Source organism: Pseudochelatococcus lubricantis, from assembly GCF_011762225.1.
GTDB classification, from domain to species: domain Bacteria; phylum Pseudomonadota; class Alphaproteobacteria; order Rhizobiales; family Beijerinckiaceae; genus Pseudochelatococcus; species Pseudochelatococcus lubricantis.
The window spans coordinates 1-56,454 of sequence record NZ_JAASQI010000009.1 but is presented as its reverse complement, the minus strand read 5'-3'; the positions used below and the strand labels follow the sequence as shown (position 1 = coordinate 56,454).

At 67.1% G+C, this 56,454-nt stretch carries 52 protein-coding genes and 1 tRNA gene; 28 read left to right on the top strand and 25 right to left on the bottom strand.

Features of this window, described 5'->3' with window-relative positions; translation table 11 throughout:
• Positions 1–64: 64 nt before the first annotated feature.
• The 3 genes from FHS82_RS16870 to FHS82_RS16860 form a co-directional block, all read right to left on the bottom strand.
• Positions 65–229 (bottom strand): hypothetical protein, encoded by a 165-nt coding sequence (locus tag FHS82_RS16870; protein WP_166954986.1) that lies wholly within the window; start codon positions 227–229, stop codon positions 65–67.
• A gap of 88 nt (positions 230–317) precedes the next feature.
• A complete protein-coding gene (locus FHS82_RS16865) occupies positions 318–1,592 on the bottom strand; it encodes a hypothetical protein (RefSeq protein ID WP_166954984.1) in 1,275 nt (424 codons plus the stop codon).
• 744 nt (positions 1,593–2,336) lie between these two features.
• Positions 2,337–3,707 (bottom strand): glutamate--cysteine ligase, encoded by a 1,371-nt coding sequence (locus tag FHS82_RS16860; RefSeq protein WP_166954982.1) that lies wholly within the window; start codon positions 3,705–3,707, stop codon positions 2,337–2,339.
• A 388-nt stretch (positions 3,708–4,095) separates the two neighbouring features.
• On the opposite strand from FHS82_RS16860, the gene FHS82_RS16855 reads away from it, so the two are divergent.
• The 5 genes from FHS82_RS16855 to lpxK all read left to right on the top strand — a co-directional run bounded on the left by FHS82_RS16855 (position 4,096) and on the right by lpxK (position 8,675).
• Entirely contained in the window at positions 4,096–4,914 is an 819-nt protein-coding gene (locus FHS82_RS16855) for a 3'(2'),5'-bisphosphate nucleotidase CysQ (RefSeq protein WP_166954980.1), read from the top strand.
• A gap of 160 nt (positions 4,915–5,074) precedes the next feature.
• The gene (locus tag FHS82_RS16850) at positions 5,075–5,308 is read left to right on the top strand and encodes a DUF4170 domain-containing protein (RefSeq protein ID WP_166954978.1); all 234 of its coding nucleotides are present in this window, start codon (positions 5,075–5,077) and stop codon (positions 5,306–5,308) included.
• A 25-nt stretch (positions 5,309–5,333) separates the two neighbouring features.
• The gene (locus FHS82_RS16845; RefSeq protein ID WP_166954976.1) at positions 5,334–6,065 is read left to right on the top strand and encodes a lysophospholipid acyltransferase family protein; all 732 of its coding nucleotides are present in this window, start codon (positions 5,334–5,336) and stop codon (positions 6,063–6,065) included.
• Positions 6,066–6,226: 161 nt separating this feature from the next.
• Positions 6,227–7,519, top strand: a complete 1,293-nt coding sequence (locus FHS82_RS16840) for a 3-deoxy-D-manno-octulosonic acid transferase (protein ID WP_166954974.1) — start codon at positions 6,227–6,229, stop codon at positions 7,517–7,519.
• A 91-nt stretch (positions 7,520–7,610) separates the two neighbouring features.
• Positions 7,611–8,675 carry a tetraacyldisaccharide 4'-kinase gene (lpxK, locus tag FHS82_RS16835; protein WP_166954972.1) on the top strand — a complete coding sequence of 355 codons (1,065 nt, stop codon included), beginning with the start codon at positions 7,611–7,613 and terminating at the stop codon, positions 8,673–8,675.
• Between the two features lie 13 nt (positions 8,676–8,688).
• Here lpxK and FHS82_RS16830 read toward each other — a convergent pair whose 3' ends face one another.
• Both FHS82_RS16830 and xseA read right to left on the bottom strand, forming a co-directional pair.
• A complete protein-coding gene (locus FHS82_RS16830) occupies positions 8,689–8,934 on the bottom strand; it encodes a DUF2093 domain-containing protein (protein WP_166954970.1) in 246 nt (81 codons plus the stop codon).
• 194 nt (positions 8,935–9,128) lie between these two features.
• A complete protein-coding gene (xseA, locus tag FHS82_RS16825; protein ID WP_166954968.1) occupies positions 9,129–10,739 on the bottom strand; it encodes an exodeoxyribonuclease VII large subunit in 1,611 nt (536 codons plus the stop codon).
• Between the two features lie 111 nt (positions 10,740–10,850).
• Here xseA and purD point away from each other — a divergent pair, with 111 nt between their 5' ends.
• The 7 genes from purD to groL all read left to right on the top strand — a co-directional run bounded on the left by purD (position 10,851) and on the right by groL (position 18,752).
• Complete coding sequence (gene purD, locus FHS82_RS16820) at positions 10,851–12,125, top strand: phosphoribosylamine--glycine ligase (RefSeq protein ID WP_166954966.1); 1,275 nt, start codon at positions 10,851–10,853, stop codon at positions 12,123–12,125.
• A 57-nt stretch (positions 12,126–12,182) separates the two neighbouring features.
• Positions 12,183–13,706, top strand: a complete 1,524-nt coding sequence (gene hisS, locus FHS82_RS16815; protein WP_166954964.1) for a histidine--tRNA ligase — start codon at positions 12,183–12,185, stop codon at positions 13,704–13,706.
• A gap of 42 nt (positions 13,707–13,748) precedes the next feature.
• Entirely contained in the window at positions 13,749–14,903 is a 1,155-nt protein-coding gene (locus FHS82_RS16810) for an ATP phosphoribosyltransferase regulatory subunit (RefSeq protein ID WP_166954962.1), read from the top strand.
• Complete coding sequence (gene hisG, locus FHS82_RS16805; RefSeq protein ID WP_166954960.1) at positions 14,900–15,883, top strand: ATP phosphoribosyltransferase; 984 nt, start codon at positions 14,900–14,902, stop codon at positions 15,881–15,883. The genes FHS82_RS16810 and hisG overlap by 4 nt, the downstream gene beginning before the upstream one ends.
• Before the next feature lie 124 nt (positions 15,884–16,007).
• Complete coding sequence (locus tag FHS82_RS16800) at positions 16,008–16,562, top strand: META domain-containing protein (protein WP_166954958.1); 555 nt, start codon at positions 16,008–16,010, stop codon at positions 16,560–16,562.
• A gap of 211 nt (positions 16,563–16,773) precedes the next feature.
• Positions 16,774–17,061 (top strand): co-chaperone GroES, encoded by a 288-nt coding sequence (gene groES / locus FHS82_RS16795; protein WP_166954956.1) that lies wholly within the window; start codon positions 16,774–16,776, stop codon positions 17,059–17,061.
• A 56-nt stretch (positions 17,062–17,117) separates the two neighbouring features.
• Positions 17,118–18,752 (top strand): chaperonin GroEL, encoded by a 1,635-nt coding sequence (groL, locus tag FHS82_RS16790; RefSeq protein ID WP_166954954.1) that lies wholly within the window; start codon positions 17,118–17,120, stop codon positions 18,750–18,752.
• A gap of 121 nt (positions 18,753–18,873) precedes the next feature.
• On the opposite strand, the gene FHS82_RS16785 is transcribed toward groL, so the two are convergent.
• The 3 genes from FHS82_RS16785 to FHS82_RS16775 all read right to left on the bottom strand — a co-directional run bounded on the left by FHS82_RS16785 (position 18,874) and on the right by FHS82_RS16775 (position 22,744).
• Positions 18,874–20,532, bottom strand: a complete 1,659-nt coding sequence (locus tag FHS82_RS16785) for an ABC transporter permease (RefSeq protein ID WP_166954952.1) — start codon at positions 20,530–20,532, stop codon at positions 18,874–18,876.
• Between the two features lie 73 nt (positions 20,533–20,605).
• Positions 20,606–21,562 carry an extracellular solute-binding protein gene (locus FHS82_RS16780; protein WP_166954950.1) on the bottom strand — a complete coding sequence of 319 codons (957 nt, stop codon included), beginning with the start codon at positions 21,560–21,562 and terminating at the stop codon, positions 20,606–20,608.
• A 39-nt stretch (positions 21,563–21,601) separates the two neighbouring features.
• Positions 21,602–22,744 (bottom strand): ABC transporter ATP-binding protein, encoded by a 1,143-nt coding sequence (locus FHS82_RS16775; protein ID WP_166954948.1) that lies wholly within the window; start codon positions 22,742–22,744, stop codon positions 21,602–21,604.
• A 302-nt stretch (positions 22,745–23,046) separates the two neighbouring features.
• On the opposite strand from FHS82_RS16775, the gene FHS82_RS16770 reads away from it, so the two are divergent.
• From FHS82_RS16770 to olsA, 9 genes are all read left to right on the top strand, one after another.
• Entirely contained in the window at positions 23,047–23,847 is an 801-nt protein-coding gene (locus FHS82_RS16770) for a class II glutamine amidotransferase (protein ID WP_166954946.1), read from the top strand.
• 13 nt (positions 23,848–23,860) lie between these two features.
• A complete protein-coding gene (gene murJ, locus FHS82_RS16765) occupies positions 23,861–25,540 on the top strand; it encodes a murein biosynthesis integral membrane protein MurJ (protein ID WP_166954944.1) in 1,680 nt (559 codons plus the stop codon).
• A gap of 104 nt (positions 25,541–25,644) precedes the next feature.
• Positions 25,645–26,688 (top strand): tryptophan--tRNA ligase, encoded by a 1,044-nt coding sequence (gene trpS / locus FHS82_RS16760; RefSeq protein WP_166954942.1) that lies wholly within the window; start codon positions 25,645–25,647, stop codon positions 26,686–26,688.
• Positions 26,689–26,884: 196 nt separating this feature from the next.
• On the top strand, positions 26,885–27,454 hold the full coding sequence (locus FHS82_RS16755) for a NifU family protein (RefSeq protein ID WP_166954940.1): 570 nt from the start codon (positions 26,885–26,887) through the stop codon (positions 27,452–27,454).
• A gap of 157 nt (positions 27,455–27,611) precedes the next feature.
• A complete protein-coding gene (locus FHS82_RS16750; protein ID WP_166954938.1) occupies positions 27,612–28,220 on the top strand; it encodes a malonic semialdehyde reductase in 609 nt (202 codons plus the stop codon).
• A gap of 120 nt (positions 28,221–28,340) precedes the next feature.
• Positions 28,341–29,093, top strand: coding sequence for a tRNA (adenosine(37)-N6)-threonylcarbamoyltransferase complex dimerization subunit type 1 TsaB (gene tsaB / locus FHS82_RS16745; RefSeq protein WP_166954936.1), 753 nt, complete (start codon positions 28,341–28,343; stop codon positions 29,091–29,093).
• A gap of 36 nt (positions 29,094–29,129) precedes the next feature.
• Positions 29,130–29,633 (top strand): GNAT family N-acetyltransferase, encoded by a 504-nt coding sequence (locus tag FHS82_RS16740; protein WP_166955235.1) that lies wholly within the window; start codon positions 29,130–29,132, stop codon positions 29,631–29,633.
• 219 nt (positions 29,634–29,852) lie between these two features.
• The gene (locus tag FHS82_RS16735) at positions 29,853–30,227 is read left to right on the top strand and encodes a Fur family transcriptional regulator (RefSeq protein WP_246225410.1); all 375 of its coding nucleotides are present in this window, start codon (positions 29,853–29,855) and stop codon (positions 30,225–30,227) included.
• A gap of 13 nt (positions 30,228–30,240) precedes the next feature.
• Positions 30,241–31,047 (top strand): lyso-ornithine lipid O-acyltransferase, encoded by an 807-nt coding sequence (gene olsA, locus FHS82_RS16730; protein ID WP_166954932.1) that lies wholly within the window; start codon positions 30,241–30,243, stop codon positions 31,045–31,047.
• A gap of 24 nt (positions 31,048–31,071) precedes the next feature.
• On the opposite strand, the gene FHS82_RS16725 is transcribed toward olsA, so the two are convergent.
• Positions 31,072–33,294, bottom strand: coding sequence for a primosomal protein N' (locus tag FHS82_RS16725; protein ID WP_166954930.1), 2,223 nt, complete (start codon positions 33,292–33,294; stop codon positions 31,072–31,074).
• A gap of 91 nt (positions 33,295–33,385) precedes the next feature.
• Here FHS82_RS16725 and FHS82_RS16720 point away from each other — a divergent pair, with 91 nt between their 5' ends.
• Positions 33,386–34,348 carry a tyrosine recombinase XerC gene (locus FHS82_RS16720; RefSeq protein ID WP_166954928.1) on the top strand — a complete coding sequence of 321 codons (963 nt, stop codon included), beginning with the start codon at positions 33,386–33,388 and terminating at the stop codon, positions 34,346–34,348.
• A gap of 126 nt (positions 34,349–34,474) precedes the next feature.
• On the opposite strand, the gene FHS82_RS16715 is transcribed toward FHS82_RS16720, so the two are convergent.
• From FHS82_RS16715 to FHS82_RS16680, 8 genes are all read right to left on the bottom strand, one after another.
• Entirely contained in the window at positions 34,475–35,173 is a 699-nt protein-coding gene (locus tag FHS82_RS16715; RefSeq protein ID WP_166954926.1) for an orotate phosphoribosyltransferase, read from the bottom strand.
• A 107-nt stretch (positions 35,174–35,280) separates the two neighbouring features.
• The gene (locus tag FHS82_RS16710) at positions 35,281–35,883 is read right to left on the bottom strand and encodes a nitroreductase family protein (protein WP_166954924.1); all 603 of its coding nucleotides are present in this window, start codon (positions 35,881–35,883) and stop codon (positions 35,281–35,283) included.
• A 152-nt stretch (positions 35,884–36,035) separates the two neighbouring features.
• On the bottom strand, positions 36,036–36,437 hold the full coding sequence (locus tag FHS82_RS16705) for a F0F1 ATP synthase subunit epsilon (RefSeq protein ID WP_166954922.1): 402 nt from the start codon (positions 36,435–36,437) through the stop codon (positions 36,036–36,038).
• A 63-nt stretch (positions 36,438–36,500) separates the two neighbouring features.
• Complete coding sequence (gene atpD, locus FHS82_RS16700; RefSeq protein WP_166954920.1) at positions 36,501–37,952, bottom strand: F0F1 ATP synthase subunit beta; 1,452 nt, start codon at positions 37,950–37,952, stop codon at positions 36,501–36,503.
• Between the two features lie 120 nt (positions 37,953–38,072).
• On the bottom strand, positions 38,073–38,951 hold the full coding sequence (locus FHS82_RS16695; protein WP_166954918.1) for a F0F1 ATP synthase subunit gamma: 879 nt from the start codon (positions 38,949–38,951) through the stop codon (positions 38,073–38,075).
• A 69-nt stretch (positions 38,952–39,020) separates the two neighbouring features.
• Positions 39,021–40,550, bottom strand: a complete 1,530-nt coding sequence (gene atpA / locus FHS82_RS16690) for a F0F1 ATP synthase subunit alpha (protein WP_166954916.1) — start codon at positions 40,548–40,550, stop codon at positions 39,021–39,023.
• Positions 40,550–41,161 carry a F0F1 ATP synthase subunit delta gene (locus FHS82_RS16685; protein WP_166954914.1) on the bottom strand — a complete coding sequence of 204 codons (612 nt, stop codon included), beginning with the start codon at positions 41,159–41,161 and terminating at the stop codon, positions 40,550–40,552. Before FHS82_RS16685 ends, atpA begins: the two co-directional genes overlap by 1 nt.
• Before the next feature lie 209 nt (positions 41,162–41,370).
• Entirely contained in the window at positions 41,371–42,072 is a 702-nt protein-coding gene (locus FHS82_RS16680) for a YggS family pyridoxal phosphate-dependent enzyme (RefSeq protein WP_166954912.1), read from the bottom strand.
• 196 nt (positions 42,073–42,268) lie between these two features.
• Here FHS82_RS16680 and leuS point away from each other — a divergent pair, with 196 nt between their 5' ends.
• The 3 genes from leuS to holA are packed head-to-tail and all read left to right on the top strand — an operon-like array spanning position 42,269 to position 46,522.
• Positions 42,269–44,920 carry a leucine--tRNA ligase gene (leuS, locus tag FHS82_RS16675; RefSeq protein ID WP_166954909.1) on the top strand — a complete coding sequence of 884 codons (2,652 nt, stop codon included), beginning with the start codon at positions 42,269–42,271 and terminating at the stop codon, positions 44,918–44,920.
• A complete protein-coding gene (gene lptE / locus FHS82_RS16670; protein WP_166954907.1) occupies positions 44,907–45,479 on the top strand; it encodes an LPS assembly lipoprotein LptE in 573 nt (190 codons plus the stop codon). The genes leuS and lptE overlap by 14 nt, the downstream gene beginning before the upstream one ends.
• 5 nt (positions 45,480–45,484) lie before the next feature.
• Positions 45,485–46,522, top strand: a complete 1,038-nt coding sequence (gene holA, locus FHS82_RS16665; protein WP_166954905.1) for a DNA polymerase III subunit delta — start codon at positions 45,485–45,487, stop codon at positions 46,520–46,522.
• A gap of 5 nt (positions 46,523–46,527) precedes the next feature.
• On the opposite strand, the gene FHS82_RS16660 is transcribed toward holA, so the two are convergent.
• The 3 genes from FHS82_RS16660 to FHS82_RS16650 form a co-directional block, all read right to left on the bottom strand.
• Entirely contained in the window at positions 46,528–47,724 is a 1,197-nt protein-coding gene (locus FHS82_RS16660) for a CobW family GTP-binding protein (protein ID WP_166954903.1), read from the bottom strand.
• 108 nt (positions 47,725–47,832) lie between these two features.
• The gene (locus FHS82_RS16655) at positions 47,833–49,113 is read right to left on the bottom strand and encodes a D-alanyl-D-alanine carboxypeptidase family protein (RefSeq protein ID WP_166954901.1); all 1,281 of its coding nucleotides are present in this window, start codon (positions 49,111–49,113) and stop codon (positions 47,833–47,835) included.
• Between the two features lie 136 nt (positions 49,114–49,249).
• Entirely contained in the window at positions 49,250–49,573 is a 324-nt protein-coding gene (locus FHS82_RS16650; protein ID WP_343042604.1) for a BolA family protein, read from the bottom strand.
• A 108-nt stretch (positions 49,574–49,681) separates the two neighbouring features.
• Between FHS82_RS16650 and FHS82_RS16645 the strand changes: the two genes are divergently transcribed.
• Entirely contained in the window at positions 49,682–50,347 is a 666-nt protein-coding gene (locus tag FHS82_RS16645; RefSeq protein WP_166954899.1) for a J domain-containing protein, read from the top strand.
• 123 nt (positions 50,348–50,470) lie between these two features.
• Positions 50,471–50,773, top strand: a complete 303-nt coding sequence (locus tag FHS82_RS16640) for a hypothetical protein (RefSeq protein WP_166954897.1) — start codon at positions 50,471–50,473, stop codon at positions 50,771–50,773.
• Positions 50,774–50,791: 18 nt separating this feature from the next.
• Here the strand turns inward: FHS82_RS16640 and cobT are convergent, their stop codons facing one another.
• Positions 50,792–51,847 carry a nicotinate-nucleotide--dimethylbenzimidazole phosphoribosyltransferase gene (gene cobT, locus FHS82_RS16635; RefSeq protein ID WP_377594856.1) on the bottom strand — a complete coding sequence of 352 codons (1,056 nt, stop codon included), beginning with the start codon at positions 51,845–51,847 and terminating at the stop codon, positions 50,792–50,794.
• A 350-nt stretch (positions 51,848–52,197) separates the two neighbouring features.
• Between cobT and FHS82_RS16630 the strand changes: the two genes are divergently transcribed.
• Positions 52,198–52,272 (top strand) — tRNA-Gln (locus tag FHS82_RS16630).
• Between the two features lie 198 nt (positions 52,273–52,470).
• Here the strand turns inward: FHS82_RS16630 and FHS82_RS16625 are convergent.
• From FHS82_RS16625 to FHS82_RS16610, 4 genes are all read right to left on the bottom strand, one after another.
• On the bottom strand, positions 52,471–53,019 hold the full coding sequence (locus tag FHS82_RS16625) for a DUF1697 domain-containing protein (protein WP_166954893.1): 549 nt from the start codon (positions 53,017–53,019) through the stop codon (positions 52,471–52,473).
• Positions 53,020–53,325: 306 nt separating this feature from the next.
• Entirely contained in the window at positions 53,326–54,225 is a 900-nt protein-coding gene (locus tag FHS82_RS16620) for an HD domain-containing protein (protein WP_166954891.1), read from the bottom strand.
• A 325-nt stretch (positions 54,226–54,550) separates the two neighbouring features.
• Positions 54,551–55,231, bottom strand: coding sequence for a hypothetical protein (locus tag FHS82_RS16615; protein WP_208394303.1), 681 nt, complete (start codon positions 55,229–55,231; stop codon positions 54,551–54,553).
• Between the two features lie 44 nt (positions 55,232–55,275).
• Positions 55,276–56,454 (bottom strand): hypothetical protein (locus FHS82_RS16610; RefSeq protein ID WP_208394302.1); only part of this gene is annotated, 1,179 nt, incomplete at its 5' end.

Here is a 56,454-nt window from a genome sequence, read left to right as displayed (position 1 = left end):
CAGGCAAATATGTCAACGATTCAGCTGAATGCGTCTGAAATATACCGTCTGTCCGTCATTTTTGTCACGGGGCGGGCACCCCGGCTGCCGACAGGATGCGCGGCAGGGTCTCGGCGATGAGCGCCAGATTGAGACCGATGCCGATGAGGGCGAAGAGCGCGATCATGCCGTAGCGCATGACGCTGGCGCTGCGCTCCTCGCGTGTGAGGGTTTTCAGGGATGTCAGCATGGCGAAGCTCCTTGCCGCCATCCTGCCGCCGGACCCTCAGCGGCAGGTTAACGGCACGAGCCCCGCGCAACACAGGGTGAACGCCGGGTTAAGCCTGGCCGTCGTCTAACGCCGACTCAGTTCGAAGAGACGGCTGCCCGAGGGGGATTTCCAGTTTCGGCTCCCGGGGTCCCGTGGCGCGTGCCTTGCTCTCACGATCCTGGGCCACCTCGTGTACATAACCTTTAAACTCGGTGCTTTGCCAACGCTCCCACAGGTTCGCTTCGAGAATGAGGCTACGGCGGTTGACGAGGATGGCCTCTCTCTTCTTCCGAATTTCCGTCAGGGCTTTCAGGAGACCGTCCCGTCGTTCCTGCTGTGGGCCGGATAGCTGCGGCAACGCATACATCAGTTTCGGGTCGCAGGGCACTTCCGGCAGGCCTTTATTGACTCTCACCTCCCGGGCCTCTTCACGCAGATTGCGAAGCGCCTCGCGCGCGTTGTCCTGCGTGCCCGGCGAGCACCGCGCCATATAGGCGTTGATATCGTTCTCGATATTATTGAGCCGCAGTGCCAACTCTCCTGGAGGCCTGCTGCTTTTCTTGCACACTTCAGATAAATTTCTGCAGCGTTCAATAGAACTTCTCAAATAATTGACAATACCATATATTTCATTGCTAATCTTATCTTTAGATTCATTTACACCAGCAAAAATCCTCACAAGAATGAGGTCATCCAGCAATTTTGAGCAAAATGTTTCAACATCCTTCTTCATCCGCTCGATCTGGGTCTCGCAATCCTTCCAGGTGACCCTTGCTTTGCCGGGCTCAAGCTTCCTGTCGCCCTTCATATCCTTGGGTTTGGTTTTGGCCTGTTCAGCATTTCGGGTGAGTGCAGCGGATTCGATAGTCTCGACGGCATCTCCGTTCAGCAGATCGGTGTCGCCTCCCCCGCCAACATTGGGCTTCTTGCGAAAATCGTCCAGCTCGTCCAGAAGCCGTCTCACCTCCCAGGAAGAGAAGGGCCTGTCACTATTCCTGAATGCATGCAGGGAGCGGAGCAGGTTTTCCAGACGCCCTTTGTCCGTCAGGGATACATCTTCTACGGTGAACTTGTTTTTGTGGTCATCCGCCAACAACTCCACAGATTCGGCGAAAACCTGCCTTTCTCGTCGATTGAATCGGCCATCGTTACAGCAGGGCAGGAGCCAGGATACCGTCCGGCCGTACCATGCGGAACATCCGCTCCGGACGCTCACCCCTCCATCGGGGCGGCCATACAGCAGACCGTAGCTACCGTTGAGATTCCGGATTTTCCCCCTGTAGTCATCCACAATATAAGCACCAGCGGAACGGCAAAAATTCTCATATGAAACAGAAGACATATCATATCACCATTCAATATATAAATAAGACTGTCTATTTTATATTTTTAAAATTGAATTTAACTTTCGTTTTATTTCCTTTCATGTTCTATTCCCGGCATGAAAAAGGGCCACGCGCCTGCCGAGATCAAGCGCCTCCCTGCACCGCCGGGAGGCGCCATAGGCGAGGAGCGCTTCAGTAGCGGGCTCACGGGAGACGCCGGTGCTATTTTTCCCAGAGAATGAAGCCGGCATACTTTCGAGACGTGAAGGCTGCACCCGAGCCTGGCAAAGATATGCCTCGCCATCCAATTATAATGTTTCCGCGGAACCCCACCCGGACCAAGACTCGACCGTGCCGCGGGCCGGAGTATCGCATCGGAAAAGTCAAGCAGACACGGAACCGTTCCCGGTAAGCAGAGCAGCGTTACCGTGCCGATTTCCTTGAGCGCGGCGTCATACCATCGGGCCTCACCCTATGACCAAACGGCTGGCCGGAACAGGGGAAACGGCACGTAAAAAGCCACATCGCATTAATACTCATGCCATAAACATTCAAACCAACATAAATAATATAATGTCGCCGAATTTATTCGTCAACTAAAATTATAGTTTTTAAGTTTTCTTACTTAAATTATTACTTGAAATTATTTCTCAAAAATCCAATTCCACGAATGAAAGTACAGTTTTTCCTATATGTACCCCGGCGGTGAATGATCGCAGCCCTCCCGAGAACATATTCTCCTGAAGGCTACCCCATCGTTATCAGAACACGCATTTCCCGAACGCCGGCTCCACGGAACGTCCCCACTGCCCTTCCCACAGGACGAGCAAATCCTCGGCCTGCGTAAGCCCGCGCGCAAGGATGGCGTCGAGCGGGTCGAGGTAGCGCGTCTCATCCTCTCCCGCATCGTCGCGGAAGGCGCGCGCCTTCAAGCCCGCGCGCGCAAGCGCCATTACCTCGCGGCCGATATCGCGCAACGAGCGTCCCCGTATCGTCGCGGCGAGCCCCTGCACCGGCGCGGCGTCGCGCAAGGCCTGGCGTTCCTCAGCGCTCCAGCCGCGCACGATGTCCCACGCCGCGTCGAGCGCGTTGCGGTCGTAGAGCAGCCCCGCCCACAGGGCGGGCTCGGCGAGCAGCATCGGCACCGGCCCGGCGTCGGAGCCGCGCATTTCCAGGAATTGCTTCAGCCGCACTTCCGGGAACACCGTCGACAGGTGATTCGCCCAGTCCGACAGCGTGGCGCGCTCTCCCTCCAGGCCGGGCATGCGGCCTTCCAGCAGGTCGCGGAACGAGCGGCCCGCGACATCATGATAGGTATCGCCGCGCTTGACGAAATAGGTCGGCACGTCGAGCATCCAGTCGACATAGCGCTCGAAGCCCATGCCGTCCTCGAAGGCGAAGGCGAGCATGCCGGTGCGGTCGGCGTCCGTATCGCGCCAGATGTTGGAGCGGGCGGAGAGAAAGCCGTTCGGCCGCCCTTCCGTGAACGGCGAGTTGGCGAAAAGCGCCGTGGCCAGCGGCTGCAGGGCGAGGCTGACGCGCAGCTTCCGCACCATGTCCGCCTCGCTGCCGAAATCGAGGTTGACCTGCACGGTCGCGGTGCGGAACATCATGTCGAGGCCAAGTTGCCCGACCTTCGGCATGTAGGCGGACATGATGCGGTAGCGCCCCTTGGGCATGACCGGCGTCTCGCCCCGCGTCCACAGCGGACTCATGCCGAGAGTGAGGAAAGCGATGCCGAGCGGCTCGGCGACCGCCTTCACGTCGGCGAGATGGCTCTCCAGTTCTGCCCGCGTTTCATGAACGGTCCGCAGCGGCGCGCCCGAGAGTTCGAACTGCCCGCCCGGCTCCAGCGAGATCGCGCCGCCGCCCACCGGATCGAACAGGCCGATCGGCATGTCGCCTTCGGTGATCGGCTCCCATCCCGTGCGCCGCGCGAGCCCGTCGAGCAGCGCGCGGATGCCGTTGTCGCCCGCGTAGGGAACCGGGCCGTGGCCGTTGCGGTAGAAGGGAATCTTCTCGTGTTCGGTGCCGAGCCGCCATTCGTCCGCCGGGCGGCATCCTCTGGCGATGAACTCGACAAGCTCGTGGCGCGACTCAATCGGCGTAGGGTCGGATGAATCGCGGGCCATGCAGCAGTGTCCTGAAAGGGAGCGGCACCTTGGTGCGCGGTGGAAGTCGGTCGGTTCTGCATAATCCGAACTGTTACATCTCGCAACAATCGGACGAGTTGCCGCGCCCGATCCGTCATGGCGCCCGGCCGGAATGTGACGATTCTCACGCCGCGATCCGGGGAGGCACCACGCCGGCGTCGGCGGTGTCGGCACGGAAGAAAACCGCCAGGGCGCGGCACCGCCCCCGAAAAGCTTGCTTGCCGGCTCTGCCCCTGCTGCCGTACAAACCGGCAATGGAACAGATCAGGGGCCTGAGCGGGCGCGATCTTTTCCGGAAAGTGGTATCCACGTCCGGGAAGCGCGCTCCAGCGGGAAAAGGACTGGCGGACGGGCCGCCGGAAATGCCATGTCGCAGACGCATCCTGCCCTGACGGACAAAGATTTCGGCCGCGTCGGGGATGCCATCGTGGAAGCGGGCCGAATCGCGCTCTCCTTCTTCACGGAAGGGGCGCGAACACGCGCGGCCGTCACCCTCAAGAACGACCGCTCCCCCGTCACGGAGGCGGATATCGCCGTCGACCGCTTCCTGCACGAGGCGCTGCTGCGCATCAGGCCCGACGCGGGCTGGCTGTCGGAGGAATCGGCCGACGATTCCGCCCGCCTCGATCGCCCCACCGTCTGGATTGTCGATCCCATCGACGGCACGCGCGCCTTCGCGGAGGGCGCGCGTGATTGGGCGGTCAGCGTCGCGCTCGTGCATGCGGGCCAGCCGCTGGCGGGCATCCTGTGGGCGCCGGCGCTCTCCTTGCGCTATGAGGCGCGCGCGGGCGCCGGCGCGCTGCGCAACGGCCTGCCCATCGGCGTATCGCGGCAGGCGGAGATCGCGGGCGCGCGCGTGGCAGGCCCGCGCGGAATGCTCGACATGCTGTGCGAGCGGGGCCACGCCGTCGTCGCCATGCCGCGCGAGCCTTCGCTCGCCCTGCGCATCGCCCGTGTGGCGGACGCCGCGCTCGACGCCGGCCTCGCCTCCTCCAACGCGCACGACTGGGACATCGCCGCCGCCGACATCATCCTGCGCGAGGCGGGCGGCCAGCTCGGCACGCTCGACGGTGCGCGCCTGCGCTACAACACCCGCGCGCCGGTGCACGGGCGCCTCATCGGCGCCAACAGCACGCTCGCGCCCCTCCTCGCCGCGGCGCTGGCGCGGGAGAAGGGCGCCCCATGACGCGCGAAGCCGTTCGCGTCCAGCAGGCGACGACCGGTTTTTCGCCTCTGTCCGGTTGTGCGCAAGCCAATCTTCGGGCAGGGATAGCCATGAAATCGGCGCAAACCGGTATCATTGCGCTTGCGCTTTCCACTTCTCCAGTCAGGGCCAGAAGACCATCATGACCGACGCTCCCAAACAGTTGCTCCACCTCGTGTTCGGCGGCGAGCTGACCGATCTCGACGGTAGCGAGTTCCGCGATCTCGCCAAGCTCGACATCGTCGGCATCTACCCGAACTACGCGCAAGCCCACGCGGCCTGGAAGGCGAAGTCCCAGTCGAACGTCGACAACGCGCACATGCGTTACTTCGTCGTGCATCTGCACCGCTTGCTCGACCCGGACGCGACGGCGTGACGGCGAGACGGGCGACGGCGACATCATGGCGCTGTTGAAGCGGATCGTCCGCTCCCGCCCGGTGCAGGCGACGCTCGGCGCCCTGCTCGCCGGCTATCTGCGCCTCGTGCGCGCCACGAGCCGCACCGTCACCCACCCGCCGGACCTCTACGAGAAGGCGGGCGGGCTGATGCCGGTGATCGTCGCCATGTGGCACGGCCAGCATTTCATGGTGCCCTTCGCCCGCCGCCCGCAGGACCCGGCGGCGGCACTGGTGTCGCGCCACGGCGACGGCGAGTTCAACGCGCTCGCCCTGCAGCGCCTCGGCATCCGCGCCATCCGCGGCTCGGGCGCGCGCGAGCGGGCGCGCATGCACGAGAAGGGCGGCGTCGCGGCGCTGCGGGAACTCCTGAAGGCGCTGGGGGGTGGCGAGCTGGTGGTGCTGACAGCCGATATCCCGAAGGTTTCCCGCCGCTGCGGCCCGGGCATCGTGCTGCTCGCGCGCATGTCCGGGCGGCCGATCGTGCCGATCGCGGTGGTGTCCAGCCGGCGGCTCGACTTCAGAAGCTGGGACCATGCCTCCATCGGCCTGCCGTTCGGACGCATCGCCATGGTGGTCGGCGAACCGCTGTTCGTGCCCCGCGACGCGGACGAGGCCGCGCTGGAGACGATTCGCCGTGACGTTGAACAATCGCTGGACGCCGTTCACGCGCGCGCGTATGCCATGGTCGGCTCGGCCGACCCCGGCGTGAGCGCGGATGTTCACAGGCAGGCGTAACCCGCCCGGAAAGCGGCCCTGCGGCCGCATCCCTGAATTCAGGACCAGAGTACACATCAATTGACGAGCGCAGGTCAGGACATTCCGGTATGGAGCGGGCGTCGGCGCACCTCCCTTCCCTTTTGCGGGCGGGACGCCTTCCGCCGGGCGGAGCCGGCCCCATGACCGCACGGACTCCCTGGCCGCTGACCGTCTACCGGCTGACGACCGCCGCGCTCGCGCCGCTCCTTGGCGGAATGCTGGCCTACCGCGCCCGCAAGGGCAAGGAAGACCGCACCCGGCAGGGCGAGCGGCGCGGCATTCCGGGGCGCGAGCGCCCGCCCGGCCCGCTCGCCTGGCTGCATGGCGCGAGCGTCGGCGAGACGACGTCGCTCCTGCCCGTCGTGGAACGGCTGACACGGCAAGGCTTCACCGTGCTCGTCACCTCCGGCACCGTCACGTCCGCCCGCCTGCTGGCGGCGCGCCTGCCCGGCCACGCCCTGCACCAGTATGTCCCGCTCGACGTGCCGGCCTACATGGAGCGCTTCCTCGACTACTGGCGACCGGATCTGGTACTGATCGCCGAATCGGAAATCTGGCCGAACGCGCTGGTCGGGATCAGGGACAGGGGCATCCCGGCGCTGCTGCTGAACGCGCGCATGTCCGAGCGCTCGTTCCGCCGCTGGCAGCGGCTTCCCGCCACGGCGAGCGCCATGCTGCAGCACTTCGACCTCTGCCTCGCGCAGTCGGCGGCGGACGGCGAACGACTGGAACGCCTCGGCGCGCCGCGCGTCGTGGTCGCCGGCAACATCAAGTACGACGTCCCCGCGCCGCCGGCGAACCCGGCGACCGTGGCGACGCTGTCGGCCATCGTCGGCGAGCGCCCGGTGTGGATCGCCGCCAGCACGCATCCCGGCGAGGACGATCTCGTGCTGCAGGCCCACGCACTGCTGCAGCCGACCCATCCCGACCTGCTGACCATCATCGTGCCGCGCCACCCCGAGCGCGGCGCGGACATCGCGGCGCTTGCAGGCGCGCGCGGCCTGCCGGCAGGTCTGCGCTCCGCCGGCACCCTGCCGGAGCGGCATCTCGCGGTGCATGTCGCGGACACGATCGGCGAACTCGGCCTGTTCTTCCGGCTGGCGCCCGTCGCCTTCATCGGCGGCTCGCTCGTACCCCACGGCGGGCAGAATCCCATCGAGCCGGCGAAGCTCGGGACGGCCATCGTGCATGGGCCCCACGTGCGCAATTTCGCGGACGTCTACCGCACGCTCGACGACGCGCAGGCGGCATGGCGCGTCGACGACGCCCATGGGCTGGCCGAGGCGGTCTACACGCTCCTCTCCCAGCCGTCGCGCGCGCGGGCGATGGCACGGGCCGCCGCCAGCACCGTCAATGCGCTGGGCGGGGCCGTGGAAACCACCATGCGGGCGATCGATCCCTACATCCTGCACATGCATCTGATCGCGCGATAAAAGGGGCCGATGGCCGGAACCGGCGTGCCTGGCCGGCCGTTGTGAGCGGGCGAGATGCGCGAAACGGCCGCGCTTGGGAAAGGATACCGCGATGCGTGCCCCTGATTTCTGGTGGCCTTCCACACCCACCTTCGCCGCCCGCTGTCTCCAGCCTGTGGGCGCGGTTTACGGCACGATCACCTCCCGGCGTATGCGCCTCGCGGGCGCTGTGCCGGGCAAGCCCGTCATCTGCGTGGGCAATTTCACCGCCGGCGGCGCGGGCAAGACGCCTACGGCCATCGCTCTCGCGCGGCGCCTCGCGGCGCTCGGCCATGGCATCGCTTTCCTCACGCGCGGCTACGGCGGCCGGCAGCGCGGCCCGCTGCTGCTCGGCCATGACGACCCGCACGACGAACCGGCGACGGAGTATACCCATGTCGATGTCGGCGACGAGCCGCTGCTCCTCGCCCGTTACGCACCCGTCATGGTGGCGCGCGACAGACGGGCGGGGCTCGACGCGCTGCTGGCGGACGGGGGCGTGCGGCCGGATGTCGTGATCATGGACGACGGCCTGCAGAACCCCTCCATTTCCCGGACGCTGAGCTTCGCCGTGGTCGACGCGCAGACCGGCATCGGCAATGGCCTGTGCATTCCCGCCGGCCCTCTGCGCGCGCCGCTGGCGCAGCAGTTGCCCCACGTCGACGCGCTGATCGTCATCGGCAGCGGCACGGCAGGCGACCGCGTCATCGCCGCCGCCGCCGCGATGGGCAAGCCGGTGTTCGCCGCGCATCTGGAGGCGGACGCGGACGCCGCCCGCCTCGTGCGGGGCAGGCGCGTGCTGGCGTTCGCCGGGATCGGGCGGCCGGAAAAATTCTTCGATACGCTGGAGAAAATCGGCGCGGAGATCGTGCAGCGCAAGGCCTTTCCCGACCACGCTCCCTTCACGCCCGCGCAGATCGCGGCGCTGGAGGACGAGGCCCTGCGGAACGACCTGCTTCCGGTGACGACGGAGAAGGACGCCGTGCGCCTTCTCGCCCTCACCGCCGCACCGCACCTGCGCGCCTCGATGGCCGTGCTGCCGGTCGAGGTCGTCTTCGACGATGAAGACGGCCTGCGCGCGTATCTCGCACGCGCCCTGCCGGAGCCCTCGGCGCCGCTGCTCGACACCGGCACCTGAGAAGGACCGTCGATCAGGCCGGCGGCGTCTGCTTTCCGCCGATTTTCCCCAGCCCGACAAGACGCTGGCGCACGGCTTCCGGCGAGGCGTAGGCTTCCTGCAGATCCACGTTCCAGTAACGCAGGTCGTCGAGCGGAATGACCTTGCCCGTCACCGCGCAGCGCACGAAGGTACCGGGCCGCACGACGCGGAAATCGCCGTCCAGATACTGGACGGAGGCTTCGCCGCCGGCCGGGAAGCGATGATCGTGTCGATTCATGATGCTGTCTTTCATAGCAATTCTGGCTAGAGCGCGTTCCGATCAGATGGAATCATCTGATCGATCAGAATTCGCTCAAAATTAAGGAATCGAGAATCTGTCCTGTTTCGACATAAACACGACAGATTCTAGTCCGCCGTGGTAGTATACGCTCATTCGCCGGCTATGCGTCAATCGCATATCATTTGCGCATATCATTCGCCGCCACCGAAGAGCGTGGGCTGGACAGGCGGCGGCGCGGCGGCGTCGGATTTGCGCTTGCGCCCGCGTGTGGCGGGCTGCGCGCCCTCGCCCTGCGCGGTGGCGCCCACCTTGCCGTCCGCGAACACGAGTTCGAGCGCCATGCCCTCCGACACCGCCGCGCGCGTGCGCACCGTGTGGCCCTCGCTGTCGAGCACGATGGCGTAGCCGCGCGCCAGCACGCCCTTGTGGCTGAGGCTTTCCACCAGTTTCCACAGGTTGTCGACCCGCGCCCTCTCCGCCGCGAGCCTTGCGGCACGGGCGTTGGCGAGCCTTGTCCCCGCAATTGTCAACCGCTCGCGGCCCGCCTCCGCCCGCAGCCGCAGCGGCTGGAGCGACAGGCGCGATACCGCTCGCGTCAGGATTGCCGCCCGCCGCTCGATGCCATGGGCGAAGCCACGGCCGAGCCCCTGCGCCGCCGTGGCCCAGCGCGCCCGCGCACGCTCCAGCAATACGAGTGGCGACAGGCGCGCGAGTTTCTGGCCTGCCGCCGCCAGCCGCGCCTCGTGGCGGCGCACGCCCGCGCCGAGCATGTGCACCAGCCGCCCGCCGGCGAGATCGAGACGCTGGCGCGCCCCGGCGAGCAGATTATCGGCGGAGGGCAGCGCGCGCGTCAGCGCCCGCAGGTCGCTCGCCCGCCTCTCGCCCAGGCGCATCATCGCACCGCGATGGCGGCGGGCAAGATCGGCTATCGCCGCCAGCAGATCGAGCCGCACCGGCACCACCTTTTCGGCTGCCGCCGTGGGCGTGGGGGCACGCAAATCCGCCGCGAGATCGATCAGCGTCCAGTCCGTCTCGTGGCCGATGGCGGAGACGAGCGGGATGGCGCTTTCCGCTGCCGCCCGCACGACGACTTCCTCGTTGAACGACCAAAGGTCCTCCAGCGAACCGCCGCCGCGCGCCACGATCAGCACATCCGGTCGCGGCACGGGGCCGGTTGGGCCGTTCATGGCCCGCGGCAGTGCGTTGAAGCCGCGAATCGCCGCCGCCACCTCGGCGGCGCTCGTCTCCCCCTGCACCCGGACAGGCCACACCAGCACCCGGCGGGGAAAACGGTCGGCGAGCCGATGCAGGATATCGCGGATCACCGCACCTGTGGGCGACGTCACCACGCCGATGACCTCGGGCAGGAACGGCAGCGGCCGCTTGCGCGATTCGTCGAACAGCCCCTCGGCCGCGAGTTTCCTGCGTCGTTCCTCCAGAATGGCCATCAGCGCGCCGACGCCCGCCGGCTCCAGGCTCTCGATGACGATCTGGTAGCGCGAGGAAGCCGGGAAGGTCGTGACGCGCCCGACGGCGATCACCTCCATGCCCTCCTCGGGGCGGATCCTGAGCTTCTGGAAAACGCCCTTCCAGATGACGGCGTCGATGCGCGCGCCCTCGTCCTTGAGCCCGAAATAGGCGTGGCCCGAGGAATGCGGCCCGCGATAGCCGGTGACCTCGCCGCGCAGGCGCACGTGCCCGAAGGCGTCCTCCAGCGTGCGCTTCAGCGCGCCGGACAGCGAGGAGACAGTCCACTCCGGCGCGTTGGTGACGGGTTCGGTATCGGCGGGCTTGCGATTCATGCGCCCACCTTAAGGGAAGGCGCGCGGCGCGTCATCTGCATATGGCGCACCGCCATGAGGCGTGCTAAACGCGCCCCTGATATGGAGAACATTCAAGGTATGGAGCGCCGGATGAACATACTGCTGCTGGGAGCCGGCGGGCGGGAGCACGCGCTGGCGTGGGCCATCGCCGAGAGCCCGCTCACGGGGAAGCTGTTCATCGCGCCCGGCAATCCGGGCACCGCGCAGGTCGGCACGAATGTCGCGCTCGACATCACCGATCACGCGGCCGTCGTCGCCTTCTGCCGCGAGAACGCCATCGGTCTCGTCGTCGTGGGGCCGGAAGCGCCGCTGGTGGCCGGCATCGTGGACGACCTCGCGGCGGCCGGCATCCCCGCCTTCGGCCCGCGCAGGATTCCGGCGCAGCTCGAAGGCTCCAAGAGCTTCACCAAGGAACTGTGCGACGAGTTCGGCATTCCCACCGCCGCCTATGCGCGTTTCACGGAGGCGGAACCCGCCCTCGCCTACGTGCGCAGGCACGGCGCGCCCGTGGTGGTGAAGGCGGACGGGCTGGCGGCCGGCAAGGGCGTCGTGGTGGCGGAAACTGTGGAGCAGGCGGAGGAAGCGGTGCGTACCGTGTTCTCCGGCGTCTTCGGCGTGGCGGGCGCGGCCGTCGTCATCGAGGATTTCCTCCCCGGCGAGGAAGCGAGCTTCTTCGCGCTCAGCGACGGCGAAACCGCCATTCCATTCGGCTCCGCGCAGGATCATAAACGCGCCTTCGACGGCGACACCGGCCCCAACACCGGCGGCATGGGCGCGTATTCCCCCGCGCCGGTGGTGACGCCTGCGGTTGCCGAGCGCGTCATGCGCGAGATCATCAATCCCACCGTCGCCGGCCTCAAGGCGCGCGGCACGCCCTACAGGGGCGTTCTCTACGCGGGGCTGATGATCGGCGCGGACGGGCCGAGGCTCATCGAATACAACGCCCGTTTCGGCGACCCGGAGTGCCAGGTGCTGATGCCGCGCCTGCGCGCGGACATCGTCGCCCTGTTCCTCGCCACCGTCGAGGGGCGGCTGGCGGAAGCCTCGGTCAGGTGGAGCGACGATGCCGCGCTCACCGTGGTGCTGGCGGCGCGCGGCTATCCCGGCGCGGTCGAGAAGGGCAGCCGCATCCGCAACATCGAGGCGGCGGAGGCGATCGAGGGCGTGACGGTATTCCACGCCGGCACACGCGCGGTGGATGGCCATATCGAGGCGAACGGGGGGCGGGTGCTCAATGTCACCGCGCTCGCGCCCACCATCGGGGAAGCCCAGGCACGCGCCTACGAGGCCGTGCGAGCCATCGACTGGCCGGAAGGCTTTTCGCGCTCCGACATCGGCTGGCGGGCGATTGCGCGCGTGACTTGAGCGCATCGCTGCGCTACAGCCTTTCTCATTCTTTCAATATGGAACGTACCGCCTGCCATGTCCGGGTCGCAGAACCATAAACCGCAAAAACCCCAGTCGCCAGGGCTTCTGGCCCGCCAGCCGCGTGGCTTCGCCGACCGTGGCCCCGCCGATATCGCCGCGACGGAGCGCATGCTCGCCCACATCCGCGAAGTCTACACCCTTTACGGCTTCGACGCGCTGGAAACGCCCTTCATCGAATACACCGACGCGCTGGGCAAGTTCCTGCCGGATCAGGACCGGCCCAACGAAGGCGTGTTCTCGTTTCAGGACGACGACGAGCAATGGCTGTCGCTGCGCTACGATCTGACGGCCCCTCTCGCCCGCCATGTGGCGGAGAACTACGACACGCTGCCGAAGCCCTTCCGCAGCTATCGCGCTGGCTGGGTGTTCCGTAACGAAAAGCCGGGGCCGGGACGCTTCCGCCAGTTCATGCAGTTCGACGCGGACACCGTCGGCGCGCCATCGGTTTCGGCGGATGCGGAAATCTGCATGATGGCGGCGGACACGCTGGAAAAGGTCGGCATCGCGCGCGGCGACTACGCGGTGAAGATCAACAACCGCAAGGTGCTCGACGGCGTGCTGGAGGCCATCGGCCTCAGCGACGACGCGCATGCCGCCCGCCGCCTCGTCGTGCTGCGCGCCATCGACAAGCTCGACCGGCTCGGCGCGGAAGGCGTCGCGCTGCTGCTCGGCGAGGGACGCAAGGACGAAAGCGGCGACTTCACCAAAGGCGCCGGGCTGGACGCGGACCAGATCGCCCGCGTACTCGCCTTCACGCAGGCGCGCGGCACGGATGCTGCTTCGACGCTCGCCAATCTGGAGAAGGTGGTGGAAGGCTCCGCGCGCGGTATCGAGGGCGTCGCAGAGTTGCGCGAGATCGCGGCGCTGGTGGCGGCGGCCGGATACGACGACGGGCGCGTGCAGATCGACCCCGCCGTGGTGCGCGGGCTGGAATACTACACCGGCCCCGTCTACGAGGCGGAACTCACCTTCACCATCGCCGGCGATGACGGCCAGCCGGTACGCTTCGGCTCCGTGGCCGGCGGCGGCCGCTACGATGGCCTCGTCGCCCGCTTCCGGGGCGAGGCCGTGCCCGCGACCGGCTTCTCCATCGGCGTGTCGCGGCTTCTCGCGGCGCTCAAGATCATCGACAGTCCCATCGCGCGCGACACTGACCACGTCGGCCCGGTGGTGGTGCTGGTGCTCGACCGCGGCGAGATAGCCCATTACCACGGCCTCGTCAGCCGCCTGCGCGGCGCCGGCATCCGGGCGGAGCTATACCTCGGCGGCGCGGGCATGCGCGCTCAGATGAAATACGCCGACCGGCGCAACAGCCCGTGCGTCGTCATCCAGGGCTCGGACGAGCGCGCGCAGGGCACCGTGCAGATCAAGGACCTCGTCGCGGGCGCCGAGCAGGCGGACGCGGCGCGTGAACTCGACAATGCCGCCTACAAGGCCCAGCGTCTGGCGCAGTTCTCGGTGCCGGAGGCGGACCTGGTCGAGGCCGTGCGCGGCGTCCTCGGTGCCCGGCAGGGCTGAGCGAGGCAGGGCAACCCGGGGAAGGGCGGAAGGGCAGACAGCATGACACACGCATCCGAAAAGGCCGCCGGCCGCGCCGACGCCCTGCTCGCGCTTTTCGCGCGTGAGGGCTACCGGCGCATCGAGCCCTCCGTGCTGCAGCCGGTCGACGTGTTCCTCGACCTCTCGGGCGAGGATATCCGCCGCCATATGTTCCTGACGCAGGATGCGGACGGCAACGAGCTGTGCCTGCGGCCCGACTACACCATCCCGGTCAGCCGCGACTACCTCGCCGAGCGCGAGGCCGGGGGCGTGGCCTCCTTCAGCTATCTCGGGCCGGTGTTCCGGCAGCGCGCCGGGCGGGCGGGCGAGTTTCCGCAGGGCGGCGTCGAATCGTTCGGCCGCCTCGACCGCGAGGCGGCGGATGCGGAAATCGTGGCGCTCGGCTTCGAGGCGCTGACCGGGCTCGGTGTCGCGCAGCCTTCCGTGCGCATGGGCGACATCGGCCTCCTCAACGCGCTGCTCGATGCGCTGGCCGTCTCGCCGCTGCAGCGCCGGCGCATCCTGCGGGCCGTCTCCGAGGGGCGCGCGCCGGACAGCGGCAACGGCGCGGGCAATCCTTCCGCCGCCAACCACGGCGGCCTGCTCGCCGCGCTGGAAGGGCAGGACCCCACCGCCGCCCGCGCCTTCGTGGAGGACGTGTTGTCGATCGCCGGCATCAGCAGCGTCGGCGGACGCTCGGCGGGCGAGATCGCCGAGCGCTTCCTCGCGCATGCGGCCGACCGCAACGGCGGCGACCTCACCGCAGTGCAGCGCGGCGTGCTCGACCGCTATCTCGCCATCGAAAGCGATCCCGACAGCGCCGCGAGCGCCGTCCGGGCGCTGGCGGGCGATGCGGGGCTCGATCTCGACGCCGCGCTCGATTCGTTCGAGGCGCGCACCGGCTTCATCGCCGCGCGCGGGCTCGATGTCGGTGCCATCACCTTTGCCGCGGGCTTCGCGCGCAACCTCGACTACTACACCGGCTTCATCGTCGAGATGCACGATGGCGCCCGGCCCGACACACGCCCGATTCTGGGCGGCGGCCGCTACGACAGCCTGCTCACCCATCTCGGCGCGCCGGGTCCTGTGCCGGCGGTGGGCTTCGCCATCTGGATCGACCGGTTCGATCCCGACAGTGCGCTCGATCCCAACCACGCTCCCGGAGATGCCGCATGAGCGCGCCGCTGATCATCGCCGTTCCCTCCAAGGGACGCCTGCAGGAGAACGCCTTCGCCTTCTTCGCCCGCGCCGGCCTTCCGCTGGTGCGGCCCGGCGGCGAGCGCGACTATCGCGGCACGATCAAGGGCGTACCGGACGTCGAGGTGGCGTTCCTCTCCGCATCCGACATCGTCGGCCAGCTGGCCACCGGCGCGGCGCATCTCGGCATCACCGGCGAGGATCTCCTGCGCGAGCAGCTCGCCGACGCCGACGCCGTGGTCGAGTTCGTCACACCGCTCGGTTTCGGCTTTGCGGATGTGGTGGTCGCCGCGCCGAAGGCGTGGATCGACGTGCGCACCATGGCCGACCTCGACGACGTCGCCGCCGACATCCGCCAGCGCCACGGGCGGCGGCTGCGCGTCGCGACGAAATACATCAACCTGACGCGCCGCTTCTTCGCCTATCATGGTGTCGGCGATTACCGCATCGTGGAAAGCCTCGGCGCCACCGAAGGCGCGCCGGCGGCGGGCACGGCGGAGATCATCGTCGACATCACGACCACCGGCGCGACGCTCGCCGCCAACGCGCTCAAGATCGTCGACGACGGTGTGATCCTGCGCTCGCAGGCCAACCTCGTCGCCTCCGTCTCGGCGCCGTGGTCCGGCGTGGCGCGGCGGGCTGCGCGCACCATCCTCACCCGCATCGCGGCCGAGGAAGAGGCGCGCAACACGCGCGAGCTGACGGCCGTGCTGCCGGAAGGCGTCCTGCTGCCCGGCGACCTGACGGAGCGCTTCCACGCCACCCTGCCGCTCGGCCTGCCCGACACGCAGGGGCGTGTGACGCTGCATTGTCCCGGCGCACAGGTTTTCGCGCTGGCGGACTTTCTCGTCCATGCGGGCGCGGATCCGGTCACCGTACGTTCCGTCGACTGGGTCCTGCGGCGCACGAACCCGTTGATCGAACGGCTGCTGGCGCGAATTGGCGCGGGTGTCGCCTGAGGGCCGGCTGCACCGCCGTCCGCCTTCGAGGTTGCCTCTCACGCAGCTGACAGTTATGGTCTGCGGCGCGTTGTTCCTGTCATGCCGGTCTACGACCGCGAAGCTTTCGGAATCGATGAAGTCCATGAAGCCAGCCCGCTTTTCGCACACCGCCCCCCTGCCCGTCCGCGAAAGGTCGCGTGCCGCGGCGGGATACGGCGCAGGGGCCCTTTTCGCCATCGTCGTCGCGGCGGCGCTTTCCGGGGCGACCCCGGCGCAGGCGCAGATCAACAGCGATCCGGGCATGATGCGCGGCGACCAGCCGGGCAGCGGGCAATCCATGGTGCCGCAGCAGCGGGAAAAGCAGTTCCCCGTCGGTTCGTCCTGGGCTGCGGTCAGCCTCAACAACAAGACCTACGCCATCGACGGCAGCCGCCCCTATTTCACGCTCGACAACCAGTTCCAGCTACGCGGCTTCGGCGGCTGCAACACCTTCTCCGCAACGGCCTATCCGCTGCGCGGCCAGGGCTTCGCGGTGAGCCCCTTCGCCATGACGCGCAAGAGCTGCGGCGCGCAGATCGACGCCGCCGAGCGCGCCTTCATGCTGGCGCTGCGGATGTCCCAGAAGTGGGACGTCGTCAAGGGTCAGCTCCTGCTGCAGGGCTCCGCGGGCACCCTCCGCGCCGACCGCTCCCTCTGATCACGCACTGCCGGCGCGCGGCGAATCATGCTCGCCGCAACCGGCCGAAAAAACCGCACCTCTTCCCGTCGCCGTTTCCCTTGACATGATGCCGAGGCGCTACTACCTTCCGCAACAGCTGTTAGCACTCACCTTGGTAGAGTGCTAACGCGCCTTTCAACATCCACCATACCGCGTCAATCGCGTGTGCTTGAAAGAGGAAGCGGATTCCATGACATTCCGTCCGTTGCATGACCGTGTGGTCGTTCGTCGCGTCGACAGCGAGGAAAAGACCAAGGGTGGCATCATCATCCCCGACACCGCCAAGGAAAAGCCGCAGGAAGGCATCATCGTCGCCGTCGGTCTCGGCGCCCGTGACGAGGACGGCGAGCGCATCACTCCCGACGTCAAGGAAGGCGACCGCGTGCTGTTCGGCAAGTGGTCCGGCACCGAAGTGAAGATCGACGGCGAAGATCTTCTCATCATGAAAGAGTCCGACATCCTCGGAATCATCGGCTGATCGCCCTCCACCGTATTCTCATCAGATGATTTCTTAAGGCAGGAGTTACAGTAGCCATGGCTGCCAAGGACGTAAAATTTTCCGCCGATGCGCGCGAGCGTCTGCTGCGCGGTGTCGACACGCTCGCCAACGCGGTGAAGGTCACGCTCGGTCCCAAGGGCCGCAACGTCGTCATCGAGAAGTCGTTCGGCGCACCCCGCATCACCAAGGACGGCGTGACCGTCGCCAAGGAAATCGAGCTTGAGGACAAGTTCGAGAACCTCGGCGCCCAGCTCGTCCGCGAAGTCGCCTCCAGGACCAACGACCTCGCCGGCGACGGTACGACGACCGCGACCGTTCTCGCCCAGGCCATCGTGCGCGAGGGCTCGAAGGCGGTTGCCGCCGGCCTCAACCCGCAGGACCTGAAGCGCGGCATCGACCTCGCCGTCGAGGCTGCGGTCAAGGACATCAAGGCTCGCGCCAAGAAGGTCGCGAACTCGCAGGAAGTCGCGCAGGTCGGCACGATTTCCGCCAACAGCGAGGCCGAGATCGGCAAGCTGATCGCCGAGGCCGTGGAGCGCGTCGGCAACGAGGGCGTGATCACGGTCGAGGAAGCCAAGAGCTTCGAGACCGAGCTTGACGTCGTCGAGGGTCTGCAGTTCGACCGCGGCTACCTGTCGCCCTACTTCATCACCAACGCCGAGAAGCTCGTCGTCGATTTCGAGGACCCCTACATCCTCATCCACGAGAAGAAGCTCTCCTCGCTGCAGCCCCTGCTGCCCGTGCTCGAAGCCATCGTGCAGACCGGCAAGCCGCTGCTCATCATCGCCGAGGACGTCGAGGGCGAGGCGCTGGCCACGCTCGTCGTCAACAAGCTGCGCGGCGGCCTGAAGGTTGCTGCCGTCAAGGCTCCGGGCTTCGGCGACCGCCGCAAGGCCATCCTTGAGGACATCGCCATCGTCACCGGCGGCCAGACGATCTCCGAAGATCTCGGCATCAAGCTCGAAAACGTGACGCTCGCCCAGCTCGGCCGCGCCAAGCGCGTGCGCATCGAGAAGGAAGCCACCACGATCATCGACGGCGCCGGCGCGAAGGAAGACATCGACTCCCGCGTTGCCCAGATCAAGGCGCAGATCGAGGAGACCTCCTCCGACTACGACCGCGAGAAGCTGCAGGAGCGTCTTGCCAAGCTCGCCGGCGGCGTCGCCGTGATCCGCGTCGGCGGTTCGTCGGAAGTCGAGGTGAAGGAGCGTAAGGACCGCGTCGACGACGCGCTGAACGCTACCCGCGCCGCGATCGAGGAAGGCATCGTCCCCGGCGGCGGTGTCGCCCTTCTGCGCGCCAAGGCCGCTGTCGAGCGGCTGACCGCCGACACCCCGGACATCAAGGCCGGCATCGATATCGTGCTGAAGGCGCTTGAGGCGCCGATCCGCCAGATCGCCGCCAACGCCGGCGTCGAGGGCGCGATCGTTGTCGGCAAGATCCTCGACAACGACTCGCAGACCTACGGCTTCAACGCGCAGACGGAAGAGTTCGTGGACCTGATCGAGGCCGGTATCGTCGACCCCACGAAGGTCGTGCGCACCGCCCTGCAGGACGCCGCGTCGGTCGCCGGCCTCATCGTCACGACCGAGGCGCTGGTTGCGGAACTGCCCAAGGACAAGCCCGCCCTCCCGGCTGGTGGCCCTGGCGGCTTCGGCGGCGACTTCTGATCCGTCAATCCCGGTTCCGGCCAGCCCGTCTGGCCGGACATCGCCGGAACAGAGAAACGGCCCCGTTTTCGCGGGGCCGTTTTTTTATTGCACAGGTTCGTGAGGCGGACGGTCGCGGCGGCTACATCAGCCCACGCCGACCGGACATGAGCGTCACCGCGAGCGGGATCGTGGTCGTGATCAGGATGGTGACGGCGCTCATCGCCATGCCGAGCCCCACCGAGCCCTGATCGAACTGGCGCCAGATGAAGATCGAGATCGTCGCCATGCCCACGGGCGCGAGCAGGATCGAGGCCACGAGTTCGCGCGTCGCCACCGCGAACACTAGCAGCATCGCCGAGATCAGGCTGGGCAGCACCAGCGGCAGCAGGATGCGCCGGAAGGCCGTGAGCGGCGTCGCGCCCGCGACGCGCGCTGCCGCCTCCAGATTGTCGCCCACCTGCCGGAAGGCCGCGTTGGCGTAGCGCACCGTATAGGGCAGCAGGATGCAGCAATAGGCCATCAGCAGGATGAGCGGCGTGTTGTAGGGCGTGACCGGCAGCCACGGCTGGTTCCACGCCAGGATGATGCCGACCGCCACCACGATGCCGGGAATGGCGTTGGGGATGACGGTCAGCGCATCGAGAAAGCCCTTGCCGCGAAACTGCGTGCGCACCACCGCGTAGGAGGTCGCGGCGCCGATGAGGCCGGTGATCAGCGCCGTCGCGGCGCCGAGGCCGAGACTGTTGAGCAGCGCCTGGAACGCCCCGTTCTCGTCCGCGGCGATGGCGCGGAAATGGCCGAAGCCGATATTGTCGGCCGCCAGCCCGCCCGACAGGGTCTTCGACAGCGCGGTGGCGAAAATCGCGAAAAGCGGCACGCCCACCGCGAGCAGGCTCACCAGCGCGAAGACCGCGACCACCGGAATGGCGAAGACGCCGAGCGGTCGCTTGTGGAACGCCTGCGGCTTGCCGCCCACCGTCTCGAAGGAACGGCGTGACAGGATGCGCAGCTGGACGAGAAAGGCGCCGAGCGACATCATCACGAGGATCAGCGACAGGATCGCCGCGCCCGGCAGGTCGATGGGCCAGTCGGAAACGCGCGTGTCGATGCCGGTCACCAGCACCTCGAAGCCCGACTGGCGGCCGAGCGCCGCCGGCGTGCCGTATTCCTCGATGGTCATCGCGAACACGAGCAGCAGGCTCGCCATGAGCCCGGGGAGCGCAAGCGGCAGGGTCACGCGCCGGAAGGCGGTGAAGGGCGAGGCGCCGAACACCCGCCCCACGTCCGCATAACGGCCGCCGATGGCTTCCACCGTGCGCGAGACGGCAAAATAGACCACGGGGAAGGCGCCGAGCGTCATCACGAAAACGACGCCCCACAGCGAGAAGAGATAGGGCCCGGCGTTGAGGCCGGTGAGCTGCGTCAGGTAGCCGTTGGGCTGCAGCGTCATGATCCAGCCGAGCGTGGCGATATAGGGCGGGATCATGAAGGGCACGAGCAGCAGGATGTCCCACAGCGGCGCCAGCGGCACCCGGAACAGCGCCCGCAGCACGCCGAGCGGCACCGCGATGACCGCCGAGCCGGCGACGACGCCGAGCCCGAGCAGCGCTGTATTGCGTGTCATCCGCAGCAGTCCCGGCTCCGTCAGCACGTCGGCGACGCGGGTGAATGGCGCGGAGAGCGACCCCTGCCCGAGCGCCGGGAAGATCGCCTGCAGGACGATGAACGACAGGGGAATGAGGACGAGCACGACGAGCGCGAAAGCCGCGCCCCACACCACAGGACCGGGGCTGCGCATGGTTTCTCTCAACAGCAGGAAAAGACGGGGCGCCTCCCGGCGCGGAACGCGCCCCCGTCCGGCCTGAGCCGGCTTACTTCGCGAAGATGGCGCCGAATTCCTTCAGGATATCGGCCCGCTTCGCATAGACGGCGTCGGTGTCGATCTCAAGAAGCTTGAGGTCCTTGATCACCGGACGGTCGGCCTTGACGTCGCTGCGGGCGGGGATCAGGAACGCCTTGGCGACGAGCGCCTGGCCGTCGTCGGAGAGCATGTAGTCGACGAACTTCTTCGCCTCGTCCTGCTGCTTCGACCAGTTGAGGATCACGACCGGGCGCGGCGCGATCACGGTGCCGGAGGCGGGGAAGATCACCTCGATCGATTCGCCCTTCTGCTGGCCGGCGAGCGAGATGTAGTCGACCGCGCCGAACACGGCGGCCTTGGCGCCCTGCAGCACCGGGTTCAGGGCGGCGGCGTTGGCGCCAGCCACCACCGCGCCGTTGGCGGCGAGGCCTTCGAACAGCTTCCAGTTGCCCGCCGTGCCGCGCAGCGCGGCCACGAGTTCGAACGAGGCGCCCGACTGGGCGGGATCCGGCAGCGTCACCTTGTCCTTGAACTCGGGCTTCGTCAGGTCGGCCCATTCGGCGGGCTTCGGCGTGCCGCTCTTGGGATTCCAGGCGATGGCGAGCGCCGAGACGCCCTGCGCGACCGCGGTTTCGGACTTGAGGAAATCCGGCACGTTGGCGGCGTTCGGGCTGGTGTAGGGCACGAGCCAGCCGCGCTTGGCGAAATCGGTCGCCGTATCCCACGAGGCGGAGATCAGCACATCGACCTTCGGATTGGCGGCCTCGGCCTCGATGCGGGCCATCACCTGCCCGGTGGTGCCCTGAAACACTTCGGCCTTGATGCCGGTCTTTTCCGTGAAGCCCTTGGCGAGCCCGTTGATGAGGCCAGCGGGACCCGCGGAATAGACGGTGATATCGGCGCGCGCGCCGGTGGCGGTGACGAGACCCACGGCAACGACGGCCGCGAACTGGAGAGACTTGATCATGATGGTTCCCTGGACTGTTTCGACGACCCTGATGAAAACTCAATGCGGAACGGCAGCGCCGGCGAACCAGCGCAGCCGTTCCGGCAGGATGTTGACACCCACCCGCTCGCCCGCGCGCACCCGCTGCTCGCTGACGATGGCAAGCTCTACCGGCGCCGGCGCATCCGCCTGTGGCGGAGGAGCGAGCTGCACGGTGACAAGATAGTGGTCGCCGCGAAACACGGCCTGCACCACCCGTCCCTCACAGACGCCCGCGCCCGGCGCGGCGAGCGCGAGGGCACGGCGCGCCAGCAGCACGCCCGCCTCCTCGCCCGCGATGTCAGCAGACGGCGGATCGAGCGCGAGGTCGGCATCGGCAAGCCGCCAGCGCCCCTCCCGCCGCACGGCCTTGAAGACGGGGCCAAGGTTGAGGAATTCCGCCACACCGGCATCGGCCGGCGCGGCGACGAGGTCCTCCGGCGCAGCGTTCTGCACGATGCGCCCGCCGCGCATGATGGCGACGGAATCGGCCATGGCGAACGCCTCGCCCTGATCATGCGTCACATAAAGAGCGGTGAGGCCCAGATCGCGCACCAGCGCGGCAAGCTCCATCGAGAGCTGGTCGCGCAATTCCTTGTCGAGGTTCGACAGCGGCTCGTCGAACAGCACGAGCTGCGGCTCGGCGACGATGGCACGGGCGATGGCGACCCGCTGCTGCTGCCCGCCGGACAGCGAGGCCGGACTGCGCGCCTCGAAACCGGCAAGGCCAACAAGCGCCAGCGCCTTCGCCACCCGCGCGCGGCGCTCATGCGCCGGGATACCGCGCATTTCCAGCGGAAACGCGACATTGCCGCCGATCGTCAGATGCGGCCACAGCGCATAATCCTGAAAAACCATGCCGAGCCCGCGCCGCTCCGGCGGCACGAAGAGGCCTGTCGCGGCATCCGCGACGACCGCGCCCTGGATGCGGACGGTCCCCTGTGTCGGCTCCAGCAGCCCGGCGACAATGCGCAGCAGCGTGGTCTTGCCGCAGCCGGAAGGCCCCAGCAGCGCCTGGATGTGGCCGGGCGGCAGCGCAAGATCGATCTGCCGCAGGATCGCGTTCTGCCCATAGGTCAGCGCAAGCCCTTTCACCTCCACCGCGCTCGCGGCGGGAAGCGGATCGGCGGCAGTGTTGCGGGCACGGATAGCGGTCTGGCTCATCGGCGGGGGTCCGGGCGGTCGTCTGGGAACGGACAGTCCCGGACTGCCGAAGCCGGGCGGGGACGGCGAATCATCTCGCTGGCGGGCGAGCGACATCGTCCCCGCAGCCCAGCTTCGCCTTTCAACCGTCTAAGGTGTTGATGTAACAGATTTGCGACAATCTCCCGGTAGCCCCGCGGCGCCCGGACAACGCCACAATCGCGCGTCATACGAATTTCGTCGGTGCATATCCGCCATGTCGATGAAGGGCTTGTAAAATCGCGCTTGCGCTGTGACCATTCGGCTAACATTATAGGGAAACTATGTGCCGTCTTCTCGCCTATTCAGGTGACCCTACTTTTATGGATGCCTTGGTCTGCGCACCGAACAACTCGCTTGTGCGCCAGTCGTTGCATGCCTGCGAGGGGAAGACGGCCACCAACGGCGACGGCTTCGGCCTTGCGTGGTACGGCGACCGGGAGGAGCCCGGCCTGTTCCGGGATCTGCGGCCGGCGTGGTCGGACGAGAATCTGCGCTCGCTCTGCGGGCAGGTGCGTTCACCCCTGTTCTTCGCTCACGTGCGCGCCGCCACCAACACCGCCACTACCCGCGCCAACTGCCACCCCTTCGTCTGCGGCCGCTACGCCTTCATGCATAACGGGCAGATCGGCAGCTACCGCAAGGTGCGCCGCAAGCTGGAGGCGCTGCTGCCCGACGAGTTGTTCGACCAGCGGGCCGGCACCACCGACTCCGAGCTGCTGTTCCTGCTCGTGCTGGCGCGGATGGAACTTGGCGCGATGCCGGGGGCGGCCGTGGGCTGGGTGATGCACCAGACCAAACGGCTGATGCTTGAGGCCGGCATCGCGGAGGCCGTGCGCTTCACGGCCATCCTGACCGACGGCCAGACGGTCTGGGCCTTCCGCACCTCCTGCGACGGGCACTCGCCGGGGCTTTATCTGCGGGAACGGCCGGGCGCCACCATCATAGCGTCGGAGCCGCTCGACACCTTGCGCGATGCTTGGTCGATGATCGCGAACAACTCCGTCACCACCGTCCGGCGCGGCCTCGGCGCCGTCACGGAGCCGCTCGTCATCGACGGGCACTCCTGGCCCGTCGCCGCCTGAAGCCGGATTTCGCATGTCCGCAGGCCGCTCACTCGCGCGCGCCGGCGCGGCCGTCGGCGCCGCCTCGGCAGCCTCGCGCGTGCTCGGCTTCGCCCGCGATGTGCTGATCGCGCAGGTGCTGGGCGCGGGTGCAGTCGCCGACGCCTTCCTGATCGCCTTTCGTATTCCGAATGTGGTGCGGCGTGTGCTCGGCGAAGGCGGCATCAACGCCGGTTTCGTGCCGCTCTACGGCGCGGTCCTCGCCGAAGGAGGGCCGGCAGCGGCACGGGCATTCGCCGGCCGCGCCATCGGCGGTGCGGCCGTGCTGCTGCTTGCGCTGACGGCGCTCGCGGAACTCGCGGCCGGGCCGCTGGTGCTCCTGTTCGCGGCCGGGTTCGCAGAAGAAGGCGACAAACTCGCCCTCGCGGCGCTCTACACGCGCCTCGCGCTGCCCTTCGTCGCCTTCACCGGCCTCGCGTCGCTGCTCGCCGCCCTGCTCAATGCTCACCGATATTTCGCCGCTGCTGCTGTCGCGCCGGCGCTGGTCAACGCGCTGTTGATCGGCGCGCTGCTGCTGGCGGAAAACGGCGCCGCCGGCGATCCGCGTGCCGGCGCGTGGCTTGCCGTGGCCATCAGCCTTTCCGGCCTGCTGCACCTTGCCATCGTCGCCGTCGCCGTGGCGCGGATGCCGGGGCAGAATGCTTTGAGCCTGAATTGTCGTTTTGCCCCGTTTTTTTGTTCATGTATCAAATTCATCCGCAAAACGATGCCCGTTTCCCGTTGCGATGCGGCGGGACGCCCCCCCCTCTCCCCGCCCGTCATCGCGGACCGTGCAGCCGATGGCGCCGTCGGCCGCCTGCTGCGTTTCGCGTTGCCGGCGCTCGTGGCGAGCGCGATGACGCAGGTCATCCTGCTCACGGCGACCGCGATCGCCTCCGCCGAGCCCTCCGCCGTATCGTGGCTCTACTACGCCGACCGCGTCTTCCAGTTGCCGCTCTCCTTCATCGGCGTGGCGGCGGGTGTGGTGCTGCTGCCGGAGTTCGTGGCCGGGAAAGGCGGGCCACCGGACATCGCGGCGTCCGTGACCGGCTTCCTCGTCGGTGCGCTCGCGCTGGCGCTGCCGGCGGCGGCGGGCCTCGCTGCGCTCGGCCCCACCATCACCGCCATCCTCTTCGAGCGTGGCGCCTTCACGGCGGCGGACGGCGCGCAGACGAGCGCGCTGCTGGTGACGCTGGCTCTCGGGCTGCCGGCCGCCGCGGCGAGCAAAGTGCTGATCCAGCCGTTCTTCGCGCGCCGGCAGCTTGCGCCGCCGCTCCTTGCGGGGCTGGCCGGGGTCGCCGTCACGCTCGCGGCGGCGCAACCGATGGCCGGCCTGACGGGGGCGCTCGGCTTCCCGGCCGGCCTCGGCCTGTCGACGAGCATCGGCCTGTGGACGCAGGCGCTGGCGCTCGCCATCGCCGCGCGGCGGGATGTCCTGTGGGGGCGGCCGCTGACCTTGCGCGCCGCCGGGCTGGCGCTGGCGGCGGCCGTCATGGGGCTTGCCGTCGCGGGGCTCGACCGGCTTGCCGCGCCGTGGCTTGCGGAGCACGGGCCCACGGCCCTGCGCGCCGGCACCCTCGCGGCGCTCTGCCTCGCAGGCGTCGCGGTCTACACGGCGCTCGCGGCCCTGTGCGGCGCCCTGGACGGCCTGCTGCCCCGGAAAGGGAAGCCGTGATGCTTTTTTCCTTGCCGAAAGGCGCGCGCCTGCGATAACCCGCCTGTAACCAACCGGATATCCGCTTCCGGCCTCCGAACCGACGAAAGGGATGGGACGTTGTCATGTCCGTCTTGAAGAAACGTGTTTTTTCCGGCGTGCAGCCCACCGGAAACCTGCATCTGGGCAACTATCTCGGCGCGGTGTCGCGCTTCGTCGCCTTGCAGGAACACTATGACTGCATCTATTGCGTCGTCGATATGCACGCCATCACCGTCCCGCAGGAGCCGGAGGCGCTGACGCGCCAGATCCGCGAGGTGACGGCGGCGTTTCTCGCGAGCGGCGTCGATCCGCAGAAGCACATCGTCTTCAACCAGAGCCAGGTGTCGGAGCACGCGGAACTCGCCTGGATATGCAACTGCGTGGCGCGCATCGGCTGGATGAACCGCATGACGCAGTTCAAGGACAAGGCGGGCAAGGACCGTGAGAACGCCTCGCTCGGCCTCTACGCCTATCCCTCGCTCATGGCCGCCGACATCCTCGTCTACCGCGCGGACGCGGTGCCGGTGGGAGAGGACCAGAAGCAGCACGTCGAACTGACACGCGACATCGCGCAGAAATTCAACAACGACTACGCCGGTTCCATCGCCGCTCACGGCTTCGGTGAGGCGTTCTTCCCGCTGCCGGAGCCGCTCATCCAGGGCAGCTCGACGCGCGTCATGAGCCTGCGCGACGGCACGAAGAAGATGTCGAAGTCCGACCCCTCGGACTATTCGCGCATCAACCTCAAGGATGACGCCGACACCATCGCCCAGAAGATCCGCAAGGCGAAAACCGACCCGGAGCCCCTGCCGGAAACGGCGGAAGAACTTGCCGCGCGCCCGGAGGCCGACAACCTCGTCGGCATTTTCGCAACGCTCGCGGAACGGATGCCGGAGGACGTGCTGCGCGAGTTCGCGGGCAGCCAGTTCTCGTCGTTCAAGGCGGCGCTGGTCGACGTGGCGGTGGCGAAGCTCGCGCCCATCAGCGCGGAGATGCAGCGGCTCGCGGCCGACCCCGGCTATATCGATTCCGTGCTCGCCGACGGCAGCCGCCGCGCGCGCGGCATCGCCCGCGAGACGATGAACGCCGTCAAGGACATCGTGGGTTTCGTGCGCGACCGCTCCTGACGTCTCTCTCCGGACGCCGCGCCGCACGCAGCCCATTGAATCCCGGCGCGAAAAGCGCCAGATTGGAGCTGTTCGCCGGACGCGGTCCGGCGGGTAACTGTTGTCGGCGCATCGGGTGCCCGGAGAAAGTCAGCCGTTTTCCGGACCGATGCGTTTTTCACCGCCGCCCTTGAAGCGGTCAGGTGAGGAGAAAAGCATGTTCATTCAGACGGAAGCCACCCCCAACCCGGCGACGCTCAAGTTCCTGCCGGGCCGCGACGTATCGCCGGACGCACCCATCGAAATCCGCTCCAGCACGGAGGCGGCCCATTCGCCGCTCGCCCAGCGGCTTTTCGATATCGACGGCGTGTCGAGTGTGTTCTTCGGCAGCGACTTCGTCGCCGTGACGAAGGGCGAGGGCGAATGGCCGCACCTCAAGCCCGCCATCCTCGGCGCAATCATGGAGCATTTCCTGTCCGGCGCGCCGCTCATCGCGGAAGGCCACGACCATGAGGCCTATGGCTACGACGACGGCGAGGAGTTCTTCGACGACGCCGACATCGACACGGTCGAGATCATCAAGGACCTGATCGAGACGCGCGTGCGCCCCGCCGTGGCCGGCGACGGCGGCGACATCACGTTCCGTGGCTACCGCGACGGGATCGTCTATCTCGCCATGAAGGGCGCCTGCTCAGGCTGTCCGTCTTCCACGGCCACGCTGCGGCACGGCATCGAGAACCTGCTCAGGCACTTCCTGCCCGACGTGCGGGAGGTGCAGGCGGTCTGACCGCCAGCCGGATCCAGCCACGTGCTTCGCCGCACCTGGCTTTGCATCCGTGCAAGCGGCACTTGCAGCTTCGTGGCGCCCCGGGGCATGACATGATGTTGCGTTGCGGCATATTGTTCCCGGCGATCATCACTCTCATGCATCACTGGAGATGGATATGACAATCGACAACGCCCCCGGTGCGCCGCTCGACGCCGCTGCCCTCGACCAGCTCTTTCTGACCGCGCGCACGCACAACAAGTGGCGGGACATTCCGGTTTCGGACGACCTGCTGCGCCAGGTGGCCGAGCTCTCCAAGTGGGGGCCGACCAGCGCCAACGCCTCGCCGGCGCGCTTCGTCTTCGTGCGCTCGCCAGAGGCCAAGGCGAAGCTCGGCCCGCTGCTGAGCGAGGGCAACCGCGCCAAGTCGCTGGCCGCGCCCGCCACGGTCATCGTGGCCTACGACACCGAGTTCCCCGACAAGCTGCCGAAGCTCTTCCCGCATGTGGACGCGCGCCCGTGGTTCGCCGGCAATCCGGCGCTCATCGAGGAAACGGGGGTGCGCAACTCATCCCTGCAGGGCGCCTACTTCATCCTCGCGGCGCGCGCGCTCGGCCTCGACACCGGCGCGATGTCGGGCTTCGACAAGGCGGGCGTCGACGCCGCCTTCTTCCCCGAAGGCAAGGTCAAGTCCAACTTCCTCATCAACATCGGCTACGGCGATCCCGCAGGGCTGTTCGAGCGCTTGCCGCGCCTCGACTTCGACGAGTACGCGCGGATCGACTGACCCGCCCTCCGTCATCCCCCGCATATTGGCTGTCCTGCCGGCTGCGGGGGGTGACACGGCCTGCGCTTCGTATCATACATGACGATGAAGAACGATTGATACGACAGGCAGGGGAAGGGTTTGCGGATACTGGCCATCGATACGGCGCTCGGCGCGTGCGCCGCCTGCGTGATCGATACGCAGGCGCCGCCGGCAGATGACGCCAGCACCACCGATCCCTTCTCCCGCGACGTTCTGGCGATCGAGTCGCTGCTGATCGACCGTGGCCACGCGGAAGCGTTGCTGCCGCTCGTCGAACGGGTGGTTGCCCGCTCCGTCGCGCCGCAAGGCGGCACGGCACAGGAAGGTTTCGCCGCGCTCGACCGCGTCGCGGTGACCATCGGTCCGGGCAGTTTCACGGGGCTCCGGGTGGGCATCGCCGCAGCGCGCGCCATCGGCCTCGCCGCCAATATTCCGGCGGTGGGCGTTTCCACCCTCGCCGCATGCCTCGCGCCACTCGTGCTGACCGCCGATCCGCGCCAGCCGGTGCTGGCCGCCGCCATCGATGCCCGCCACGGCGCCATCTATTTTCAGGCAAGCGTTCCCGGCGGGCGGGTGATCGTCCCGGCCCGCCATATCTCGATCAGGGAGGCCGCGCGCCTGCTCGGCACGGGCGCGGTAACGCTCGCCGGTCCGGCGGCCGAACTGCTCGCCGCCGAGGCGAAGGCCGTCGGCCTCGATACGCGGGTGGCCGATTCGGCGCCCGCGCCGGATATCCGCTGGGTTGCGCGGCTGGGCATGGCCGCCGATGCGCGCACCTCCCTGCCACAGCCGCTCTATCTGCGCGGCGCGGACGCAAAACCCCAGGACAAGGCGCGCCTCCCGCGCCAGTGACCCTTCCCGGCGATGCCCGATCCGACCGTGAGTGCCATGTTCCGTGACCTGTTCACCTTCCACCGCGCCCCGCCGCATGTCGCCACGTTGACCACCGGCCATGCCGTTCCGGCATCCGCCATCCACGCCGCGTGCTTCGCGCGGGCGTGGGATGCGCTGGAGCTGGAACGCATGATCGCCAGCGCGGCCCACTTCGCGGATGGCGTTTTCGCGGGCGGCATCTTTCCGGAAGGCGGCGCGCCGCTGCTCGGTTTCGCGCTGTCCCGGATCGTCGTCGACGAGGCTGAAATCCTGACGGTCGCCATGACCCCCGACGCGCGCGGCCAGGGCGCCGGCCGGCTGCTGCTGATGCATCACCTCGACAGGCTGGCACAGTTCGGCGCGCGCACGGTGTTTCTGGAGGTTGACGAGGGCAACGCTGCCGCACGCGCGCTCTACCGCCGCGCCGGCTTCGTCGATATCGGCCGCCGCCCGGGCTATTACCCAAGGCTGGACGGCAGCCGCGCCACGGCCATCACCATGCGCGCCCAGTTGGATTAACGTATCGTTTCCTGTAGACTCTGCATGCGGGAAATCCTGTTCCCGCATGGTTTTGCGTTCGGCTGTCGCCCAACAACGATATTGCGGAGAAATGCGATGTCCCCCCTCCCCAAAACGGTCGCCGACGAGAAGAAGCAGGCGGCGGGCCCCGGCGGGACGGACAAGCGCCTCAACGAGAAGAACGTCATCGAGCGCTTGTGCAGCACCAGCGGCCTGCGCATGACGGGCCAGCGGCGCGTCATCGCCAAGGTCATCGCGGAAGCCGACGACCATCCCGACGTGGTCGAGTTGCACCGCCGCGCCACGGTCGTGGACGAGAACATCTCGCTGTCGACCGTCTACCGAACTGTCAAGCTGTTCGAGGATCAGGGCATTATCGAGCGCCACCAGTTCGGCGACGGTCGTGCCCGCTACGAAAGCGCGCCAGCCGTCCATCACGACCACCTCATCGACATGAACACCGGCGCGGTGATCGAATTCCACTCCGACGAGATCGAGGCGTTGCAGGCGGAGATCGCCCGCAAGCTCGGCTACCGGCTGGTGCATCACCGGCTGGAGCTTTACGCACTTCCAATCGACGACAAGTCTAAATAACGGGTATCCAGCCTTGAGCAGCCTGCGTTTCTACAGCCGCATTGCGGTGCTGGTTCCCGTGACGCTCGTCGGCATCCCGCTGCAGTGGCTGGCGGTGCGCCTCGACGGGCCGGGACGGCGCGCCATTCCGCTACTTTACCACCGCATCGTCTGCGCCACGCTCGGCATCCGGCGCATCGTCCACGGCGAGCCGCCGCGCGGCAAGGCGGCACTGATTCTCTCTAATCACGTCTCATGGCTCGACATCTGCGTGCTGTCGGCGCTCACGCCGCTGTCGTTCATCGCCAAGGCGGAAGTGGGCACCTGGCCGATGGTGGGCCTGCTGGCGCGGCTGCAGCGCACCGTCTTCATCGATCGCGCACGCCGCACGGATACGGCGCGCACCAACGACGCCGTGGCGCAGCGCCTGCGCGCCGGCGATCGCATCGTGCTATTCGCGGAGGGCACCACCGGCGACGGCACGCGCGTGCTGCCCTTCCGTTCCGCGCTGGTGGGCGCGGCGCGGGAGGCGCTGGCCGGCGCGGACAGCGGGCTCGACGTCGTACTGCAACCGCTCGCCATCACTTATGTCAGGCGCGACGGTCTGCCGCTGCAACGGGCCGACAAGCCCGCCATCGCCTGGCACGGCGACATGGAACTCGCGCCCCACCTCAAGGGCATCCTCTCCGGCGGTCCCATCGATGTGCAACTGACATGGGGCACGCCCATTCCCTTCGCCGCCGGCACCGACCGCAAGCAGGCAACGCGCGCCGCCGAAGAGGAGGTGCGCGAGAAGGTGCGCGAGGCGCTCGCCATCGGCGGCAAGATCGGACCGAAATAGTCGGCTACATAAAAAGGTAGACGGCTACATGAAACTGTATGGGTCGACGTCCACTGCCACCCTGAGCTTCGCCGGGTGCCTGGGCGCGCGCTCCAGCCAGTCGCGCAGGTACGCCTGCAGATCGACCGTCCGCGCCGTCCGCACCAGAAGCCGGAAGCGATAGCGGCCGCGTATCATGGCAAGCGGCGCTTCTGCAGGACCGAGCACGACGACATGGGCTGGCGCCTGGGCCATGCGCGCCAGCGCCCGGGCGTAGTTTTCCGCCTCCGCCCGGTCAGGGCCGGAGACGATGATGCCCGCGAGCCGCCCGAATGGCGGCAGGCCCGCTTCCTCCCGCACGGCGATTTCCTCGGCATAAAAGCGCGCCACGTCGCCGGAGAGGATGGCGCGCAGCACGGGATGGTCGGGCTGCATCGTCTGGATCAGCGCCCGGCCGGGCCTGTCGCCGCGCCCGGCGCGGCCCGTCACCTGCTGCATGAGCTGGAACGTACGCTCGGACGCGCGCGGATCGCCGTTCGCCAGGCCGACATCCGCATCGATGACGCCCACCAGCGTCAGGCCGGGAAAGTTATGGCCCTTGGCGACGAGCTGCGTGCCGATGACGATGTCGACCTCGCCGTCGGCAACCGCCTGCAGCTCCGCGCGAATGCGCTCGGCACCGCCGGGCGAATCGCTGGAGAGCACGATGGCGCGCCTGTCCGGAAACACCTCCGCCACCTCCTCCGCGAGGCGTTCGACACCGGGGCCGCAGGCGGCGAGCGTATCCGCCTCGCCGCAGGCGGGGCAGACATCGGGCCGACGCTCGACATGCCCGCAGTGGTGGCAGACGAGCGCGCGGCGGAAACGGTGGTCCACCAGCCATGCCGAGCAATTGGGGCACTGGAAGCGGTGGCCGCAGTGGCGGCACAACGTGAGCGGCGCATAGCCCCGCCGGTTGAGGAACAGCAGCGCCTGCTCGCCCGCCTCAAGCGTCTCGTTGACGGCGGCGACGAGCGGCGGCGATATCCAGCGCCCCCGCTCCGCCGGATGGCGGCGCAGGTCGACGGCTCGGATTTCCGGCAGCGTCCGCCCGCCGAAGCGCTCAGGCAGCAGCAGATGCCTGTAACGTCCCCGGTCGGCATTGACCTTGCTTTCGATGGACGGCGTCGCGGAGGCGAGCACCACGGACGCCTGCTCGAAGCGCCCGCGCACCACCGCCATGTCGCGGGCGTGATAGATGACGCCATCGTCCTGCTTGTAGGCGCCCTCGTGCTCCTCGTCGACCACGATCAGCGCCAGATCGCGAAACGGCATGAACAGCGCCGACCGCGCCCCCGCCACGACGCGCACCGTGCCATCCGCCGTGCCGGCGTGGATGCGCGCGCGCTTGCGGCCCGTCACGCCGGAATGCCATTCGGCGGGTTTGGCGCCGAAGCGCGCCTCGAACCGCGCCAGAAACTGTGAGGTGAGCGCGATTTCCGGCATCAGGATCAGTGCCTGCCGCCCCGCCCGCAGCGCTTCGGCCACCGCTTCGAAGTACACTTCCGTCTTGCCCGAGCCTGTGACGCCCTCGACGAGCGTCACCGAAAATGCCGCCTCCCGCACGGCGGCGCGCAGCGCCTCCGCCGCCGCACGCTGGACATCGGACAACTTCGCCCGCGCGAAATCGGGATCGGGCGGCAGCACCACCGGCATTGGCGGCAGTGGCACAGTCTCCAGCGTGCCCTCGTCGATGAGCCCATCGATGACGGTCGTCGACACGCCAGCCTCGCGGGCGAGGTCGCGCTTCAGGAAGACGTGTCCGTTCATCGCCGCCGCCAGCACCCGCGCGCGCGCCGGTGTCATACGTGCGGGCGAATCGCCTGCACGCCGCACGCCGATGCGCGGTGGCTCCAGCAGGCGGGCGTTATCCTCGCCACCCCCCTCCGGCACGCGCAGCGCGAGCCGCATCGCAAGGCCGCGCGGGGCGAGCGTATACCAGGCAATCCAGTCGATGAATGCGCGCATCCGCTCGCTATAGGGCGGCACGTCGATGCGCCCGATCACCCGCTTGAGGCCTCCCGCGCCCTCGCCCGCTTCCGCATGCGCAGTCCAGACGACGCCAACCGTCTCGCGCTTGCCGAGCGGCACGCGCACCACGTCCCCGGCGTCCAGCGCCATGCCTTCCGGCACCGCATAGGAATAGGCCTTGTCGAGCGCCACCGGCAGCAGGACGTCGACGGTCCGCGGGCAGTTGGAAACCGGATCGGGCGGGGCAGAATGAATCATGGTAACGGGATACGCGATTCCGCGCTGTCGCGGAACAGGCACGCGGCGCGCCATTTACCCGCGATTAGCGCCGCGCCCGTATCATTTCCGCATGAGCAACGTCGCCGCCCTCTCCTTCCCCCTGTCTCCCGACGTGCAGGCGGCCCTGGCCGAATGGCTGCGGCACCTCGGATCGGAGCGCCGCCTCTCGCCGAGAACGCTGGTGGCCTACGAGCGCGATACACGCCAGTTTCTCGCTTTCCTTGCCACCCATCGCGGCGAACCGCCCGCGCTTGCCGGCCTCGCCGACCTCACGCCCGCGGACCTGCGCGCCTTTCTCTCGGAGCGCCGCCAGCATGAGATCGGCAACCGCACGCTCATGCGCCAGCTCGCCGGGCTGCGCTCCTTCGCCCGGTTTCTGGAGCGCACCGAGCGCGGCGAGGCGGCCGCCTTCACCACCGTGCGCGGCCCGCGCATCACCCGCACGCTGCCGAAACCGCTGCCCGTAAACGCCGCGCGCGCCGTGACCGACGCGGACCTGCGCGCCGGCGAAGACAAGCCTCAATGGGTGTTGATGCGCGACGCCGCCGTGCTGTCCCTGCTCTACGGCTGCGGGCTACGCATCGGCGAGGCGCTGTCGATCCCCCGCAAGGACGCGCCCATCGATGGCCGCGACAGCGTCACCGTCGTCGGCAAGGGCAACAAGATGCGTTCCGTCCCCGTACTGCCGCAAGTGAGCCGCGCGATCGCCGACTATCTCGCGCTCTGCCCCTATCCGCTCCCGCCGGACGAGCCGATGTTCAGGGGCGCGAAGGGCGGCCCCCTGTCGCCGCGAATCGTGCAACTCGCCATGCAGACGCTGCGGGGCGCGCTCGGCCTGCCTGCCAGCGCCACACCGCACGCTTTGCGCCATTCCTTCGCCACGCATCTGCTGGGCCGCGGCGGCGACCTGCGCGCCATTCAGGAACTGCTCGGCCACGCCTCGTTGTCCACGACACAGGGCTACACGAAAGTCGACGCCGCCCGGCTGATGGCAGCGTTCGACGCGGCCCATCCCCGCGCACGGGCGCGGTAAAGCACGCTCCAATCCAACGGACTGATTTTAGCGATGAAAATTTGTTCAATATCAAAAAGTTAGATCATTACATCGTCTCTATGAAACGACGTAACGATCCAGATGTTTAGGCCGACGCCGATCCGATCAGCTCGCGAACGAGGAAATGCCGCCGTGCGCGGCGGACCACTCGGCCGGCTTGTTGAGGAAGGCCTCGACCGCCGCCAGCACGCCCGGATCGAAATGACCGCTCTCCTTCGCCGCCGCCAGCACATCCCACCACGTGGTCAGGTAATGCAGCTTGACGTTGAGCTTCTCCATCACCTCGCGGCTGTGCGGGAAGATGTCGTAGAAGAACAGCACGAAGCAATGGTCGACCTGGGCGCCCGCCGTGCGCAGCGCCTCGGCGAAGTTCACCTTGCTGCGCCCGTCCGTCGCCAAATCTTCAACGAGGAGCGTGCGCGCACCGACATGTACCTCGCCCTCGATCTGGGCGTTGCGGCCGAAGCCCTTGGGCTTCTTGCGGATATACTGCATCGGCAGTTCGAGCCGGTCGGCGATCCACGCCGCGAAGGGAATGCCCGCTGTCTCGCCGCCGGCGACGATGTCGATCGATTCGTAACCGATCTCCCTCACGATGGTGGAGGCGGCGAAATCAATCAGCGACGAGCGCAGGCGCGGATAGGAGATGATCTTGCGGCAGTCGATGTAGACCGGGCTGGCCCAGCCGGAGGTGAAGATGTAGGGCGTCTCGGCGTTGAAATGCACCGCCTTGATTTCAAGCAGCATCCGCGCGGCCTGGCGCGCGATGAGTTCGCGATCGATGGGAGGCGGCAAGGTGGTCATGGGGGTCTCCTGAAGGCGTCGCCCGCTGGCGCGGCTGAATCGGTCAAGAGCCTTCAATCACGACCCGGCCCGTTCGGCAAGAATGTTTTATGGCGGGACGGAGCGTGTCAGGATGCCTGCCACCAGGTCACCGCCTCGTCGAGGTCGGGACGGGGACGGTCCTTCTGCTTTTCGCTCCCGGTGCCGATGTGGATAAAGCCGGCAACGCGCTCGTCAGTCGCGATGCCGAGGACGCCCTTGGCCGCCTCGTTGTAGGCAGGCCATCCCGTCAGCCACACGCCGTCGAATCCGGCGAGCGTCGCCGCCGTCAGCAAATTCATGCAGACCGCGCCGGCCGAAAGAATCTGTTCCCATTCGGGTTTGCGCGCCTGCGGGTCCGCCCGGCTCACAACGACGATCGTCACCGGCGCCGCAGCAAAGGTGCCGGCAATCTTCTCAGCCTGCTTGTCCCGCCTGTCATCGTCCTCCTCAGGATTTTCCGACACGTAGAGCCGCGCCAGCCGCTCGCTCGCCTCGCGCTTGGCCGCGCCCTCCAGGACGATGAGCCGCCACGGTTCCAGCTTGCCGTGATCGGGAACGCGCAGCGCAATCGCCAGCAGACGCCGCAGCAGCGCGGCATCCGGCCCCGGCGCGCCGAGTTCGAGCGGCGCCGCCGAGCGGCGGCGCTCCAGCCTCTTCAACCGCTTGTCGACCTGTGCCTCATCCACCATCGCCGCCTCCCTCATTCGTCCGCATCAACCATAGCCGACGGCGGAAGAGAGTAAATAGCTGATATCTCTTTATATTCGCACGAAACAAGGGCAGTCCGGCCAATAAAAAAGGCGGCTTGCGCCGCCTTTCAGCACCCGGAACCGCTCCGGCTTCAACGGCTGGCGGCAGCCCGCAGGTCGCGAAGCTGCACCACTTTCTCGGACGCAGCCTGCTTGTCCTCGAAAGTCTTGGCGTCGCGCACGTCCTCTTCCGCGTCCCGGATTTGGCTGTCGACGAAGGCCGTATCGATCTCCTCGACCGGAATGGCGTATTCCGCAAGCACGGTGAGGCCAGCAGGGTTCACGTCGGCGAAGCCGCCGCGCACGAACAGACGCCGGATGTTCTGGTTCGCGTCCCGAATCTGGACGACGCCGGGCTTCAGCACCGCCATCAGGGGTGCATGCGCAGCCAGCACCGTCATCTCGCCATCGACGGACGGAACCGTGGCGCTTTCGGCCTGGCCCGCGAACAACAATTTCTCAGGCGAGACCAGCTCGACATGAAAGGTAGCCATGACGGTACTCCCGACCTCTCTTCAGCCTGCGGGGCGCTTCACCGCCCCGCCCTTTTCATCGCGTCACGCGGCTTCGGCGGAGAGCTTCTGCGCCTTCTCGACAGCCTGCTCAATGGTACCCACCATGTAGAACGCCGCTTCCGGCAGGTGGTCGTACTTGCCTTCCACCAGCCCCTTGAAGCCCTTGATGGTGTCTTCAAGACCGACCAGCGTGCCGGGCGAACCGGTAAACACTTCGGCAACGTGGAACGGCTGCGAAAGGAAGCGCTCGATCTTGCGGGCGCGGGACACCGTCAGCTTGTCGTCTTCCGACAGCTCGTCCATACCGAGGATGGCGATGATGTCCTGCAGGGCCTTGTAGCGCTGCAGCACCTGCTGCACCGAGCGGGCAACGCCGTAGTGCTCGTCGCCGACGACGAGCGGCGACAGGATGCGCGACGTGGAGTCGAGCGGGTCGACGGCCGGGTAGATGCCCTTTTCCGCGATGGCGCGCGAGAGCACGGTGGTGGCGTCAAGGTGCGCGAAGGACGTGGCCGGTGCCGGGTCGGTCAGGTCGTCGGCGGGCACGTAGATGGCCTGCACCGAGGTGATCGAGCCCTTTGTGGTCGTGGTGATGCGTTCCTGCAGCGCGCCCATGTCGGTGGCGAGCGTCGGCTGGTAACCCACTGCGGAGGGGATACGGCCGAGAAGCGCCGACACTTCCGAACCCGCCTGCGTGAAGCGGAAGATGTTGTCGACGAAGAAGAGCACGTCCTGGCCCTGGTCGCGGAAATGCTCGGCGACGGTAAGGCCGGTCAGCGCCACGCGGGCACGCGCACCCGGCGGTTCGTTCATCTGGCCGTAAACCAGCGCGCACTTGGAGCCGGCGGCCGAGCCGTTGTTCTCCTTGGGATCGACATTCACCTTCGATTCGATCATCTCGTGGTAAAGGTCGTTGCCCTCGCGGGTGCGCTCGCCGACACCGGCGAAGACCGAGAAGCCGCCGTGCGCCTTCGCGATGTTGTTGATCAGTTCCTGGATGAGCACCGTCTTGCCGACGCCCGCGCCGCCGAACAGGCCGACCTTGCCGCCGCGCGCATAGGGGGCGAGCAGGTCGATGACCTTGATGCCGGTAACAAGGATCTGAGATTCCGTGGACTGCTCAGCATAGCTCGGCGCCGGCTGGTGGATGGCGCGGATGTCCTCGGCCTCGACCGGGCCGGCTTCGTCCACCGGCTCACCGATGACGTTGAGGATGCGTCCGAGCGTCGCGTTGCCGACGGGCACCTTGATCGGCGCGCCCGTGTCGGTGACGTCCTGTCCGCGCACCAGCCCCTCGGTCGTGTCCATGGCGATGGTGCGCACGGTGTTCTCGCCGAGCTGCTGCGCCACTTCGAGCACGAGCCTGTGGCCGCGGTTCGTGGTCTCCAGCGCGTTCAGGATCTCGGGCAGCTGCCCGTCGAACTGCACGTCGACAACAGCACCGATCACCTGCGTGATGCGGCCAGTACTCTTAGCCGGGGAAACATTAGTCATGGTGCTGCTCCGTCCGAGGCCGTCCGAGCCTCTCATTCATCCTACACCTGGCGCCGGCCACTGCTGGCCGCACCCTTCCCGATATCGTCGGCGCCGCAAGGCGCCCTCCCGTGCGCCGCGTCAGATCGCCTCTGCGCCCGAGATAATCTCGATCAGTTCCTTGGTGATCATCGCCTGACGTGACCGGTTGTAAATCAGCGTCTGCTTCTTGATCATTTCGCCGGCGTTGCGCGTCGCGTTGTCCATCGCCGACATGCGCGCGCCCTGCTCGGAAGCGGCGTTCTCCAGCAGCGCCCGGAAAACCTGTACCGACACGTTGCGCGGCAAAAGCGTCTCGAGGATTTCCTCCTCGTTCGGCTCATAGGAGTAGACCGCATCCGCCACCGCATCGTCCGGACGCTCCGGCAGCACGGCCGGAATAAGCTGCTGCGCCGTCGGAATCTGCGAGATCACCGAGCGGAACTCCGAGTAGAACAACGTGGCGACATCGAACTCGCCCGCCTCGAAAGCCGCGATGATCTTCTTGCCGAGCCGGTCAGCGACATCGAATGTCAAAGTCTTGACGTCGCGCAGATCCACGGTTTCGATGATGTAGTCCGCGTACTGGCGGCGCAGGGCCTCGTAGCCCTTCTTGCCGATGGTGATGATCTTCACCGTCTTACCCTGCGAGAGCAGGGACTGGATGTGCTCGCGCGCCAGACGAACGATCGACGAGTTGAAACCGCCGCAAAGACCGCGCTCGGCGGTGGCAATGATCAGCAGGTGCGTGTCGTCCTTGCCCGTGCCGGCGATCAGCGGCGGCGCGCCATCGCCCGGCCCGATGCTCTGAGCCAGATTGGCCAGAACGCGGTCGATGCGCTGGGCGAAGGGACGCGCGGCCTCGGCCGCAAGCTGGGCGCGGCGAAGCTTCGCCGCGGCCACCATCTGCATGGCCTTGGTGATCTTCTGCGTCGCCTTCACGGAGGCGATGCGGTTGCGCAGGTCCTTCAAGCTCGGCATGGTTGACGCCTATCTCCTCGCGGGGAGCGTGACCCTGTCACGCTCCTTCCCGATCCATACCCGATCCGGTCAGCTGAACGACCGGACGAACTCCTCGATCGCAGCCTTGAGCTTGGCGGCCGTCTCGTTCGACAGGTCCTTGGTCACGCGGATATCCTCAAGGATGTCGGCGTGGCTGGAACGGACGAACGCGAGCAGGCCGTTCTCGAACTCACGGACCTTCGCGACCGGGATGACGTCGAGATAGCCGTTGACGCCGGCGTAGATCACGACCACCTGCTCTTCGTTCTTCAGCGGCGAGAACTGCGACTGCTTCAGCAGTTCCGTCAGGCGCGCACCGCGGTTCAGCAGACGCTGGGTGGCGGCGTCGAGGTCCGAGCCGAACTGCGCGAACGCAGCCATTTCGCGATACTGGGCAAGCTCGCCCTTGATCTTGCCGGCAACCTTCTTCATCGCCTTCGTCTGGGCGGAGGAGCCCACGCGCGACACCGAGAGGCCGACGTTCACCGCCGGGCGCACGCCCTGGTAGAACAGGTCCGTCTCAAGGAAGATCTGGCCGTCCGTGATCGAGATCACGTTGGTGGGGATATAGGCCGAGACGTCGTTGGCCTGCGTCTCGATGATGGGCAGCGCGGTCAGCGAGCCGAGGCCGTTGTCCTCGTTCAGCTTCGCGGCGCGCTCCAGCAGGCGGGAGTGCAGGTAGAACACATCGCCCGGATAGGCTTCGCGGCCCGGCGGGCGGCGCAGCAGCAGCGACATCTGGCGGTAGGCCACGGCCTGCTTCGACAGATCGTCATACACGATCACCGCGTGCAAGCCGTTGTCGCGGAAGTACTCGCCGATGGCGCAGCCAGCGAACGGCGCGATGTACTGCATCGGCGCGGGATCCGACGCCGTGGCGGCGACGATGATCGAATATTCGAGCGCGCCCTGCTCTTCCAGCACCTTCACGAACTGCGCGACGGTGGAGCGCTTCTGGCCCACGGCGACGTAGACGCAGTAAAGCTTCGCCTTCTCGTCGTCGCCCTGGTTGAGCGGCTTCTGGTTGAGGATGGTGTCGAGCGCGATCGCGGTCTTGCCCGTCTGGCGGTCGCCGATGATCAGCTCACGCTGGCCGCGGCCGATCGGGATCAGCGCGTCGATGGCCTTGAGGCCCGTCGCCATGGGCTCGTGCACGGACTTGCGCGGAATGATGCCCGGAGCCTTGACGTCCACCTGGCGACGCTCCGTCGCCTGGATCGGCCCCTTGCCGTCGATGGGATTGCCGAGTGCGTCCACGACGCGGCCGAGCAGGCCGGGGCCCACCGGCACGTCCACGATGGACTTGGTGCGCTTGACCGTCTCGCCCTCGGTGATGTCGCGGTCGCTACCGAACACCACGATGCCGACGTTGTCGCTCTCGAGGTTGAGCGCCATGCCGCGCACACCCGATTCGAACTCCACCATCTCGCCGGCCTGGACCTGATCCAGACCATAAACGCGGGCGATACCGTCGCCCACCGAGAGAACCTGGCCGACCTCGGTTACTTCGGCCTCTTGACCGAAGTTCTTGATCTGCTCCTTGAGAATTGCGGAAATTTCCGCGGCGCGGATGCTCATCAGCCGACCTCTTTCAACGCGAGACGGATAGAATTAAGTTTGTAGCGCAGGCTCGCGTCGACCATGCGACTGCCGAGCTTGACAACGAGACCGCCGAGGATGGCGGGGTCGACCCGGACGTCGAGAACGATCTCGCCGCCGTTCGCGGCACTCTTGAGCGCCGTCTTTATGTCTTCAAGCACCTTGGCGGAAGGTTCCTCGGCCACCGTCACCTCGGCGCGGACGATACCGCGGCTTTCAGCGACCAGCGCCTTGTAGGCCTTGATGATCTCGTGGATCAGGAACAGGCGGCGCTTCGAGGCCACCAGCCGGATGAACTTGCCGGCCCAGCCGCCGATGCCCGCCTTTTCCAGCACGGCGGTGATGGCGTTGAGCTGCTGCTCGGCCGTGAACACCGGCACCCGCACGAGGCGCGCAAGATCGGCGCTCTCGGCGATGAGCGCCTCGAACCGATCGAGATCCGCGCTGATGGAATCGACGCTATTGGCTTCAACCGCCAGTTCGAAAAGCGCGGTGGCATAGCGTCCCGCGACGCCGGAAACGATCGATCCGCCTTGTGACACGGGCCTCTCTCCGGGGTTATTGAGCAGGTATGACGCCAGTGGCCACATTCGGCCGTATCATACCAACCCGATTGCATAACTCTGTGATGAGAACGGGAACGCGGTCCGCATTCCCATCGGTTCGGGTGCCCTAACATAGGCTTGAGCGCCGCGCAACCCGGCATGTCACAATCCCGCCGTCACGTTGCACGGGCGCCACGCCCGGCCAGGAGCGAGCCCTGCGCGGGCTGCATGGAGGGGCCGGTCGACGCCCGGAGTCATGCAGGATAACTGCGTTCGCCGAAGATGGCGCTGCCCACGCGGACATGGGTGGCGCCCAGCATGACGGCCTGTTCGAAGTCCCCGCTCATGCCCATCGACAACCCCCTGATATCGTTCCGCTTCGCGATCTTGCGCAGCAGCGCGAAGTGGGGAGACGGCGGTTCGCCGGCGGGTGGAATGCACATGAGCCCTTCGATCGCCAGCCCGTGCTCCTCGCGGCATTCGCGGATGAATGCATCGGCGATCTGCGGCGCCACGCCGGCCTTCTGCGGCTCCTCGCCGGTGTTCACCTGGATGAACAACAGCGGCATTTGCGCGGCGCCGACGCGCGCCTGCTCGCGGGCGAGTTCCCGCGCCAGCGAGGGACGGTCGAGCGAGTGGATGGCGTCGAACAGGGCGACGGCCTCGCGCGCCTTGTTGGTCTGCAGCGGCCCGATCAGGTGCAGCCGCACCGCCGGAAATTCCTCTTTCAGCGCCGGCCACTTGGCCTTCGCCTCCTGCACCCTGTTCTCGCCGAAATCCCGCTGTCCGGCCTCCAGCACAGGCCGAATCGCCTCTACGTCGAAGGTCTTCGAGACCGCGATCAGCGTGACCTCGCCGGGCTCTCGCCCTTCCTCGCGCGCCGTGCGCGCGACGGCGGCGCGCACGGCCGCGAGGCGCGCGGCGGCATTGTCCCCGTTTTCGGATGTCGGCCCCATAACCTTCCCGCCTTTCCCCATTCCGGCAGCCGTTTCGCACCCACCGCGCCGGAGAGCACGTTGACGGCCAGTCCCATTCGTGCCCTAAGTCCTGCAAAATGCGCAGCGTCCGACCGGCCGGGACGGCCTGCTGCGCTCTCCCGCCGGCCCGACGGCCGACAATGATTTGCGACAGCGGATTCCAGATAGCAAGACCATGAGTGCGGACCCAGTCAATACGGAACGGTACAACCCCAAGGACGTCGAACCCCGGTGGCGCGCGGCGTGGGAGGCGAAGCAGCTTTTCAACACCCGCAACGATGATTCGCGCCCGCCCTACTACGTGCTTGAGATGTTTCCGTACCCTTCCGGCCGCATCCACATGGGCCACGTGCGCAACTATGCGATGGGCGACGTCGTGGCGCGCTACAAGCGGGCGAAGGGCTTCAGCGTGCTGCACCCCATGGGCTGGGACGCTTTCGGCATGCCGGCCGAGAATGCCGCCATGGAACGCAAGGTCCACCCGGCGCAATGGACCTATGCCAACATCGCCGCGATGCGCAAGCAACTGCAGTCGATGGGGCTGTCGCTCGACTGGAACCGCGAGTTCGCCACTTGCGACCCGTCCTATTACAGGCACCAGCAGAAGCTGTTCCTCGACTTTCTGAAGGCCGGCCTCGTCGACCGCAAGACGTCCAAGGTCAACTGGGACCCGGTCGACCACACGGTGCTCGCCAACGAGCAGGTCATCGACGGACGCGGCTGGCGCTCCGGCGCGCCTGTCGAGCAGCGGGAACTGACGCAGTGGTTCCTGAAGATCACCGACTTCGCGCAGGATCTGCACGACGCGCTCGACACGCTCGACCGCTGGCCGGAAAAGGTGCGCACCATGCAGCGCAACTGGATCGGCCGTTCCGAGGGCCTGCTGCTGCGATTCGCGCTCGACGCCGCAAGCGTTTCGCGGGAGCCGGCGGCGGAAGGCTTTTCCGAGGTCGAGGTCTATACCACCCGCCCGGACACGATCTTCGGCGCGCGCTTCCTCGCCATCTCGGCCGACCATCCGCTGGCGAAGCGCCTCGCGGAGGGCAACGCCGCGCTGACCGCCTTTATCGACGAGTGCCACCGCACCGGCACGGCCGCCGAAGTGCTGGAAAAGGCGGAAAAGAAAGGCTTCGACACCGGCCTGTCCGTGCTGCATCCCTTTGATCCCACGTGGACGCTGCCGGTTTACGTCGCCAATTTCGTGCTCATGGACTACGGCACGGGCGCCGTGTTCGGCTGCCCGGCGCACGACCAGCGCGACCTCGACTTCGCGAACGCCTACGGCCTCGGCAACACGCCCGTCGTCTGCCCGCCCGGGACCGATCTGTCGACGCTCGCGATTACCGACACCGCCTTCACGGACGACGGCGTACTGGTCAACTCGCGCTTCCTCGACGGCCTGAGCATCGCCGAGGCCAAGGAGGAGGTTGCCTCCCGTCTGGAGAGGGAACAGTACGACGGCCGGCCCGTCGCACAGCGCAAGGTGAACTTCCGCCTGCGCGACTGGGGCATCTCCCGCCAGCGCTACTGGGGCTGCCCGATCCCGATCATCCATTGCGGAAGCTGCGGCCCGGTGCCGGTTCCCGAAACGGATCTGCCCGTGAAGCTGCCGGACGACGTCACGTTCGACGTGCCGGGCAATCCGCTGGACCGTCATGAGGCGTGGAAGCAGGTTCCCTGCCCGCAATGCGGCGGCGCGGCGCGGCGCGAGACGGACACGATGGACACGTTCGTCGATTCGTCGTGGTACTTCGCCCGCTTCACCGATCCGAAGAACGAGACCGCACCGACGACCCCGAAGATCGCTGACCACTGGCTGCCGGTGGACCAGTATATCGGCGGCATCGAGCACGCGATCCTGCATCTGCTCTATTCGCGCTTCTTCAGCCGGGCGATGTCGGTCACGGGCCACCTGAATGTGAAGGAGCCGTTCGCCGGCCTGTTCACGCAGGGCATGGTGGTGCACGAGACCTACCGCGATGCCGGCAAGGCGTGGGTGGAGCCCGCGCAGGTGCGCTTCGAGACGGGAGACGACGACAGCCGGCTGGCGTTCCACATCGCGACCGGCGAGCCGATCGAGATCGGCGCGGTCGAGAAGATGTCGAAGTCGAAGAAGAACGTCATCGACCCGGACGAGATCATCGATACCTTCGGCGCCGATACGGCACGCTGGTTCATGCTCTCCGATTCGCCGCCCGAGCGCGACTTCATCTGGACGGAGGAAGGCGTTCAGGGTGCTTACCGCTTCGTACAGCGGCTGTGGCGCCTTGTGCAGGAGACGGCGGGCCTTGCCGTGGCGGCGGGCGTTGCAGACGAGGCGGAGGCGCTGGCGCTGCGCAAGGCCGCGCACCGCACGGTGATCGGCGTGGAGGACAACATCGAGCGCCTGCGGTTCAACCGCGCGGTGGCGCAGATCTACGAACTCGCCAATGCCCTGCAGGACGCGCTGGTGCCGGCCCGCAAGAACGGCGCGGGCGCCGCGCTGGTGGAAGCGGCGCGGGAGGCCGCCACCTTCCTCACGCAGATTTCCGCGCCGATGATGCCGCACCTCGCCGAGGAATGCTGGGCCGCGCTCGGCCATGCCGATCTCGTGGCCGAGGCGCCGTGGCCGGTCGCGGATCGTGCATTGACGGTGGAGGATGTGATATCCTTGCCGGTGCAGGTCAACGGCAAGAAGCGCACCGACATCGAGGTGGCGCGCGATGCCGACCAGGCCACCATCGAGGCAGCCGTTCTCGCTCTCGAAGCCGTGCAGAAGGCGACCGAGGGACGTGCGGTCCGCAAGGTCATCATCGTCCCGCAGAGGATCATCAATGTCGTCGTCTGACACGTTCCGCCCGGCCTCGCGCCCGCTCGTCCGCGTCGCCGTCGCGATGCTCGCAGTCGCCCTGCTCGGCGGCTGCTTCCGGCCTCTGTATGGCGTATCGGCCAACGGGCCGTCCGTGCAGGAGCAGCTGGCGGCGATCGAGCTTGCCACCGTCGATCCGGGCAACCGCGATCACAACAGGCTTGCCTATTACCTGCAGAGCGAGCTGGGCTACCGCCTTACCGGCGGTTCACCGGACGCGGCAACGAAGCGCTTCCGGTTGGAGGCGAAGGTGTCCGAATCGGTCTCCTCCACCATCGTCAATACCTCGACCGGCAACGCGGAGGCGGCGCTGCTGACGGGCACGGCCGAGTTCAAGCTCCTGCCGGCCGGCGGCGGCGATCCCGTCATGTCCGCCACGGCAGTGGCCTCCTCCGCCTATGACCGCACGCCCCAGCGCTTCGCCTCGCTGCGCGCCGCCCGCGACGCGCAGATCAGGGTGGCGAAGGCGCTCGCCGACCAGATCCATACGCGCCTCGCCGCCAAATTCGCATCGGGTGCGATTCCAGCCGGACGATAGACGCCATGGTCGCGGTCAAGGCGGGAGATGTCGAGCGGGTGCTGGCGAAGCCGGACCCGAAAGCCGTTGTGTTCCTCATCTACGGCCCCGACACCGGCCTCGTTTCCGAACGCGCGCGGCGCCTCACCGAGGCGGCGGTCGACGATGCGGCCGATCCGTTCCAGATGGTGCGCCTCGAAGGCGACGACGTCGCCGCCGATCCCCTGCGGCTTGCGGACGAGGCCAACACCATCGGGCTGTTCGGCGGAAAACGCGCGATCCGCGTCAGCGCGACATCGCGCAATCTCACGCCCGCGCTCGCGCCGCTGCTGGCCGCACCGCCGCAGGACGCCGTGGTGGTGGTGGAGGCGGGCGATCTGCCGCGCTCCTCGCCGCTGCGCGCCGCATGCGAACGTTCGGCCGTCGCCCTCGCCATTCCATGCTACGCGGACGGGGCGCGCGACATTGCCGGGCTCGTCGATGCCGCCATGCGCGACCACGGCCTGGGCATCGAGGCCGACGCGCGGCAGACGCTCGTTTCCCTGCTCGGCGGCGACCGCGTGGCGAGCCGGGCGGAAATCGACAAGCTAGCCCTTTATGCACGCGGCCAGCGGGCGGTGACGCTCGCGGACGTGCACGCGGTTGTCGGCGACGTGTCGGCGCTGGCGCTCGACGCGGTGTCGGATGCGGCTTTCGGCGGCGATCTGGCGGCGCTCGACGGCGCCTTCACACGGCTGATGCGCGAGGGCTTCGATGCGGGCGTGCTGCTCGGCTTCGTGCTGCGCCATGGCCTGATGCTGGCACAGGCGCGCATCGCCATCGAGGCGGGAAATGGCTCACCGGCCTCGCAGGTGGAAGGCATGCGCACCCTGCACTTCCGGCGCAAGGCAGCCGTGGAGCGCCATCTGCGGCTGTGGACGCATGCGAATCTGACTCGCGCCGTGCGCGACCTCGGCACCGCCGTTGCCGCCACACGCCGCAATCCCGCGCTCGCAGAGGCGTTAGCGCAAAAGGCGCTGTGGGCCATCGCCCTCACCGCCCGCCGCGCCGCCGCGAGAACCTGAACGCCTCAGCGCAACGCCAGCGGATTGGCCGTCAGCGCGGCGGCGTCCGGCGTGTCCACCGCCACCTCGCCCGTGAATGCGCCCCACAGGCGGCGTACGAACGCCTCGTCGAGATCGCGCAGAATAAGCACGAGCTTCGTCGTGTGATCCTCGTCCGGCCACGCCGGCAGCGTCACCGGCGCATGAAAGAGATGCTGCACGCCCTGCACGACGACCGGATGCTCCGGATCGTCGGCGAGTTGCACGATCCCCTTCGCACGGAGAAGCTGCGGCCCGTGGGCCGCGCGCAGCAGGTCGAGAAAAGCCTCGAACCGCCCGCGCCCGACCGGCCGCGCACTCGTGAGACAGAAGGCCCTGATGCGCTCGTCATGCCGGTTCACATCATGGCGATGGTCATGTGCATGATCATCATGGTCATGGTGGTGGTGATCGTGATGGTCGCGATGACCGTGCCCCTCGGCCAGCGCCTCCGCGTTCAGCCAGCGGCGCACGTCGGGGATCTTCCCGTCCGCGTCATAAAGACCGGCATCCAGCAGGTGGGCGGCCGTCGCCTCGCCCTGCGCGGCGTCGAGAACGGGCGCGACCGGATTGAGCCGGCGCAGACGCGCACGCAACTCCCCCGTCTCACTCCTTTCCGCAGGCGCGGCGGCGGAATCGGGATCGATGAGGTCGGTTTTCGTCAGCACGATCCTGTCGGCGACGGCAACCTGCTTCACCGCCTCCTCGTACGCATCGAGCGTCGCGGCACCGTTCACCGCGTCGACCACCGTGACAACGCCGTCGAGGGCGAAACGCAGGCTCAGATACGGGTGATAGATGATTGTGTGCAGGATGGGCGCCGGATCGGCAAGCCCTGTCGTCTCGATGACGACGCGCCGGAAAGGTGCAATTCGGCCATTGTCGCGCCGACGCAGAAGGTCCTCCAGCGTGGCTATCAGGTCGCCGCGAATCGAACAGCACAGGCAGCCCGAAGACAGCAACAGCAGACCCTCGTCCGCAGTCTCGACCAGCAGATGGTCGATGCCGATTTCGCCGAACTCGTTGACGATCACCACCGTGTCCGCCAGCGCCGGATCGCGCAGCAACCGGTTGAGCAACGACGTCTTGCCCGCGCCGAGAAAGCCCGTCAGCACCGTGAGCGGCAGCGCAGTAGCGGCACCCCGGGGGCGGCCCGAATCAGACGGGCCTGAAGCAATGGTCATGGATGTTCCGAATCCCAATGAAACAATGTTACATCGGATCATACAACGGAACAGCGTCGGCGAAAGTGCGAAAACGCCCTTTCCGCCATCGATTCCGCCCCGGCGGTATCACGGCCTGCGGGGCGGCAGCGGCATCCCGGCGGCGCGGGCCGGTCGCGCCGCGCCCTGCCTGATCGCCCCCTGCAGCGCGACGGGCGCGGAGCCCTCCGCAACCGCCTCGGCAGCGGGCGCCGCCGCGAAGGCCTGCGCCGACTCCGGCGCAGCGGGGGCAGCCGCCACGGTCGTCGGCGCCACAGCCGGCTTCCAGCCCGGCGCGGGACCGGTAAAAACGGGGATCGGCGCGACGGCGGCGCGCTTGATAAGCGTGCCGGGCCTCTCGCCCTCGACAACCGTCGTCGGCCGCTGCTGCTGCGCCGTGGCGGTCAGGAAGCCGATCGCCGAACCGTCATCGGCCACGCCGGCGTGGACTGGCGCGTTGTCGTCATCGGCGAGGTGTTGCCGGTTCTTGCCGCAGATTTCCTCGCGCATGTCGGGCGCGGCGGCAACGGGGCCGGGGGGCATGGAATCGAGCTGCCGCGTTCCCGTCCGCGGGCCGGAGAATCCGCGATCGAACAGCTCCGCCGCGTGGATGGTGCGGGCAGCGGCGGTGCGCTCGCCCAGCAGCACCACGATCAACTGCTGGCCGCCGCGCCGCGCCGTCGCGACGACATTGAAGCCGGAGGCGCAGATGAAGCCGGTCTTCATGCCGTCCGCGCCCGGATAGCGTCCGATCAGGCCATTGGTGTTCTGGTAGATCTTCTTGCCGAGTTGAACGCCGCCGATGCCGAAATAGGGGCGGAACTGCGGAAAATCGTTCAACACCGCGCGCGCAAGCACGGCGAGATCGCGCGCGGTGACGCGCTGGCGCGTATCCGGCAGGCCGTGCGGGTTGACGAAATAGCTGCCGTGCATGCCGAGCCGGCGCGCTTCCCCGTTCATCACCGCGGCGAAGGCATCCACGCTGCCGGCGACATTCTCCGCCAGCACGACCGCGAGATCGTTGGCGGACTTGACCAGCATCATCTTGAGGACGTTGTCGACGGTCAGCACGGTGCCGGGCTTGAAGCCCATCCTGGAAGGCGGCGTCCGCGTGGCGTTCGCCGAGACCTTGAGCGGCGTGTCGAGGGACAGGCGCCCGTCGCGCACTTCCTTCAGCACCACGTAGGTGGTCATCAGCTTGGTGACGGAGGCGGGAAACCAGGGGTCGACGGCCTGCTCCTCGTAAAGCACCTGCCCGCTCGCGGCATCCACGAGCAGGGCCGGTCCCGCGTGCGCGCCGCCCGCCGTCAGCGCCGCCACGGCCAGCAGCGCCGCGCCCGCCAAAGTCCCACGCAGCCCGTTTCTCGTCATCCGCATCGTTCCGGTTCCCGCACTTGCCCGCACCGTTTTACAGCGTGCGCGCCCTTAACGCCACCCGCAATGCGGCGCGAGCATGACGCCGGCGGAGGCGCGGGGCGGAAACGGCAGCCAGCGACTGTTTGCCGCATCAGCCCGCCCGCCGCGCGGCCTCCTCCGGTGTGAGCGCAGTCAGGGCGAGGGCGTGCAGGCCCGTCTCGAACTCCGGCGCCAGCAGGGTGTTGATCCGGCGATGGCGCTCCACGCGGCTGAGAGCAGCGAAGTCGCGCGAGACGATGGTGACGTCGTAGTGCGTTTCTCCGCCTTCCCGCCATCCGCCGTGGCCGACATGCCGGTGCGATTCGTCATGCACCGCAAGCGTTTCGGGTGCGAATGCCCCGGTCAGGACGCGGACGATGCGCTCGGCGCGCGATCCGTCCTGCCGTGGCGGAGTGGAATTTTCTGTCGTTGACACGGTCGTCTCCCCTGTCGTTTTTCACGGACTCGTTTATCTTCGGTGAGGTATTGTCGTGTTTCATTAGGCCTTGTCCAGCGGTGAAACGATCCCCATAAATGCACTCCCATGAATCTGAACTCGTCCATTTTTGATCGCATCCGTGTCCGCCCCCGAGTCGCCGAGGAAGCCCCTTCGGCGCAAGCGGTCGCGTGCGACCATGCGGGATGCGCAGCCAAGGGAACGTTCCGTGCCCCCAAGGGGCGCGGCCGCGAGAAGGAATACTGGAACTTCTGCCTCGAACACGTGCGCGCCTATAACCAGTCCTACAATTATTTCGACGGGATGAGCGACAACGACGTCGCCGCCTACCAGAAGGACGCGGCCGTCGGCCACCGCCCCACCTGGGCCATGGGCGTCAACCCCTCGGCGCGCGAGACCTGTCGCACCCGCCGGCAGACGAAACCCGGAGAGGCGGATGGCTATCCCGACGGCACGGCAAGCGCCGGCGCGTGGGAGGTCGACGATTCGCTGGGGCTTTTCGGCGCCCGCACGTATCAGGCGCGGCACGCCCCCGCGGAGGACGCACAGCCGCGCCTCTCGGGCACGGCGCTGAAAGCGCTCGACCAGCTCGGCCTCGATGCCGGCGTGGACGCGGCCACCATCAAGGCGCGCTACAAGCTGCTGGTGAAGCGCTTCCACCCGGACGCCAACGGCGGCGATCGCTCGTTCGAGGAACGGCTGCAGGAAATCCTTCAGGCCTACAACACGCTGAAGGCCATCGGCCTTTGCTGACCCGCAGGGGCATACCGGACGCGAGATGACATGACACGGCCAGCCATGGAACAACGGACAGGAAGGCGGAGCCGCACGGCCGCTCCCTCCCGCTGTTCAGGCAACGGCACCAGCCGGAAGGCCGTGCACGTTACCCGGCTCGGCGTGGGATGCGCGGTCGCCATTGCGGCGGTCTTGCTGCTGGGCGGCTGCATGTCGAGCGCCGAGATCACCCGCATGAACGCCGAAAACGACAAGGCGCGCTGCTCGGAATACGGCTTCAAGCCCGGCACCGAAGCGTTCGCGAAGTGCCGCTTCGATCTCGACCGGCGCCGGGAGGACGAACGCAACGCCCTCCTCGACGCCCCCATCGGGCCACCCGTCTTCATGTCCGCGCCCGACCGGTGCTGGAACACGCCGTGGGGCTTGCGCTGCGAAACGTGGTGAAGACGCGGGCGCGGCAATTCAGCCTGCCCGCGACACGCCCGCCTGTGTAAAGGTCGCCATTTCACCGTGGCATGCGGCGGCGGCCTTGACGATGCCGGCGGCGAGCGCCGCGCCGGCGCCCTCGCCGAGTTGCAGGCCCAGCGACAGCAGCGGCTTCTTGCCGAGCCGCTCCAGCACCTGCGCATGCGCGCCCTCCGCCGACAGATGGCCCGCCATGCAGTGGTCGATCGCTTGCGGATCGATGGCATGCAGGACCGCGGCCGCCGCGGTAACGGCATAGCCGTCGAGCAGCACGGGGATATGTTCGAGCCGCGCCGCCAGGATGGCGCCGGCCGCCGCAGCGATCTCGCGCCCGCCGAGGCGGCGCAGCACCTCAAGCGGGTCAGTCAGGTGGCCGGCATGGAAGGCGAGCGCCTCCTCCACGATGGTGATCTTGCGGGCAAGGCGCTCCGCGTCTCCGGCCGTCGTCGGCCCTTCCCAGGCGCCGCGCCCGACCCACTGATCCGCCGGCCCGCCGTAGAGCGCGGCGTAAATGGCGGCGGCAACCGTGCCGCCGCCGATGCCCATCTCGCCGATGCTCAGCAGATCGGTGCCGCCGGCGATGGCTTCCATGCCGAACGCCATGGTGGCGACACACGCCTTCTCGTCGAGTGCCTCCTCGCGGGTGATGTCGCCGGTCGGCAGGTCGAGCGCGAGGTCGAACACCTTGAAGCCCAGATCGTAGGACGCGCAGATCTGGTTGATGGCGCCGCCGCCGGCGGCGAAATTGTCGAGCATCTGCCGTGTGACCGCCGGCGGGAAAGCCGATACGCCGCGCGACGCCACGCCATGGTTGCCCGCGAACACGACGACGAGCGGCCGACGCACGGCGGGTTTCGGATTGCCCTGCCAGGCCGCGAGCCATTCGACGGCAGTTTCGAGCGCGCCAAGCGAGCCAACCGGCTTCGTCAACTCCCGATTGCGCGCCTTCACGGCGGCGACGGCGAACTCGTCCGGCCCGGGCAGGACATGGAACAGCCCACGCACGTCATCGAACGGCATTCCAGTGGTGTTCGTCGGGATCATTCTCATCATCCTGCAGATTGAATCATGATACGGGCGCCGCCCTGCATAACAGGCGTCCGGCACGTAGGCGAGCCATAATACAAAGAGGCCAATGAGCCTGACTTGCCAGTCCCGATCAGGCTGCGCGGCGTCTGAGCGGCGCTCATCCGCCCCCGGCCCGAAGACCGGCGCGGACAGTATGACGCCCACACCACGCGCGGCAATTGCCATAGCACACATGCCGCACTATGATTCGGCCTCCCCGACAGATTCGGCACGGTCAGATGCAGATGCCGGGGATTGTCGGGATACGGATAACGTTTGGGCTTTGTGAGCGATCCGTTATCTGCTAACGGACAGCGTCCGGCAGGAATGCGCATTGGGGCGTCGCCAAGTGGTAAGGCAGCGGATTTTGATTCCGCCATGCGGAGGTTCGAATCCTCCCGCCCCAGCCAAATCTTTTCCACAGACTGGAAGCTTTATTTCAAGGCGTTAGCGGGCACCCTTCGGTCTACACTTCCTGCTGGCAGCCCAAAACGGTGGCCCAAGGGACTGCCGATTTTCCGCTGCCGGCCAGACCTGCCGCGAGCGACCAACCATGACCGCCGCCGATCTCCATGTCTCAGGCGCAAGTCCAACCTGCTCCGGTGTCGCTATCCTCGCGCTACCTCGCACGCAAGTTCGGCCAGCTTCAGTACAGTGTTCCAGTTGCGTGCGGTATTTGGCACGCCTATGCCCCTGTCGAATTTTTCAGCAAGCCTGGACCGGCCGAACCCGCCGGGCGTATGAAGATAGGCGACGTTGTCGACCACGGCGATGCGTTCCCCCTCCGATGCAAAGGTGCGCAGGGTCTCGACAACCGCCTCGGCAGGCTGCGCGGCAAGCACGGCCGCGTGGAGATGCTTAGGCACGTCAACGGCATCCGGAAACGGATTTCGTGCAATCAAGTCGTCCCATTCCGACCGCGTCAGCGCATAGATTGGCTTGTCGAAGTTGAACTCTTGCGCGCATACCTCCGCGACTGTCGCGACTACCGCATCGCGCGACAGCACGCTTCCGAACACGGCATTGCCGCTGTTAATGTAGGTCACAACATGGCGGAAGCCTGCATCCGTCAGTTTTTCGCGCAAAGGCTTCACGGGGAGCTGCGTCTTGCCGCCAATACCGCGGAAAAGTACGATGAAAACGGTTTCCCTGTTCATCCGATCCCTTTCCGTCATACCGGCGGAACATCGCTACGCGCCCCGACTATATCATCGGCGACAGCCTCTTGCTAACTACGGACGGCATCGACCCCTCCGCCACCGAAGATAGAGCAAAGCGCATCAGATTTATCCAGAACCGTTTCTAAGTTCAGGCTTGATGCAATAGCGCCCGGTCCGGCGATCGCGATGACGCCGACAACGCTGGAGACGCCGAACGTTTCCCGGAAAGCGGGAGGTCGGGCACGATCGCCCACAGCAAGGGTGCGCAGCGGAAAGGTGAAGCGGCGTGGAGATCGCGTGTGGTCAGCCGGTGTCGTCGGCGTAGACACGGATATAGCGCCCGCTCACCTCGATTCCGACGAAGCGCTGGTCGAAGACGATGCAGAGCCGTTGGGCTAGTGCCACCACCGCGTCCGTGCTGTCGCTGCGGATGCGTGCGAGCAGTATCTGCCGCCGGCTTCCGTCGAAGACTGCGTCGGCGTGCTGCACGGTGGCGGAGGGAAAACTGCGAGAGATGGTCTCGCAAAGCCGGTCCATGTCCGCGTCGGTGATCGCCCGTTTCGAAGTGTTGGGCAGGTAGACGAGGTGCACCGCCTGGCCGATAACGCTGTCGAGATGCCGGGCGATGACCTCGGCACCGTCGACTTCAAGGGCCGCGTCGGCGCGGATTGCCCGCTCGGCGTCGGCGGCGGTCTGGTCGAAGAGCGTCTCGATCACGGCGTTGGCGCCGCGGCCGGCGTCGATGAGCTGCCGGCACCCCTCCAGATAGCCGAGACGGCGGTCCATTGCCCAGCCGGCCGGCGGCGAGACCGCGATTGCGCGCAGGTTCGAGATCACGTCGGCGGTCTTGACGATTCGGGCTTCCGGCGACTTGTGCGCCATGGCGGCGATGCGCTGCCGGCGGCGCTCATCCTTGGGCAGGGTCATGTCGTCGGAGTTCTCGATGACGATCCGGGCCACGCGCGCCCCGAAAGTGGCGGCAAGCTCCTCGGCCGATATCGGCGTGTCCTCGACGACGTCGTGCAGCAGCGCCGCGATCAGGAGTTCCCCGTCCTCGCCGCCAGTGGCGCGGGCGACGAGATCAAGCACCTCGATCAGGTGGTTGATGTAAGGCTCCTGCGCCGCGCCCTTGCGCCGCTGGTTGGCGTGGGCCTCGGCAGCGTAGACGAGAGCGCGCGTCAGCCCGAGAACGTTCGTGCTCATACGGACGTCCCCTGGCGCGCCGCGCAGCCACGAGCGAGCGGCGGATCGCCGTCTTTCCCGGCGACGAGCGCCCTTCGCTTATTCTCCGAGCCCATGCCAAACCTCCGCCCGCGCGCTGCGGAATATATGTCGCGCCGCGGTTTTATGCACGTGAACTTTGTGCGACGACGGCAGAGGACGCCGGCATTGAGGCAAGGAAATTAAAATCGGCAACACGAGCTTGGAGCGCCGATTTCATCGAAATTTCCCGGTTACTTCCCGGAAAGCGGAGCCCCCCGACCGGTTCGTGCCGGATTGCCTCGTCAGCCAACATCGTCCATCGCTTTCAGGGAGACGCCTGACCGAGAGGCACGCCACGGGCGAGTAACTGGTCGACCGCTTCATCAATTGCGGCCAACAGGTTGCCGGCACTTGCACTTTCGGAATCGTCTTCCGCGGTGGGAGCTGCGGCGTCCCGTTGCGGCGGCAGCCATGCGAAGCCCGGGTGGGCAAATGTGCTCACAACGGCGAGCAGACGCCAACCGGGCGGAATGAGTGCCCGCTCACGCGCTTCCCCTACCCGCTCCTGCAGCCGCGCAGCCCAGGTGAAAACCCGCGCGATGCGCTCGCGGGCCTGATCGGCGTCAACATAGGCGCCGCCCCATGGAAGCTGGACAAACAGGGCCAACGGGCCCTCGACAAGATAATAATGAACCGCCCAGCTATTGACGCCATATCCGTCAAACCCGACAAGGACGTAATCCTGCAGGGCGGGATCGCTGCTCGCCTCGTTCCGGAAGGACTCGATCCCGTAGGGTGTCACATCGATCTTGCGGGTCGCAAAAACATGATCGCCCGCCGTCTGCAATTGCGACGCGAGGGCGGCCGGCGCGGGCGGGAACGGCAAACCCTCCTCCTGAAATAGCGTACGTGCAAGTTCCGTTGGAGACTGTGTCATAATAACCTCGTTGCTGTACCCGGGGCGATATCTGCACATCCGGTCGATAAGCAGGCTGTGGCAGGACATGAGATTCGGATGGAGAAAGTAAACTCTTGTAAAACTCTTTTTTGTCAGCCGGATCTTATTGCCAGCTCACGCGCGCCGTAACTATTTGTTGCGTTGCAATACATTCGGAAAAGGTGCATCGAGCGCGGATTTTCCCACCGGTCCGGCTCGATAATGCGCTGTTCGGACGCGAGTCTGCCAACATGCGCCTTCACGAAGTGCAGCCTGGCAACGGCAGCGTCACATTCCTCCTTTTGCAGCTTGTCCGACAGCATGGCCCGCAGATCCTGCGGCTTCAGCTTTGCGATGGCGGACGCCATCCCCGTATCGATGACGCCCGGGAGCCGGACACCGTGAAAGCCGTTGTCGTGCGCGGTGCCAAAGCTGCCATGGTGCTGATAGAGAACATCGGGATCCGAAGGATGCTTTCCAAAACACTGATCGTTGTCGACGCCCCTCACAACGGCTCTGTAGCCGTCGTAGTGGATCAGCATATTGCCGCCATGCCGGTCGATTTGGCCGGCAATCGCGTCGACGAGCTGCAATTTGGTCAGTTCACGCCGAACTGCGCCGTTCTCCAGTATTGCATCGGGCAGATCATAGGCAGGCTGGCCCCGGGGCAATTCCGTCATGATGCCGACACGGCGCTCGACGCTGCGCGGCGACAGCTTGTAGAGGCATAGCCGCGTGTCGACCACCACGTCAAATCCCAGGTGCCTTGCCAAAAGGGAGGAAGCTATGTTGCGCAGTTCATAATGCGGCGACGGCCCGATGCCGATCAGGTGCGCCCTCCAGCCCACCGACCCGTCAAGCGATTTGATGACGACGTCCCGCTTTCCGTCCGGTGCATCAATCCTGGCCGAAAAAACCGTTCCATGAAAACCGGCCCTCACTATTCTCAAGTCTTCATCGACAATTTCGGGTCTTGTATCGTGTGTCCATGGAACGTCATTCTCCGCATAAACCTCTTTGTACCGCCGTTCCACGAGCGCCTGCCGGGGGTCTGGTGAGGCCATGGTCGCTTCCCGCTCCGCCTGCGACAGCTCAATAACCTCGCTGCGCGTCTCCTCAGACAGATCGATAAAGGCACCGCGCATGGCAGCGGATGGCAAACTGAGGCAGCATTCCCGCTCCGCCGGCGTCAACTGACTAATACCAAGTCTCGGAGATCGCGACTCTCTGTGTCTTCCCAAATCAGCTTGGGTCTGATTCAGTTGTGGGAAGGCAGGAGGTTTGCGATGCCG

Excerpts from the sequence above, each read along its gene's own strand:
- FHS82_RS16625 (WP_166954893.1), bottom strand. The coding sequence starts at position 53,019 with ATGAACAGGGAAACCGTTTTCATCGTACTTTTCCGCGGTATTGGCGGC.
- FHS82_RS16755 (WP_166954940.1), top strand. The coding sequence starts at position 26,885 with ATGTTCATTCAGACGGAAGCCACCCCCAACCCGGCGACGCTCAAGTTC.
- FHS82_RS16655 (WP_166954901.1), bottom strand. The coding sequence starts at position 49,113 with ATGACGAGAAACGGGCTGCGTGGGACTTTGGCGGGCGCGGCGCTGCTG.
- FHS82_RS16740 (WP_166955235.1), top strand. The coding sequence starts at position 29,130 with ATGTTCCGTGACCTGTTCACCTTCCACCGCGCCCCGCCGCATGTCGCC.
- hisG (WP_166954960.1), top strand. The coding sequence starts at position 14,900 with ATGAGCGCGCCGCTGATCATCGCCGTTCCCTCCAAGGGACGCCTGCAG.
- FHS82_RS16870 (WP_166954986.1), bottom strand. The coding sequence starts at position 229 with ATGCTGACATCCCTGAAAACCCTCACACGCGAGGAGCGCAGCGCCAGC.
- FHS82_RS16735 (WP_246225410.1), top strand. The coding sequence starts at position 29,853 with ATGACGGGCCAGCGGCGCGTCATCGCCAAGGTCATCGCGGAAGCCGAC.
- xseA (WP_166954968.1), bottom strand. The coding sequence starts at position 10,739 with ATGAATCGCAAGCCCGCCGATACCGAACCCGTCACCAACGCGCCGGAG.
- hisS (WP_166954964.1), top strand. The coding sequence starts at position 12,183 with ATGTCCGGGTCGCAGAACCATAAACCGCAAAAACCCCAGTCGCCAGGG.
- murJ (WP_166954944.1), top strand. The coding sequence starts at position 23,861 with ATGTCCGCAGGCCGCTCACTCGCGCGCGCCGGCGCGGCCGTCGGCGCC.
- FHS82_RS16645 (WP_166954899.1), top strand. The coding sequence starts at position 49,682 with ATGAATCTGAACTCGTCCATTTTTGATCGCATCCGTGTCCGCCCCCGA.
- FHS82_RS16680 (WP_166954912.1), bottom strand. The coding sequence starts at position 42,072 with ATGGGGCCGACATCCGAAAACGGGGACAATGCCGCCGCGCGCCTCGCG.
- FHS82_RS16620 (WP_166954891.1), bottom strand. The coding sequence starts at position 54,225 with ATGAGCACGAACGTTCTCGGGCTGACGCGCGCTCTCGTCTACGCTGCC.
- FHS82_RS16660 (WP_166954903.1), bottom strand. The coding sequence starts at position 47,724 with ATGACCATTGCTTCAGGCCCGTCTGATTCGGGCCGCCCCCGGGGTGCC.
- FHS82_RS16865 (WP_166954984.1), bottom strand. The coding sequence starts at position 1,592 with ATGTCTTCTGTTTCATATGAGAATTTTTGCCGTTCCGCTGGTGCTTAT.
- purD (WP_166954966.1), top strand. The coding sequence starts at position 10,851 with ATGAACATACTGCTGCTGGGAGCCGGCGGGCGGGAGCACGCGCTGGCG.
- FHS82_RS16860 (WP_166954982.1), bottom strand. The coding sequence starts at position 3,707 with ATGGCCCGCGATTCATCCGACCCTACGCCGATTGAGTCGCGCCACGAG.
- atpD (WP_166954920.1), bottom strand. The coding sequence starts at position 37,952 with ATGACTAATGTTTCCCCGGCTAAGAGTACTGGCCGCATCACGCAGGTG.
- trpS (WP_166954942.1), top strand. The coding sequence starts at position 25,645 with ATGTCCGTCTTGAAGAAACGTGTTTTTTCCGGCGTGCAGCCCACCGGA.
- FHS82_RS16775 (WP_166954948.1), bottom strand. The coding sequence starts at position 22,744 with ATGAGCCAGACCGCTATCCGTGCCCGCAACACTGCCGCCGATCCGCTT.
- FHS82_RS16705 (WP_166954922.1), bottom strand. The coding sequence starts at position 36,437 with ATGGCTACCTTTCATGTCGAGCTGGTCTCGCCTGAGAAATTGTTGTTC.
- FHS82_RS16695 (WP_166954918.1), bottom strand. The coding sequence starts at position 38,951 with ATGCCGAGCTTGAAGGACCTGCGCAACCGCATCGCCTCCGTGAAGGCG.
- groES (WP_166954956.1), top strand. The coding sequence starts at position 16,774 with ATGACATTCCGTCCGTTGCATGACCGTGTGGTCGTTCGTCGCGTCGAC.
- leuS (WP_166954909.1), top strand. The coding sequence starts at position 42,269 with ATGAGTGCGGACCCAGTCAATACGGAACGGTACAACCCCAAGGACGTC.
- FHS82_RS16855 (WP_166954980.1), top strand. The coding sequence starts at position 4,096 with ATGTCGCAGACGCATCCTGCCCTGACGGACAAAGATTTCGGCCGCGTC.
- groL (WP_166954954.1), top strand. The coding sequence starts at position 17,118 with ATGGCTGCCAAGGACGTAAAATTTTCCGCCGATGCGCGCGAGCGTCTG.
- FHS82_RS16685 (WP_166954914.1), bottom strand. The coding sequence starts at position 41,161 with ATGTGGCCACTGGCGTCATACCTGCTCAATAACCCCGGAGAGAGGCCC.
- FHS82_RS16720 (WP_166954928.1), top strand. The coding sequence starts at position 33,386 with ATGAGCAACGTCGCCGCCCTCTCCTTCCCCCTGTCTCCCGACGTGCAG.
- FHS82_RS16725 (WP_166954930.1), bottom strand. The coding sequence starts at position 33,294 with ATGATTCATTCTGCCCCGCCCGATCCGGTTTCCAACTGCCCGCGGACC.
- FHS82_RS16810 (WP_166954962.1), top strand. The coding sequence starts at position 13,749 with ATGACACACGCATCCGAAAAGGCCGCCGGCCGCGCCGACGCCCTGCTC.
- cobT (WP_377594856.1), bottom strand. The coding sequence starts at position 51,847 with ATGATGAGAATGATCCCGACGAACACCACTGGAATGCCGTTCGATGAC.
- FHS82_RS16850 (WP_166954978.1), top strand. The coding sequence starts at position 5,075 with ATGACCGACGCTCCCAAACAGTTGCTCCACCTCGTGTTCGGCGGCGAG.
- FHS82_RS16750 (WP_166954938.1), top strand. The coding sequence starts at position 27,612 with ATGACAATCGACAACGCCCCCGGTGCGCCGCTCGACGCCGCTGCCCTC.
- FHS82_RS16800 (WP_166954958.1), top strand. The coding sequence starts at position 16,008 with ATGAAGCCAGCCCGCTTTTCGCACACCGCCCCCCTGCCCGTCCGCGAA.
- holA (WP_166954905.1), top strand. The coding sequence starts at position 45,485 with ATGGTCGCGGTCAAGGCGGGAGATGTCGAGCGGGTGCTGGCGAAGCCG.
- atpA (WP_166954916.1), bottom strand. The coding sequence starts at position 40,550 with ATGAGCATCCGCGCCGCGGAAATTTCCGCAATTCTCAAGGAGCAGATC.
- FHS82_RS16615 (WP_208394303.1), bottom strand. The coding sequence starts at position 55,231 with ATGTCCTGCCACAGCCTGCTTATCGACCGGATGTGCAGATATCGCCCC.
- lptE (WP_166954907.1), top strand. The coding sequence starts at position 44,907 with ATGTCGTCGTCTGACACGTTCCGCCCGGCCTCGCGCCCGCTCGTCCGC.
- FHS82_RS16830 (WP_166954970.1), bottom strand. The coding sequence starts at position 8,934 with ATGAATCGACACGATCATCGCTTCCCGGCCGGCGGCGAAGCCTCCGTC.
- FHS82_RS16840 (WP_166954974.1), top strand. The coding sequence starts at position 6,227 with ATGACCGCACGGACTCCCTGGCCGCTGACCGTCTACCGGCTGACGACC.
- FHS82_RS16715 (WP_166954926.1), bottom strand. The coding sequence starts at position 35,173 with ATGACCACCTTGCCGCCTCCCATCGATCGCGAACTCATCGCGCGCCAG.
- FHS82_RS16770 (WP_166954946.1), top strand. The coding sequence starts at position 23,047 with ATGTGCCGTCTTCTCGCCTATTCAGGTGACCCTACTTTTATGGATGCC.
- FHS82_RS16785 (WP_166954952.1), bottom strand. The coding sequence starts at position 20,532 with ATGCGCAGCCCCGGTCCTGTGGTGTGGGGCGCGGCTTTCGCGCTCGTC.
- FHS82_RS16780 (WP_166954950.1), bottom strand. The coding sequence starts at position 21,562 with ATGATCAAGTCTCTCCAGTTCGCGGCCGTCGTTGCCGTGGGTCTCGTC.
- lpxK (WP_166954972.1), top strand. The coding sequence starts at position 7,611 with ATGCGTGCCCCTGATTTCTGGTGGCCTTCCACACCCACCTTCGCCGCC.
- FHS82_RS16710 (WP_166954924.1), bottom strand. The coding sequence starts at position 35,883 with ATGGTGGATGAGGCACAGGTCGACAAGCGGTTGAAGAGGCTGGAGCGC.
- FHS82_RS16845 (WP_166954976.1), top strand. The coding sequence starts at position 5,334 with ATGGCGCTGTTGAAGCGGATCGTCCGCTCCCGCCCGGTGCAGGCGACG.